The sequence below is a fragment of the Pantoea sp. BR_17 genome (assembly GCF_041955125.1).
Taxonomy (GTDB): domain Bacteria; phylum Pseudomonadota; class Gammaproteobacteria; order Enterobacterales; family Enterobacteriaceae; genus Pantoea; species Pantoea stewartii.
The window spans coordinates 1-56,784 of record NZ_JAVAXT010000015.1; the positions used below are offsets into that span (position 1 = coordinate 1).

The window sequence follows — 56,784 nt, forward strand, 5'->3', positions numbered from 1 at the left end:
CGCGAAACAAACCCCTGGCCCCTGTAACCTACGCAATGGCAAACTCCCCACCTTTTACCAGAGGAAAAATGATGCTGATTGGCTATGTCAGGGTGTCAACAAATGACCAAAACACCGATTTACAACGGAATGCCTTGCAGAGTGCAAATTGTGAACAGATTTTTGAGGATAAAATCAGCGGTAAGACCAGCGAACGACCAGGCCTAAAGCGGGCGCTCAGGACGTTAAAAGAAGGCGATACTCTGGTGGTGTGGAAGCTGGATCGGCTTGGCCGCAGCATGCGTCATCTGGTCATGCTCACTGAGGAGCTGCGTGAACGTGGAGTCAATTTCCGTAGCCTGACGGACAGCATCGACACCAGCACGCCGATGGGGCGTTTTTTCTTTCATGTGATGGGCGCCCTGGCGGAAATGGAGCGTGAATTGATCGTTGAACGCACGCGAGCGGGCCTCTCCGCTGCGCGAGAAAAAGGACGTATTGGTGGGCGGCGGCGCATTATGACGCCGGACGTCGTGGAACGGGCAAAAAGAATGCTGACGAACGGCGCCACACGTTACCAGGTGGCACTGGTGCTGGATATTTCTGTCAAAACCCTGTATCGCTACCTTCCAGTCAACGCCACTAAACCCACCGATCACAGCAGTAACTAACAGGAATAAACTATGTTGTTTGCCGTACGTTTTTACGATCGTGCCGACCGGGCTGATATCCGCAAAATCTATATGGACGCTCATCTGTAGTGGCTGGAAAGCGTCAGGTCAGGCGTACTGATTGCGGGCTCCCTCAGAGAGCATGCCACGGCTCATCCCGATGGTGCGTTATGGATTGTGGAAGCCGCATCCAAAGAAGCCGTTGAAACCCTCCTGAAGCAGGACCCGTTATGGCAAGAGGGACTGCGTCAAAACGTGGATATCCGGCTCTGGAGTAAGGCTTTTGACAGCCCCGTTACCCTGTAAATTATCGCCACTGTTTAGCCACGCGCCAGCAAACCGCAATCGCATGCATCCTTTCTGCTGACCTGACACTCTGAGCACACCCTCAACACGGAGTGCTACAGATGTCTGATTTTCATCACGGTGTCCGCGTCGTCGAAATTAATGACGGCACACGCACCATCTCGACTGTTTCAACCGCCATTGTTGGCATGATCTGCACCGCAGAAGATGCTGATGCAACGGCGTTCCCTCTTAACACACCTGTTCTGCTGACCAACGTGCAGGCGGCCATCGGCAAAGCCGGTACCCAGGGCACCCTGGCGGCCGCGCTGCAGGCGATTGCTGACCAGGCGAAGCCAGTGACTGTCGTGGTTCGCGTAGCAGAAGGCGCGAGTCAGGCGGAAACCACCTCTAACCTGATTGGCTCGACAGACGCGAACGGTAAATACACCGGCATGAAGGCGCTGCTCAGCGCGCAAACTCAGCTGGGTGTTAAGCCACGTATTCTGGGCGTGCCAGGGCTGGATTCGCTGGAAGTGGCGACCGCGCTGGCCAGCATTGCACAGCAGCTGCGTGGCTTTGCTTACGTGTCCGCCTGGAACAGCAAAACCATCTCTGATGCCATGAAGTACCGCGAAAACTTCAGCCAGCGTGAGCTGATGGTCATCTGGCCAGACTTTATTGCCTGGAATACCGCGACCAGCAAATCTGAAATGGCTTATGCCACCGCACGTGCGCTGGGCCTGCGCGCCAAAATTGACAACGATACGGGCTGGCATAAAACCCTGTCCAACGTGGGCGTCAATGGCGTAACCGGCATCTCTGCAGACGTTTTCTGGGATCTGCAACAGACTGGCACCGATGCCGATCTGCTGAATGAGAAGTGCGTCACCACGCTAATCCGCAAAGACGGCTTCCGTTTCTGGGGCAACCGCACCTGTAGCGACGATCCGCTTTTCGCGTTTGAGAACTACACCCGTTCAGCGCAGGTGCTGGCCGATACCATGGCGGAAGCGCACATGTGGGCCAACGATAAACCGCTGACGCCAGTGCTGGTACGCGAAATCATCGCCGGCATCAACGCGAAGTTCCGTGAACTGGTCAGCGCTGGTTATCTGCTGGGTGCGAACTGCTGGTACGACGAAAGTGCGAACGATAAAGAGAGCCTGAAGGCGGGCAAACTGTTTATCGATTACGACTACACGCCGGTACCCCCGCTGGAAGATCTGACGCTGCGTCAGCGCATCACTGATACCTATCTGGCGAACTTCGCCGCATCCGTAAACAGCTAAGGAGCCGGATAAATGGCACTGCCACGTAAACTCAAGGGGTTAAACCTCTTTAATGATTCAAACAGCTATCAGGGCATTGTAACCGCCGTTACGTTGCCGAAGCTGTCACGCAAGCTGGATACCTATCGCGCAGGCGGCATGAACGGCGCCGCGTTTATCGATAACGGCCTGGACGATGCGGCGCTCGATATGGAGTGGACGCTGGGCGGTATGGATGAGCTGGTACTCAGCCAGTGGGGCGCAACGGCCAACGTTCCGTTACGTTTTACCGGTTCTTATCAGCGCGATGACACCGGCGAAGAGATTGCCGTTGAAATTGAAGTGCGCGGTAAGCATCAGGCGTTTGACTTCGGTGAAGCCAAGCAGGGTGAAAACACCGAAACCAAAGTCACCAGCAAAAATACCTATTTCAAACTGACCTGGAATGGCAAAGAGCTGATCGAAATCGACACCGTCAACATGGTGGAGAAGGTCAACGGCGTCGATCGTCTGGAACAGCGCCGTAAAAATCTCGGCCTGGTGTAATAACAAAGGCCAGCGCGTTCTGCGCTGGCCCCTCTTGATTGAGATGGAGAAAAAATGGAACAGCTGGATAAGCCGGAACAGAAAGACAACCTGGTGGTGCTGGAAAGCCCGATTTCACGCGGTGATGTAGTGATCGCCCAGGTCGAGCTGGTCAAACCGAACGCCGGCGCGCTGCGCGGTGTACGACTGGCCGAGCTGGCCTCGTCCGATGTGGATGCGCTGTTGATGGTGCTGCCCCGCATCACGATGCCTTCGCTGACCAAAGCGGAATGCAATGCGCTGGACCCGGTTGACCTGATTGCCCTGGGCGGCAAGGTGATTGGTTTTTTGTCAGCGAAATCGGCCACGTAAGCTGGCCCCGCGATATGACGGTCAATGATCTGATGGCCGATATTGCCAGCGTTTTTCACTGGCCCCCCTCAGAAATGTATCCCATGTCGCTGGAAGAGTTACTCGACTGGCGGCATAGAGTGATGATCCGCAGTGGAGTAACCTCAGATGAGTAACACGCTCAAGCTGCAAGTGCTGCTGGAAGCGGTTGATCGGGCGACGCGCCCGTTCAGTGCCGTGCGTAAAGAAACAGAAAAACTGTCTGCGGATATCCAGGAAACGCAGGACCGCCTGGATGCGCTCAACGCTAAATCCGCGCAGATTGAAGGGTTCCGTGCGACGCGCAAAGAACTGACGCTGACCCAACAAAATCTCAAAAATACCCGGGCAGAAGCGGCAGCACTCGCCATTCAACTTAAAAACACCCAAAACCCCACCGCGGAACAAACGCAGGCGCTGGATAAGCTGCGTCAGTCGGCTAACGCGCTGCAGCAAAAAAATATCCAGCTGCGTCAGTCGGTACAGGAGCAACGCCAGGCGCTGAATGACGCCGGGATTTCCACGCGCCGGTTGAGCAGTGAGCGCCGGAAGCTGAACCAACAAGCCGAGCAGACGACATCCACCCTCAATGCGCAGGGTCAGTCCATGGATCGGCTGAATCAACGTCAGGACAAGCTCAACCGCATACGCGATCGCTACCGTGCCGGCATGGCGCTGGCAGATAACGTGCAAAGTGCCAGTTCGAAGGCCAAAGACTTTGTTGAGAAGGGCCGAAAAGTCATTGATTACCTGTCACCTGCAAATGAGATTGTGCAAGCCCGCGCGGCGATTACGCAATCGGGTGGCTCATCGGGTGAGGCAAAAGCTGCAGCACCGGCAGTGGCTAACCTTGCAAACGCGACGCAACGTAGCATGCAAGAAAGCGCGTCTTTGGTGCTCAATATTAAAAACGCGTTCGGCATTGCAGATGACCAGGTTGGTCAGTTAGGCGACGTGCTCTCATCGACCTTTGCCAATAAAACAACCGATTTTACCGCGCTTAAGACGGCGATGGTCGCTGTAGGGCCAGCCGCGAAGAACGCCGGTGTAAGCGTCGGTCAGACCGCGGCCATGATGGGCGTGCTGGCAGAAAACGGCATGACGGGCAGCCAGGCCGGTGCTGGCGTCAGCGCCATGTTGACGCATGTTCAGGCACCGGACGCCAGCGCAGACAGCGCTCTGAAAGCGTTGAATGTGCAAACCGCTGACGAACAGGGCAACAACCAGCCCATTTTCGCGGTGCTCGGTCAGGTACAGGCGGCGTTTGAGAAAAACAAACTCGACGCAGCCCAACAAGCCGCTTATCTGCAGGCCATTTTTGGTGAACAGGGCGCCGCCCCTGCCGCAGTGCTGATGAAGGGCGCAGCCAGTGGCCGACTGGATCAGCTGTCTCAGGCGCCTGCCGCGCAGCCGCCAGCCGCAGACGCGTCGGTTGATACCAGCCTGCAGGCCATCAGCCAGGATGGCTTGTCCGTACAGTCCGTCCTGACCGGCGTTATGAATATCAATCCCCAGCTCTCGGACAGCCTGCTGACGCTGGCAGCCGGTGGGCTGACGTTGGTGGATTCCCTGGCCAGCGTGGGGAACATTGCCTGGCCCGTCATTAGTGGGCTGAGCACCATCATGGCGGGTGTGGAGCTGCTGGGCAGCGCGTTTGCCATCATCGGTGGCGCGATTACGGCCACGCTGGGGGCGATTACGCTACCGGTGGTCTTGCTTGGCGCGGCTATCGCGGCGGGTGCCATGTTGGTTTACCAGTACTGGGAACCGATTAGCGCTTTTATCAGCGGCGTTGCTGAAGGTTTCAGCGCGGCGATGGGACCGATCAGCGACGCGTTCGCGCCGCTGAAGCCGGTATTTGACTGGTTCAGTAACAAAGTGTCCGAGCTGGGCGCCTGGTTCTCGAAGCTGCTGGAACCCGTGAAGTTTTCTCAGCAGGAACTGGCTTCAGCAGGGGAGATGGGACAGCGCTTCGGCAACATGCTGGCGACAGCGCTGAAATTACCTGGTGAAGCCCTTAACCAACTGCGGGGCGGCATTGACTGGGTTCTGGGCAAACTTGGCATCATCGATGAGAAATCTGACAAGGTGAAAGACAAGCTGCCACCGCCCAAAATGCGCGATCAGGATGACGAGGATGAGGATAACGCGGATGCCCGTCCGGCTGCCTCTCGCGCCAGCCTTAACAGCACGCTCAATCAGCCTTTGCCCTCGGTTAACAATTCAAACGTGGATAACCGTCAGCACACCGTAACCAACAACATCTATGCGACGGGCGACCCCCAGGCGATTGGACAGGCCGTTGCACAGTATTCCACGGCATCGCCGTGGTCCACGGCTGATAGCAGCTATAACTCCATGTTTAGCCGGGATTAATTCACCATGATGATGATATTAGGCATGATGCCGTTTGTACGGCAAACCCTTCCCTTCGACAATCTGAAGCATGACGTGGGCTATCGCTGGGCGAAAAACAGTCGCGTGGGGCGACGTGAGTCGACCCAGTTTTTGGGTGCCGGTGACGATAAAATCACCCTGTCTGGCGAGCTCCGGCCTGAAATCACCGGCGGCAATGTCACGCTGCTGGCACTGAAGGCGATGGCCGATGAAGGCCTGGCGTGGCCGCTAATTGGCGGCAATGGCATTATTTACGGCATGTTTGTCGTCACAGATTTCTCGGCCACGCATACGGAATTTTACAGCGACGGCAGCGCGCGCAAGATAGGCTTTACCCTCAACCTGTTGCGGGTTGACGATTCATTGACCAGCATGTTCGGCGACTTAAAAAGGCAGGCGGAAGAACTGCAAAACCGGGCCAGTGACGCAGCGCAACGGGTGGGTTCTGTCATCAACAGCGTTACCTCTGCGCTGAGCGGAGGGCGCTGAGATGAGCGATATCGCCCCGATTCCGGTGCCTCTGCGCGTTGCGCCTAAGCCGGACTTCAATATCAAAATTGAGACGAAGGATAAAACGGAAGATATTCGCCCACGGCTGATTTCTCTGAAGTTAACGGATAACCGTGGCTTGCAGGCCGATCAACTGGAGCTGACGCTGGACGACAGCGACGGCCAGTTGGTCATGCCGCCTTTTGGCGCAAAAATCGCCCTGGAGATTGGCTGGAAAGGACAGCCGCTTGCAAATAAAGGCATCTACCTCATTGATGAGGTCACCTACCAGGGCGCGCCGGACACGATAACGGTGGTCGCCCGAAGCGCCGATTTTAGCGGTTCGCTCGATGTTAAAATCACTGATTCATATCCAGACATGACGGTTGGCGAGGCCGTGGAGAAAATCGCGAAACGTAACAACCTCAAGTGGAAAGTTTCGCAGGAGATAGCTAAGAAAAAGATTAAGCATCTCGATCAAACGCAGGAAACGGACGGCACATTTATTACTCGTCTGGCTATGCTGGTTGGTGCGGTGGCGACAATTAAAAAAGAAATGCTGCAGTTCTTTGCCCCCGGGCAGGGCGTGACCGTGAGCGGAAAGCCGATTTCACTCCTGAATCTGAACCGACAGGATGGCGATAAGTATGAGTACAAATTGTTTAAGCGCGACGATTACAGTGGCGTAGAAGCAAAATGGTACGATCAGAAAAAGGCGCAGCAGAAAGGGGTAACCGTCAACACGATACCGCCAGCAACACCGGCGGTGAACCCTGTCCATCCCGCGGCCCAAAATATCCCCACTATCGGGCAACAAGACCCGGGAAAAACCTATGTTTTTGGCAGCAATAAGAAGCTGTATGTACTGAATACGCACTTCAGTAGCCAGGAGGAAGCAGAGGAGGCGGCTAAGGCAAAGTGGCAGGAACTGCAACGCAACCGGGCTACGCTGAAGATCCTACTGGCGCTGGGTGCTGCGGAGTTGATTCCTGAAACGCCGGTCAAAGCTCAAGGTTTTAAATCGGTCATCGATAATCAAAAATGGCTGATTACCAATATCGTGCATACCCTCGATAAAAGTGGCTTTACCACCCAGTTGAACCTGGAGCTGATGACTGAAAACGTGGACTACATCTTAGTTGAAAAGCAAGCTGGTTAGTTTAAGTCTAATTATTGTTGCTTTTTGTTTAGCCTTTGGCTAAAGTTGCACTATGCCAGAGAGGAGAACAACTATGATGCATTGCCCAAAATGTCAGACCGCCGCCCATACGAAAAGCAGCCGTTACGTTTCGAAAGAGACGAAAGAACGTTATCACCAGTGCCAGAACATTAACTGCAGTTGTACCTTTAAAACCCTGGAGAGCGTATCCGGGATTATCGTCGAACCGGCACAGATTAATACCGTGCCGGTGATGGCGAAAGGCAGCAATAACCCGTCACCGCAGATGCTGTAAGCCCAACCCGCGAAAGCGGGTTTTTTTATGATAGCGGTTTAGGTGGGATAGAGGACAGACGGGGCTGAAGGCCCACGCGCCGTTGACGTTTAAGGGCGCGACAGCGGCCTCTGGGAGTTCTGTTAATAACTGTACGGGGTGAGGGCCGGGGCCCTTGGGAACACTGGCAATTACTGTACGGAATAAAAAGATTTCACTGATATGAGTCAGGCAAAACAGGCTTCCGGTGAAGAGAGAAAAAGCGTGGCGATTTTCGCCAGAAGAAAACGCAGGGGTGATAAAGTATTTTGGTATAAAGTTAAGTCCGCGCTGGGATTTGAATTTGGTATGCGAATTCCCTTCTTCCACAGGGAAGAAGGGAAAGGGCCGGAATTAATGAACGCTATCTGTAAATTTGCTATCGATCATCACCAGCCCCGACGCTGTTTGCACAAAACGCGGCGCGGTTAAGTCATCAGTCATGATGTTAATCATCTGGAATAACAAGCCGGTGATGTGTTTCTGCAAGTCTGTAGAAGCCGGCTGATTCAGCAACACTAACGTCAATGCGCTGCAATATTGCCGCATCTCTTCCAAATCTATCGAACAACCGCTGCGACAGGCTTTGTCATTACCTTTCTCCAGCGTGAGGCGTTTAATCAGGTGTTCTGGCAGTGGCTGGTCTAACAGAACTTTCAATACTTCCAGTGCAGCCAGCAAACGGCCGCACAGTGCCATACGAGCGGCGATATCGTGACATTCAATCAGGGCATCCACATAGCGCACGCACGTATCCAGCACCTGAAACAGATCGTGCGTGGTGCCAAGCGGCGTTTTCAAGAGGTTTGAGATCGCAGATTCGATAACTGGCTGAATGTCCAAGATTTGATGATGGGCGGTTGTGTTACTATCGGTGTTAGCCATAGCGTTGTTCCTTAGAGTGAACGTTGTGGTCAGACGCTCCGGTATGTGTTGCTGCACTGCCGGGGCGTTGCTCTTACAAAAGGCCTCATGTTAATGTGGTCTTTTATGAGGCTAAACTGAGGGAGTAGGTGGCCACATGTCAATAATAATGCGTGAAAAAAAAACCAAAAGGTGGAGGCAAGTCTCCACAATTTAAAATGCGCATTGATCCGGCCTTGAAAAAACAGCTCGATGCGGTTGCAACTGAAGAAGGAATTAGTCTGGCAAGCTGGCTGAAGAACCTGGCGAGAGAGGCATTAAAGGCAAGGGGAATTGAGCCGGAGGGGTAATTTGTGCGTGAAATATTGAGTTAATTATATGTGTGGTAAATGAAAAAAAGCTAAATTTCGCTATTGTGAAGTTTTTAATTTGGCCATTACAAGTTTGATAAAATAGCTGAGGCTTTGATGGAGTTTTGAGTAAATGAAGCTTTTTATTGTATGGTTACTGCAATCTTTTTTCTATCTTGTACCGATTATAGTCAGTGTTGTTGGTGCTTATTTTATTGTGCGATTCGTTCCATTTTACCCAATGGGGTTTGTGGTTGCCTGGGTCGGTATCGTTGCTTATCTTTATATAACATACAGTAAGTGGGTTTAACCTCAACCGTATAATCTTTTTCATGGCGATTTTCAAAACACCATGAAGTTTCAATATTTATCTGTAATATGATGTTCAGTGAATCGGGCCTTACCCATATTGACTTGCTCAAAGTAAATAATCAGGATGTAAGATCCTTATAAATGAATGAGCAATCTAAGTTGTACGCTTACAAGATTAGCTATGAGATAACATTCAAATAAAATAAGATTGCCAGAAAGAAGAGCAGATTACGATAATGGACGAGACAGAAAAAACAGTACTCGATCTTGTTGAGACTTACAATGATCGCAGCATATTTACCTTTAAGCGGTATCCGCTCAAACATAATACCGATCTTAATGAAGATTTTCGAATGGACCCGTTAGATGCCTATGATTTACTAGAGGAATTCACAGAGAGATTTTCAATTAATTTAGATGAAATCAATTTCACTCGCTATTTTCATGAAGATAATGGCAAAGCAGAAAAGGCGTTGACCATTCAATTACTGATTGACTCGGCCCGAGCAGGTCACTGGACGGATGAAGAAAAATCAAAAACAGAAAATACCTTACCCTCAAACTCAGACAGGAAAATAATGAAAAAGGGAAAAAATAAGACGATTTATGTTTTAGCATTCATTATATTTTTTCTGATTCTCCCGGAAATAGTGGTTCGTACACTAACCCCAGAACAACTCGTCAGACTCAGCGACTTCACAAGCCTGGGCGGGATGTTTAGCCATCTCCTTTCGTTAATGCTTTTTCTCGGTATAACATCGATTTTGCTGGGCATTGCCGCTATCTGTCTGGCAAAAAAAATCTACCGATATTTTGTCAGGTTTAAAAAATAGCATACCTGCTGTACGCTCTGTATGCGTTACCAACGCACTGAGAGCAAAATTTTGCCAAAGCTGAAAACGTTGAGCGAAAGCAATCCAGGAAAGCGTATAGGATCTGCGGACCTGTTTTACAGTGGCTGGTCCGCGCAAACTCATGGGGGAAATGTGAGTAGGTCAAAGTGTGCCATTCTTAGCGTAATGTGAGGTGTAATACGTTATTCCGCCCTTGCAGGATGCGGACGAGTTGGGCATCGCCATGGAGAGCGAGAAAGCGCTACTGGAGCAATGAAGAACCTACCGCGTGGAGACCTTAACGGCACCGGATATTAGTTGGCCGGGAAAGCCTAAACAGAAACATCCCCGTTACAGCGGGGACTATCAGGAAAATTTTAGAGGCGGGAAGGCTTAATTTTGCCATTCAATCATCTCATCCAGCCGTTTTAAAATATCTGGGAAGTAGCTCTCATTGATGCCGAAATCACCTTTCACCTGAGCGCTGTCAGCATGCGCTTCAGGACGAAGGTTATATTCAATAATTACACCCTCTTCGCCGGTTACTTTCCTGATTATCATATTCAGTTGATGGCACTGGCTTTGAAACTCGAAAGGCTTTATCTCACGTTGAGCAATTAAAGCGTTATGGTGCGCTGCAAATTGCTCACGTAGTTCCAGTAGCTCACCTACCGTAAATTCAGTTTGAAACTGTGCTTTCAGGCCAGGAACAGAAAATTCAACAAAAGATTTTATCCAGTCCCAGCGATGATGTTCAGGGTCAATGTCGTTATCGACCACTCTTTCAAATGGAGAAACCGCAAACGTAAATTTCTCGTCTTTAATATCAAACATTGATGCGTTCCTGTCGGTTTTTAAAAATACATAAAGTGGGTGATTGTCCAGTCGGATTCTCTTATCAGATGGATTTATCATATAATTTAAAAGTTAGGTGGTATATCGTGCTATGTAATTTGTCAAAATTTCTGTTTAAGGTATAGTAGTTATTTTCATGTCATTATAACACTATGAAAAAAATTGTTGAGCTAATGCGTTTTACCTCCAACTTGAGCTATGTTGGAACTATCTTTACAGTCAATAATAATTGTTTTATTTAAGAGAAACATAACTAATTGCTTAGTGAACAGGTAAGAAGCTTATAGAATTTAAATTCTTGATGAGTTTTCACTAAGAGGGGTGATTTAACCAACGCAATATGGAAAGCATTACTCCGTTGGTTGGGAATATATTGAAAATAAAATTACGTATATCTCTCTACCATTTCTTGCTCCTTTAAAATATGCTCCCTTAATTTTTTTGTGTACTTTATATTAAGCCTGGCGCCAATTGATAACCAAACCATAAGTAATATTAATAGGGAAAGGAGTATAATATAAAAATTACGATTTTTGTTAAACTCCAGTATGGATTGCTTGAGTTTTTTATCAGGAGGTGTTGCACTTAAAATTTCACAAATTACATTCGCAAGCTCATTGGATATTTTATTATTGTAGGCTAGGGTAGTGTGAGGGGTTGATTTACACTGCTCACTACTAATTGACCAAGATGGTTTCAATGCATGTGCAGAAGCTTTATCATATGTAATAAGGAATTTTTCTTTTGTTGATTTTAACGTTAATGCAGTCCAGTTTTTAGGAACTATTGCGATCTTCCAGTCTAGGTATGTAAAAGTTACAGCTGCAGAAATAAATACCGCCATCATTAAATAAATAAAGAAAAGATCAATGCGATCTAACTTTGGAACCTTTTTAAGGTTGATGCTTATAGAAAATAATTTTAATAGCCATGTTTTTATACCTGCTTTCCGATAAGTTTCTTGATGATATTTTATAGGAAGGTTTAATTTATTTATGGTTGTACTTATAAATTTACCTAAGGCAGTTAATATAGCAGTCAATCCTGCCAAGCTAACAATTATATCCTTCATGCTAAGATTATTAAGCAGCCCGCTAACAGCATGTGTTTCTACCATATTGCTCTCCAGCTTTTTTCAGATTGAAAATGTGTATAAATTTGTATCATCTGCCACACATAATGCAATGATTTCCTTAATATGTTTAGACTGCGATCATTTCAGCATGAACACACAACTCACCGAATTAATGCACTTTATTGTAAGCATGCCTGTTTTAATTTCACGCACTTTTTTAGATCTCCGGGTTTTCGACCGTCAGCCGGTATTCTTCAGGCGTCAGGTTATTCAGGGATTCATGAGGGCGCTCGCTGTTATATTCTTTGAGCCAGCGCTCAGTAATTTCCCGTGCTTCATTCAGCGTTCTGAACAGATAAAAATCCAGTTTTACTGTCCTTTATGTACGATTGAACCGGTCGATAAAGGCATTCTGCGTGCGCTTGCCGGGCCTGATAAATTCCAGCATCACACCATGTTCTTCTACCCATTGTGCCAGCGTCAGCGAGATCAGCTCCGGACCGTTATCCATCCGCGTTTTCAGCGGATATCCGCGGTTTGTCACGATCATGTCCAGCACTCTCACAATCCGCTGCGCCGGGATATTCAGGTCAATTTCGATCGCCAGTGCTTGGCGGTTAAAATCATCCACCACGGTGAAAGTCCTGAAGCGCCAGCCGCACACCAGCGCATCGTGCATAAAATCGACGGGCCAGCTCTGGTTCATCGCCTCCTGGCGTCGCCAGCGGAGCCAGATTACGCACCGGCAGGCGCTGTTTTCTCTTACGGCGAAAATTCAGTTTCAGCAGGCAATAAATACGGCGAACCCTTTTATGGTTCCACCTATTGCCCTGCCTGCATAGCACCTGAAAAAGCTTTTTTAAATCCGTATCGCGGATAGCGGATAGCGTTCAGCCGCCACGGTCAGTTCCATAATCACCGGCTCATCACGTCGCGTATCCGGCTGATAACGAATACCGTCCTGCTCAGTGACAATGTCCTGCATGCCTGACGTAAGCTCATGGCAAGCTGCGCGGTCAGATAGCTGACCAGCTCACGCTTTATCGCTGGTTTTAAAGCTTTTTTCAATAACGTCTATCAGGGCGCGGCACTTGAGACTCAGTTCCGCAAACATCTGTTTCAGTCGACGGTTTTCATCCTCAGGTTCCTTAATCTTTTTGATATCAGAGGGTTCCATGCCGCCGAACTTCGCTTTCCAGTTGTAGTACGAGGCCTCAGGGACCCCGGCCTCGCGGCAGACATCCTTAATCGTGCGTCAGGCTTCGACGGGCTTCAGAACGGCTATGATCTGGTGTTCAGTGAATCGTGCTTTAAGCATGGCGATCTCCTCCGTGGACATAATCAGTATGCCGGAAGATCTCTAAAGTGAATGGTCGGGTTTGCCGGGATGCTTATAAAGCGTTCTGTATCTGACCGGCACGCTAGTTGCTCATTACGCAGTTGCTGAATGGAATCGTCGAAACTCATGGCTTGTTTTGTACTGCAACCCTAGGATGGTTTAGATAAGGCTGTGTTTATTATTGAACTCGAAGGGCTTTCAGGCTTTTCGAAAACAGGAAATCAGGTTTCTGGCAACCGGCCAGCCAGACATTTAAACCCATACTACTTACGTCACCCAGCCATTCACTTGCGTCATCCACTACATCACCTGAATCGCACCCAAAGAAAAAGGAGTCAGACGATTTCTCATCTAACTCCTTGTTTTATCTGGTGGCCCCTGCTGGGTTTGAACCAGCGACCAAGCGATTATGAGTCGCCTGCTCTAACCACTGAGCTAAGGGGCCAATGGAGCGGGGATTATAAAGTATCTGTTCGGGGCAATCCAGCGTTGTTCGGCTGGTTGCTGAAATAAGCAGCAATGTTTTACTTGCTGATAACTATGATAAAACCGCCAAAAACGCTACGCTGATACGCAGCGTCATCACATGCGCGGTGAAGCGCGATTGTCTTATTGGGCTTAACAGTAGGAAAGACAGCCGCGATCACGACATTGCTCCGCAAATAAGCGTTAACCACTGGCAAGATTATGACGAATACGGATTCTTTGCGTGAGCGGCCAGGACGCAGCGCAAAGCCAGGAGGCCTCATGAGCGAACACAACATCACCGATATCATTGCACCGGACCTGAACGTCCTCTTCTGCGGCATCAATCCCGGTCAGTCGACCGCGCACACCGGCTATCATTTTGCCCATCCGGGCAATCGTTTCTGGAAGGTGATTCACCTGGCAGGGTTTACGGTACAGCAACTGAAGCCGGAAGAGGAGCAGCGCTTACTGGAGACCGGCTGTGGTATTACGATGCTGGTCGAGCGCCCGACCATCCAGGCAAATGAACTGGCCAGTGATGAGCTACGTGATGGCGGTCAGCGGCTGATGGACAAGGTTCTATGCTATCAGCCTGCCGCGCTGGCTATCCTGGGCAAAGATGCCTTTAAACGCGCGTTTCGTCAGAGCAAAGTGGAATGGGGCGAGCAGCCGATCTACATGGGGAAAACCCAGGTGTGGGTGTTGCCGAATCCCAGCGGATTAAACCGGGCCTCACTGGAAGAGATGGTGGCGCTATATCGCCAGATGTACGAGGCGTTACAGCTGCGGCGTTAATGGTGGCGGTTTGCGGGAAAAGGGCAGGGCAGCAGACATAAAAAACCCCGGCGAACCGGGGTTTTAAGGGACTTAGTCGTCGAGGAAGCTACGCAGCACTTCCGAGCGGCTCGGGTGGCGCAGTTTACGCAGGGCTTTCGCTTCAATCTGACGAATACGCTCACGGGTAACGTCAAACTGTTTGCCCACTTCTTCTAACGTGTGGTCGGTGTTCATATCGATACCGAAACGCATGCGCAGCACTTTGGCTTCACGCGCGGTCAGGCCAGCCAGCACGTCGTGGGTCGCAGAACGCAGGCTCTCAGAGGTCGCAGAGTCTAGCGGAAGCTCCAGCGTGGTGTCTTCGATAAAATCACCCAGATGTGAATCTTCATCATCACCAATCGGCGTCTCCATAGAGATAGGCTCTTTGGCAATCTTCAACACCTTGCGGATCTTATCTTCTGGCATCAGCATGCGCTCAGCCAGTTCTTCTGGCGTCGGCTCACGGCCCATCTCCTGCAGCATCTGGCGCGAAATACGGTTGAGTTTGTTGATGGTCTCAATCATATGCACCGGAATACGGATGGTACGCGCCTGGTCAGCGATAGAACGGGTAATCGCCTGACGAATCCACCATGTGGCGTAGGTCGAGAACTTGTAGCCGCGACGGTATTCAAACTTATCAACCGCTTTCATCAGACCGATGTTACCTTCCTGAATCAGATCCAGGAACTGCAGACCACGGTTGGTGTATTTCTTGGCGATTGAAATCACCAGACGCAGGTTAGCTTCAACCATTTCTTTCTTCGCGCGGCGGGCTTTCGCTTCACCGATCGACATACGACGGTTAATGTCTTTCACCTGCTCGATGGTCAGGCCGGTTTCTTCTTCAATCTGTGCCAGCTTCTGCAGCGAACGCATCACGTCATCCTGCACGTCCAGCAGTTTTTCAGACCATGGCTTGTTCATCGCCAGTGCGGCTTTGAACCAGCTCTCGTTGGTCTCGTTACCGGTGAACAGCGTAATGAAGTTTTTCTTCGGCATTTTGCACACTTCAATACACAGCTTCATGATCAAACGCTCCTGGGTACGGACACGTTCCATCATTTCGCGCATGTTGTTCACTAGGTAGTCGAACTGCTTCGGTACCAGGCGGAACTGTTTGAAGACGTCCGACAGGTTCTGGATCTCAGCGACAGAGGCCGCATGGCTGCGTCCTTTGCTCTTGATCACATCGCGCGTCGTTTCGTATTGCGTACGCAGGTCAGAGAACTTCTCGCGCGCCAGTTCCGGGTCGATAGAGTTATCGTCGTCAGAGCTGTCGTCGTCGCTCTCTTCGTCGTCATCGTCGTCGTCATTACGATCTTCTTCGGACAACTCAGAACCGACGTGGGTGGCGGTCGGTGCCAGGTCTTCTTCTGCGTTAGGATCGACAAAGCCAGTGATAAGGTCTGACAGACGCGACTCACCGGCTTCAACACGATCGTACTGATCCAGCAGGTAGGTAATGGCTTCCGGATATTCAGCAACGGAACACTGAACCTGGTTGATACCGTCTTCAATACGCTTCGCGATGTCGATTTCGCCTTCGCGGGTCAGCAGTTCAACGGTACCCATTTCACGCATGTACATGCGAACCGGGTCGGTGGTGCGGCCAATTTCAGATTCAACGCTGGATAATACCTGAGCGGCAGCTTCCGCGGCATCTTCGTCAGTATCGGAGCTGTTTTCATTCAGCATCAGATCGTCGGCGTCCGGGGCTTCTTCAACCACCTGGATGCCCATGTCGTTAATCATCTGGATGATGTCTTCGATCTGATCGGAGTCGACGATATCTTCCGGCAGATGGTCATTGACCTCAGCATAGGTCAGATAGCCTTGCTCCTTACCACGGGTGACAAGAAGCTTGAGCTGTGACTGCGGGTTTTGCTCCATAAGACGGTATCCACACTTCTGTTAATTAGATTGGTGTCGGTCGGCAGCGAGCCAACAATAACATTGAAGGCATTTCGTTCTCGCCGCTGCCTTCGTCGCGGCCTGGGCTTTGCCCATTAGTAATCGGCACTTAAGCCGCAAATTTTATGTCGGGCCTGGCTTACTCGCCATTTTTGCCTCTGACAGTGCTCGTCATCCTCACGTACATCAGTACGCTCCGGTGACTGCGCGCTTTCAGCGACAAAACTTGCTTCGACGCCGACGGCCCGAGGGCCCGAGGGCGGAAGCTGGCTTACTCGCCATTTTGCCTCTGACAGTGCTCGTCATCCTCACGTACATCAGTACGCTCCGGTGACTGCGCGCTTTCAGCGACAAAACTTGCTTCGACGCCGACGGCCCGAGGGCGGAAGCTGGCTTACTCGCCATTTTTGCCTCTGACAGTGCTCGTCATCCTCATGTACATCAGTACGCTCCGGTGACTGCGCGCTTTCAGCGGCAAAACCTGCTTCAACGCCAATAGCCCGAGGGCGGAAGCTGGCTTTCACAACATTTTTGCCACTGGCGGTACTCGTCATCCTCACATAGCGGAGGTAACGGTTCGCTTACCGCGACAAAACCTGCTTCGCCCTGAATAACTAAACCTGCCGCTCCGGTTACGGACAGCAGCAGGTAGGGTAACCTGTTACTTTTTCGCGAAGGCCTGGCTCAGTGTCCAGAGTTCGCGACGTTCATCGGTGCTGAGTCCATGGGTGCGTTCTCGCGCAATCAGGAACTCCAGTCGTTCTTCCAGAGCCGCGTCATAAATACTGGCCAGGGAATCCTGGAACACCGCTTCGCTCTCTTCATCCACTATCATGTGGTTCCACACGGCCAGTGTTTCAAGCGTTTGGCTAAAATTTGTTCCGCGATATAACTCTAGTAGCTGACCGGTGGTCAATCCAGGATTCTCGTTACAGCGCTTCACTAATTCAATAAATAGCGGTAAACCGGCTATTTTTGACTCGGCCAGCCCATCCAGTGCAGGGACCAGACTTGCCAGTTGTGGATTCTGAATCAGCAACGCCACCAGAACGCGCATTGTGGTGCGTTTCAGCGGCGGAGCAACCGGTGCGCTTGCGCCCTGTGCCTGTTTAGGCATCAGCTTTTCAAGCTGCGCATCATCCAGAATACCGAGTTTGTTTCCCAGCTCCTGACGCAGATAAATGCGTAACGTTTCACCGGGAATCTGCGTGATCAGTGGCAATGCCAGTGTACTTAAACGCGCTTTGCCGTCACGAGAGCTTAAATCGACCTGCGGCAACAGGCTGTCGAACAAAAACGAAGAGAGCGGCATAGCCTGCTCCATCCTCGCTTCGAATGCGGCTTTACCTTCTTTGCGAACCAACGTATCCGGGTCTTCGCCGTCAGGTAAAAACATAAAGCGTAGTTGACGACCGTCATTCATGTAAGGCAATGCGGTTTCAAGCGCTCGCCAGGCGGCTTCACGTCCGGCGCGATCGCCGTCGTAACAGCAAATCACGTTATCCGTACTGCGAAACAGCAACTGAATATGTTCAGCCGTGGTCGATGTACCCAGTGAGGCAACCGCGTAGTCCACGCCGTATTGCGCCAGGGCAACGACATCCATATAGCCTTCCACCACTAACAGGCGTTTCGGTTCAGGATGATTTTTTAAGGCTTCATACAGGCCATACAGCTGACGACCTTTATGAAAAACAGGCGTTTCGGGCGAGTTCAGATACTTCGGCGTATCATTACCCAGCACGCGGCCGCCAAAGCCGATAACGCGGCCTCGCTTATCGCGGATGGGAAACATCACGCGCTCGCGAAAGCGATCGTAAACCCGGCCTTTGTCATTACTGACCAGCATGCCCGCTTCCATTAATGACTCGCGATCTTCCGGCTGCTTACCAAAGCGTTTGAGAACATTGTCCCAACCGGCGGGGGCATAACCTATCGCGAAATGATTAATGATATCGGCGCTCAGGCCGCGATGTTGAAGATAATCGCGCGCTGACTGGGCACTTGATTGCTGCAAACTCTGCTGATAAAAACCGTTAAGGTTGTCCATCAGTTGGTACAGGCTCTGGCGCTGATGGCGTTCCATCGGGCTGGGCCCGTTACCCGCTTCGTAAGGGACATCTAACCCGTGAGAAGTGGCTAACTCTTCGATACTTTCAACAAACTCCAGACGATCGTAGTTCATCAGAAAGTCGATGGCATTACCGTGCGCACCACAACCAAAACAGTGATAAAACTGTTTTTCGCCATTTACGGTAAAAGAGGGGGTTTTCTCATTATGAAAAGGACAGCACGCATGATAATTCTTTCCCTGCTTTTTTAGCTTTACGCGAGCATCGATCAACTCCACGATGTCCGTGCGGGCAAGTAAGTCATTGATAAATACGCGTGGAATTCGTCCTGCCATAAGCCCCGTTTTTTCAGCTCATAAACGACAACAAGCCGCGCTTCCTTTCGGAAAGCACGGCCTTTTACTTGACTCGGTCTGCGTTTATCACGCTGTGGAGGCGAACCTCCGGGATATTAGTACAGACGAGTGCGGCGTGCGTTTTCGCGAGCCAGTTTTTTGGCATGACGCTTAACTGCAGATGCTTTAGCGCGCTTACGCTCGGTCGTTGGTTTTTCATAAAACTCACGACGACGAACTTCAGCCAGAACGCCTGCTTTCTCGCAAGAACGCTTAAAGCGACGCAGTGCTACGTCGAACGGCTCGTTTTCACGTACTTTAATTACCGGCATGTAACTCTCACCTCAATAAAATTCGGTTTTTCTGCTGACTGCGGCGCCAGCACATTTCAAAATGGTGCAGCATTTTACTCCAACTCGCGTCGGCTTGTAAAGCACCATGGATAATTAAGAACCAACAGGAGCGTATGCCTGTGCGGCTGCCGGTTTTTTCCAGGGGCGGGAGTATAGCGCACTCTTTAGGCAGCAGAAAATGACTTTTTGCGTGGATTGAGTCCTCTTTTTGCACAGTGGCTATGCTAAACTGCGCGCCGCAAGAATGAGGTGAAGCAATGCGAATTCTGGGTATTGAAACATCGTGCGATGAAACCGGCATCGCAATCTATGATGACGAGGCTGGCTTAGTCGCGAACCAGCTCTACAGCCAGGTAAAACTGCATGCCGATTACGGCGGCGTGGTACCGGAACTGGCTTCGCGCGATCACGTACGTAAAACGGTGCCCCTGATTCAGGCGGCGCTGAAACAGGCGGATTTAGCGCCGCAGCAAATTGATGCGGTGGCCTATACGGCGGGTCCGGGCCTGGTCGGCGCGTTGCTGGTGGGCGCGACGATTGGGCGCGCGCTGGCCTTTGCGTGGAAGGTGCCTGCGGTACCCGTGCATCATATGGAAGGCCATCTGCTGGCGCCGATGCTGGAAGACAATCCACCCGCCTTCCCGTTTGTGGCCTTGCTGGTTTCTGGCGGCCACACGCAGCTGATCAGCGTTACCGGCATTGGTGAATATGTACTGCTGGGCGAGTCAATTGACGATGCCGCAGGCGAAGCCTTCGATAAAACCGCCAAATTGCTGGGACTGGATTATCCCGGCGGTCCCATGCTGTCGAAAATGGCGCAGCAGGGCACGGCTGGACGCTTCACGTTCCCGCGTCCGATGACCGATCGTCCGGGGCTGGATTTCAGTTTCTCGGGCCTGAAGACCTTTGCGGCGAATACCATTCGTGGCCATGACGATGACGCGCAAACCCGTGCCGACATCGCCCGTGCGTTTGAAGATGCGGTGGTGGATACGCTGGCCATCAAATGCAAACGCGCCCTGGATGAAACCGGCTTTAAGCGGCTGGTGATTGCGGGCGGCGTGAGTGCCAACCGTACGCTGCGCGAGCAAATGGCGGTCATGATGCAAAAGCGCGGTGGTGAGGTGTTTTATGCCCGTCCTGAATTTTGCACCGATAACGGTGCCATGATTGCCTACGCGGGCATGGTGCGTCTGAAAGGCGGTACGCGGGGAGAGCTGGGCGTAAGCGTCAGGCCGCGCTGGCCGCTGGCCGAACTGCCTGCCATCTGACAGAAAAAAGCCGGTTAACCGGCTTTTTTTACGCTTACTGTTTCTTTTTGCGCTTCCAGATTTTACTTTCCTGACGACGCCACAGACGTTGGATGTTGTCATGATGTCGCAGCAAAATCAGGCAGGAGAGCATGGAAACCGGGAACGTAAACTGCGGTTTAAACCACCAGACATAGAACGGCGCAATCAGGGCGCTGACAATCGCCCCAAGCGATGAGTAACCGCTGAGCAGCACGGTCAAGAGCCAGGTGCCGGTCATCAGCCCGGTCAGATCCCAGCCGATAGGCGCGATAGCACCAAACGCGGTCGCCACGCCTTTCCCGCCTCTGAAGCGGAAAAACACCGGATAAATATGGCCCAGACAGGCGGCAATGGCGGTTAAGCCCAGGTAGAGCGGGGGCACATGAAGCAGGTACGCCAGCCAGACAGGCACCATACCTTTCAGAATATCGAATACCAGCACCGTTGCTGCCGCCGCTTTGCCGCCAAGGCGCAGCACATTGGTGGCACCCGGGTTGCCTGAACCGTGGGTGCGGGGATCGGGTAGCCCGGCGAGTTTGCATACCAGAATCGCACTGGAGATGGACCCACACAGATACGCGAAAATAATCATACCAAGCGCGAAAGCACTCATAACACCGTCCCGTTTCCTTTGGGGTCGTTTTGATCACGTCAACTATGGATAATACGCACAATCTGCCGGAAGTGGTATCCGGCCTGGCCAAAAACAGAGAGCACCGTCATGGATATCGTCTTTATAGAACAACTCACCGTCTTCACTACAATTGGCGTTTACGACTGGGAGCAGGGGATTCAGCAGAAGCTGGTGATCGATATCGAAATGGCGTGGGATAACCGCCAGGCGGCCGCCAGTGACGATGTTAAGGATTGTCTGAGCTACGCTGACGTCTCTGAGGCGATTCTGACACATCTGACGGGCGGACGTTTTGCACTGGTCGAACGCGTTGCCGAAGAAATTGCGGATCTGTTGATGAACCGTTTCAATTCGCCCGGTGTGCGTATAAAGGTAGCAAAACCGGGCGCTGTAGCGCAGGCCGCGCAGGTTGGCGTGCGAATTGAGCGCGGGACTATTCCTAAATAATGATGATGTGATTGCCATCACAATGAAACCAAACCAAATTATGGTCTGTCTCAGCAGGTGCCGTTTCGTTATAACAAACTCAATGGCAAGCGAGCTTAATGTTATATTCAGGCTGGACAGATAAGATTCAAGGCGATAGCGCGACTGCTAGCGCCTTTTTCATGGTTTTAAAACGGACAGAGGAAATACATTGATGGCAGATATTCATCAGCTGTGGGTAGCTGCAATCCTGGGCGTGGTAGAAGGGCTGACCGAGTTTTTACCGGTCTCTTCCACCGGGCACATGATTATAGTGGGGCATTTGCTTGGCTTTGAGGGTGACAAAGCCGAAACCTTTGAAGTCGTGATTCAGCTAGGCTCCATTCTGGCGGTAGTCGTGATGTTTTGGCGGCGTTTGTTTGGCCTGATCGGCATCCACTTTGGCGAAGTCAAACACGAAGGGACAGGAACCGGTCGCTTAACGCTGATTCATATCCTGCTGGGCATGATTCCTGCTGTCGTGATAGGGCTGGTCTTACACGATCAAATTAAAACGCTGTTTAATCCGATAAATGTTATGTATGCGCTGGTGGTCGGCGGTTTGCTGCTGTTAGCGGCGGAATTCCTGAAGCCAAAACAGCCAAAATCCGTTGGCGTGGATGACATTACCTATCGTCAGGCGTTTATGATCGGCTGCTTCCAGTGTCTGGCGCTGTGGCCGGGCTTTTCGCGTTCAGGTGCCACGATTTCAGGCGGAATGCTGATGGGCGTGAGTCGCTATGCGGCGTCCGAGTTCTCCTTTATCCTCGCCGTACCGATGATGATGGGGGCGACCGGGCTGGATCTGTATAAGAGCCTGGGCTTCCTGAGCATGGCCGACTTCCCGATGTTTGCAGTGGGTTTTATCACTGCCTTTGTCGTCGCGATGATTGCGATCAAAGTGTTCCTGGAGCTGATCAAACGCATCTCTTTCGTATCGTTTGCGGTCTACCGCTTTATCGTAGCGGCTGCGGTTTACATGCTGTTCACGTAAACCCAACGCGGCCAGGTCACTGGCCGCGTTAACCTCTGCCTTCGGCAACGGCGTCGATGCGGCGCCGCGTCAGCTCTTCCCGCACCGCACTCCCTTTAAAGCCCGCCTCAACCACCGCTTTCGATGACACGGCCTGCGCCCGCGCAAATGCGCGCCGCAGATAGTCGCCCTGTGGATACGGCATGCTGGCGAGCCCACCGCGCCCACGGGCATCGGCTTCGCTACACAGCGCCAGTTGATGCACGCGTTCAGGTTTACGCCAGGCGTCGAGACGGTCAAATAACGCCACAATCGCCTCAGAAGGCAACTGCTCAATGGTGTGCATCGTGTCGTGGAATTCGGTTACCAGCAGGGCTAAATCGCGAATGGCATTCGGCACGCGCAAACGCTCACAGAGTGCGGCAACCAGCGGCACGCCGGCGGGGCCATGACCGCGATGGCTGGGCCACTTTTCAACGGGCGTTAACGCTTTGCCTACATCGTGAAACAGCGTGGCAAAACGTACATCAATGGCCTCACTTAAGGCGGCGGACAGCGTCAATGCCATCAGCGTATGCACGCCCGTGTCAATTTCAGGATGCCATCTGGCGGGGGCGGGGATGCCATAAAGGTTATCGATTTCCGGGAACAGCACCTTCAGGGCACCGCAGTCACGCAGCACCTGAAAATAGACCTGAGGATTATGCGAGGACAGCGCTTTTTCGGTCTCTTTCCACACGCGCTCAGCGGTAAGATCGGCCAGCTCGCCGCTCTCGACCATTTGCCGCATCAGCGCCTGGGTTTCATCGGCAATGCGAAAGTTAAGGTGGGCAAAGCGCGCAGCAAACCGCGCCACGCGCAGCACGCGCAGCGGATCTTCACTAAAGGCTTCTGAAACGTGGCGCAGCAGTCGGTCAGCAATATCCTGTTGCCCCTGGTAGGGATCATAGAGCGTGCCGTTTTCATCGCGGGCGATGGCGTTGATCGTCAGATCGCGGCGTTGTAAATCCTGCTCCAGGGTGACGTCCGGGGCCGACCAGGTGGTAAAACCGGTATAGCCTTTGCCGTTTTTGCGTTCGGTGCGCGCCAGTGCATATTCTTCGCGGCTGTCAGGATGCAGAAACACCGGAAAATCGCGGCCCACCTGATGATAGCCCTGTTCCAGCATGCTTTCTGGCGTTGCGCCCACGACCACCCAGTCTTTGTCTTTAACCGGCAATTTCAACAACGCATCACGTACCGCACCGCCAACAAGAAACGTCTTCACGCACCACTCCAGAGATAAATAAGCGACCTGCGCGTCTGCGGGCGTCCTGCACCTGAATTCAGACGGGCACAACCCTTATTGTTACACAAATTCGACATATTGCAGACAGGCCAAAAGGGGCATCTTGCGATCCCCTTTTGCAGCGAGCGGTGGAAAAGGTTAGTTCATCCAGCGATCGTTTTTCTTGCGACGCGGCACCATATGCGGCAGCAACAGACCCAGCAGCAGGCCCACGCCGAGCACGCCGCCACCGTACATAAACCACTGCATGATGATCGTGCGCTGTTTGTCATCCAGCTGAACGTTAGCGGCATTGACCTTCTTCTGGGCCACGATCAGTTCGTTCTTCAGCTTCTGATTTTGCTCTTTCAGCCCATTGATGACGCTGTCGCTGCTGGCCACTTTATTCTGCATCTCGGCCGTGCGCTGGTTCCAGCTGTTGTCAATGTTCGCTAACTTAGCTGTCAGATCTTTAACCTGTTGTTCTAACTGAGGCACCCGGGTGCGCAGGCTGGGATTTTCACTCAACTGCGACAGGGGAATCCAGACGGTGCGGCCTTCCGCATCGCGCACCTGGCCATATTTGGTGGCGTCATTGGTTTGTAGCAGTTCGACCTGTTCACCCGCGTTCAGCTTACCGAGCAGGCGAAACTGGTCGCCGGGGCCGCTGCGAACCCAGGTGGATAATTCGTCAGAAACATAGCGTTTTTGATCGGCATGAGCAGGTGTAAGGGCGCTGAGGGCCAGCAAAGTGATTCCAGCAAGTGTGATTTTTTTCATTCGATTTCGTTTTGTTTAAAAATAAAGATAATTTACCGGCACAGTCTGTAGAGGCTTCGCATAAATCTGAATGAGAACTATCCTGGTCTCATAACAGTGCGAAAAGGCGAGCGAAAGCAGAAAGAAACCAGAGACAGCAAGGCTTCTGTGCATTACTCTTCGCCTGAAAACCCGCATTTTCGGCTCAGTGGATGCAGCAGAAGATAACCTTAAACGGGCAGGGAATATATCCTCAAGTGCCAGCGACGTAGTGAATAAAAAAATATGACCATCGAGATTGAGCTTAAGTTCATTGCAAAACCCAACGCTGCCGGGAAACTGGCAGAGAAGCTGGCGGCTTTTCCGCATCAGCATCAGGCAGCGCGCCAGCTGACCAATATCTATTTTGAAACCGACGATAACCAGTTACGTCGGTGGAACATGGGCTTACGTATTCGCGGCGTGGACCAGCGTTACGAAATGACGCTGAAAACGGCCGGCAGTACGCTGGGCGGTTTACATCAGCGCGGCGAATACAACGTTGACCTGACGGAACCTACGCTGGATATCAGCCGTCTGCCCGCCGACATCTGGCCAGAGGGAACGGATATCGCGGCCTTACAGCAGCGCCTGAACCCGCTGTTCAGCACGCATTTTGACCGTGAAATCTGGCTGGTGACGGCAGGTAAGAGCGAAGTGGAAATCGCGTTCGATAAAGGCGAGGTCGCGGCCGGTGAGCATCAGGAAGCGCTGTCAGAAGTCGAACTGGAGTTAAAAAGCGGTGAGCGCAGCGATATGCTGGCGTTTGCGCAGCAGCTGATTGCCGTGGGCGACCTGCGTATGGGCAGCCTGAGCAAAGCGGCACGCGGCTATCAGCTGGCGAAAGGTAACCTTCCACGTGAATTACGTGCTTTTCCGCTTTTGAAAGCCGGACCGAAGGCGACGGTGGAAGCTGGCATGGTGGCGGCAATGGCCGCTGGCCTGGAGCACTGGCAATATCATGAAGAAGTGTGGTTACGGGGCAGTAAGCGCGCACGGGAATCAGTACGTGAAGCGCTGGACGTGCTGCGCCAGGCCTTTGCGCTCTTTGGTGCGTTAGTGCCGCGTAAGGCCAGTAGCGATCTGCGTCAGAAGCTGACGACGCTGGAAGAAACGCTGCTGAATGAAGACGTGGATGCAGACAGCTTCTGCTTCTCTACTCGCTCCGTAGAAACCCAGTTAGCACTTACTCACTGGCTGGCTGAGGCACAATGGACGCCGTGGATTGATCAGAAGGGGCAAGCCAAGCTGCAAGGTTCCTTCAAGCGCTTCGGCGATATCATGCTGGGCCGCATTAATGCCGATCTGAAAGAAACCTTTGCCACCATTCATCAGGCGAATGAATATCAGGACAAAGCCACGCGTCTCGATCGACAATTACTGGCCGTTCATTTGCTGGCGGGCGCTTACTCGCCGGACGCGGTAGAGCGCTGGCTGGCCCCGTGGCAGCAGCTACAGCGCGCCATACACGAAAAGCAGCACGTCAGCTTAGACGGCTTAACCGCGCAGGCAATGAAACAACCGCCGTTCTGGTTAACCAGCGGCTCGCCGCGCTGAATCTAACAGCACGCTATCAGGGAGAGAACATGTTGCCAGCCTTACCTACCGTATTGCGTACTCAGGCCGAGCGGGCGGTCGAACAGTCAGGTCTTACCGGTTCTGCTCTTACGGAAGAGCAGCTTGCCGGTCTGGCCTTCAGCGATTTCGTGCTCGACAACCTGCAGCAGAACCCGGACTGGTGGCAGGCGATCGCTGACCGCTCGCCTCAGCCTGAAGAGTGGCGGCACTACGCGCAGTGGCTGAGTGGTGACATGGCGGCGGCAGACAGCGAAGCCAGTCTGATGCGCGTGCTGCGCCTGTTTCGGCGTCGGATGCTGGTGCGCATTGCCTGGATGCAGTGCCTGCATCACGCCAGCACAGAACAGACGTTGCAACAGCTGAGTGTACTGGCGGAGGTCCTGATCAGTGCGGCGCGTGACTGGGTTTATCAGGACTGCTGTCGTGAGTTTGGCACGCCGTGTAATGCCGCGGGTGAGCCTCAGCCGCTGCTGATCCTGGGCATGGGAAAACTGGGCGGCGGCGAGCTGAATTTCTCCTCTGATATCGATTTAATTTTTGTCTGGCCCGAGAACGGCAGTACCCGTGGCGGTCGGCGTGAACTCGACAATGCGCAATTTTTTACCCGTATGGGGCAGCGCCTGATCAAGGTGCTCGATCAGCCCACCGCGGACGGGTTTGTTTACCGGGTGGATATGCGTTTACGGCCCTTTGGCGACAGTGGGCCGCTGGTGATGAGCTTTGCCGCGCTGGAAGATTATTACCAGGAGCAGGGGCGCGACTGGGAACGCTATGCCATGGTGAAAGCCCGACTGATGGGCGATGATCAGGATCGCTGGAGCCAGGAGTTGCAGCAGATGCTGCGGCCGTTTGTCTATCGCCGCTATATTGATTTCAGCGTGATTCAGTCGTTACGTAACATGAAGGCGATGATCTCACGTGAAGTGCGCCGCCGTGGCCTGAAAAATAACATTAAGCTGGGGGCGGGCGGCATCCGCGAAACGGAGTTTATCGTCCAGGTCTTTCAACTGATTCGCGGTGGACGTGAGCGCTCGCTTCAGCTCAGAGCCTTGCTGCCCACGCTTTCCGCCATTGAATCCCTGGGCTTACTGCCACCGGAGCAGGTTGCTGCACTGCGCGAGGCCTACCTGTTTTTGCGGCGGCTGGAAAACCTGCTGCAAAGCCTGGCCGATGAACAAACGCAAACGCTGCCGGAAGATGCCCTGCACCGCGCCCGACTGGCCTGGGCGATGCAGTGTCAGGACTGGTCAGAACTTAGCGCAAAACTGGATACGCACATGGCCGCCGTGCGGGCAATCTTTGACGAGCTGATTGGTGAAGATTCGCCGGATGTTGGCGATCAACCGGAGCTGGCCGATTTTAATATGCTCTGGCAGGACAGTCTGGAAGACAGCGAGCTGGCCCCGCTGGTTCCTCAACTGGACGCGGAACACTGTCAGGCGCTCAATCAGTCACTGGAAGCGTTTCGTCAGGATATCAGCCGCCGTTCCATTGGTCCGCGCGGTCGTCAGGCACTGGATCAGCTGATGCCGCGCCTGCTGAGCGAAGTCTGTCTGCGCAGCGATGCGGCCGTCACCTTTAGCCGGCTGGCACCGCTGCTGCTCAGCGTGCTGACGCGCAGTACCTATCTGGAGCTGCTGACGGAATATCACGGAGCCCTGCGGCACCTGATCCGTCTGTGTGCAGCCTCGCCGATGGTGGCAAGCCAGCTGGCGCATTATCCGCTGCTGCTGGATGAGCTTCTCGATCCCGCCACGCTGTATCAGCCCACCGCGACGGATGCCTATCGTGATGAACTGCGCCAGTACCTGATGCGCATTCCCGCCGATGATGAAGAGCAACAGCTTGAAGCGTTACGCCAGTTTAAACAGGCGCAGATGTTACGCATCGCGGCAGCCGACATTGCAGGGACATTGCCAGTGATGAAAGTGAGCGATCACTTAACCTGGCTGGCCGAAGCCATCATTGAATCGGTGGTGCAACAGGCCTGGAATATGATGGTGCAACGTTACGGTCGGCCTTCGCATCTGGTGCAGGAGCACGAGCGGGGCTTTACCGTGCTGGGCTATGGCAAGCTGGGTGGATGGGAGCTGGGTTACAGCTCCGATCTTGATCTGGTTTTTCTGCACGACTGCCCGCTGGACGCGGTGACCCAGGGCGAACGCAGCATTGACGGCCGACAGTTTTATCTGCGGCTGGCCCAGCGCATCATGCACTTGTTTAGCACCCGCACCTCATCCGGGATTTTGTACGAAGTGGATGCGCGCCTGCGTCCTTCCGGTGCGGCGGGCATGCTGGTCAGCACGTTCGACGCTTTTGATGACTATCAACGTAACGAAGCCTGGACATGGGAACATCAGGCGCTGGTGCGTGCCCGGGTTGTCTTCGGTGAGCCCGCCCTGAGCGAACGTTTCAACGCCATTCGCCGGGCGATTCTCTGCCTGCCCCGTGAACCGGCGGCGTTGCAAACCGAGGTCAGGGAGATGCGTGATAAAATGCGCGCGCATCTGAGCAATAAGCATAAAGGGCGCTGGGAGATCAAAACCGACGAAGGCGGCATTACCGATATCGAGTTTATTGCCCAATATCTGGTACTGCGCTATGCCGCAGCAGAGCCTGCCTTAACGCGCTGGTCGGACAATGTGCGGATCTTTGAACTGATGGCAAACCATCAAAAAATGGCAGACGACGAAGCGGCGGCGTTAACCCATGCCTATGTCACGCTGCGCGATGCCTTGCACCATCTGGCGCTGCAGGCGCTGCCGGGACACGTCGAACCGGATGCCTTTGCGCAGGAAAGAGCGTCGGTCAACGCCAGCTGGCAGCGGTGGTTGCAGTCAGCAGAATCTCTCACGGCGTGATGCTGATAGCAACTGTGCTATCATCCGCGCACTATTTTGAATGCAGTCTGGAGTGTCTGGAATGAAAGTTACTCTGCCCGCGTTCGGCCAGGCTTCGGTACTGGTCGTTGGCGATGTCATGTTGGATCGTTACTGGTATGGCCCTACCAGCCGTATTTCCCCTGAAGCCCCGGTGCCGGTGGTGAAAGTGGAGACCGTTGAAGAACGCCCTGGCGGCGCCGCTAACGTGGCGATGAATATTGCTGCGCTGGGTGCCGGTTCTCGGTTGATCGGGCTGACCGGTGAGGACGATGCGGCTCAGGTCCTGAGTAAAACGCTGAAGGACGTTCGTGTTGACTGCGATTTTGTCACGTTAAAAAGCCATCCGACGATCACCAAACTGCGTGTGCTGTCCCGCAACCAGCAGCTTATCCGCCTGGATTTTGAAGAAGGTTTTGAGCAGGTTGATGCCGCACCGATGCACGAAAAAATGCGCCAGTCGCTGGCCAGCAGTGGCGCGGTGGTGCTGTCGGATTACGGCAAAGGGGCGCTCGACAGCGTTCAGCAGATGATCACTCTGGCGCGTGAAGCCAGTGTGCCCGTCCTGATCGATCCGAAAGGCACCGATTTTGCCCGCTATCGCGGCGCGACGCTGCTGACGCCCAACCTGTCGGAATTTGAAGCTGTTGTCGGTAAATGCAGGACGGAGCAGGAAATTGTTGAACGCGGCATGAAACTGATTGCCGATTGCGACCTTTCCGCGCTGCTGGTCACGCGTTCTGAGAATGGCATGTCGCTGCTACAGCCGGGGAAAGCGCCGCTGCACTTGCCCACGCAGGCACAGGAAGTGTTTGACGTTACCGGCGCCGGGGATACGGTGATTGGTGTGCTTGCTGCTGCTCTGGCGGCGGGGGATTCGCTGGAAGAAGCCTGTTTCCTGGCCAACGCGGCAGCCGGTGTGGTGGTGGGTAAACTGGGAACCTCAACCGTCAGCATCGTGGAGCTCGAAAACGCCATTCATGCCCGTCCGGAGCGCGGTTTTGGCATCATGACCGAAGCGGAACTGAAAGAGGCCGTCGCTATGGCCCGTCAGCGCGGCGAAAAAGTGGTCATGACCAATGGCGTCTTCGACATCCTGCATGCCGGTCATGTTTCCTACCTCGCAAACGCCCGTAAACTGGGCGATCGCCTGATTGTGGCGGTAAACAGCGATGCGTCGACGAAACGTCTTAAAGGCGACAGCCGTCCGGTGAATCCGCAGGAAAACCGGATGATCGTGCTGGGTGCACTGGAAGCCGTAGACTGGGTAGTGCTGTTTGAAGAAGATACGCCGCAGCGTTTGATCGCCAGCATATTACCGGATTTACTGGTGAAAGGCGGGGATTACAAGCCAGAAGACATTGCAGGCAGTAAGGAAGTCTGGGCGAATGGCGGTGACGTGCGGGTGCTGAACTTTGAAGATGGCATTTCAACCACCAATATCATTAAAACCATTCGCGGCAACTGAGTCGTGATGGCGGGAGCCTGCGCTCCCGCCAGCCAGCATCACTCGCCGGATTTATCCGCAGGGTTCGCCGCCGGGACAATCGCCGGTGCCGGGCCTGGCGTGGTGGGCACCGCGGGTGCAGACGATGCGGTCCCGGTTCCTTTGCTTTCCAGCTGGGCCAGACGTTGTTCCAGCGCCGCCAGTTTTTCCCGCGTACGCAGTAAAACCTGAGTCTGTACATCAAACTCTTCACGGTTGACCAGATCCATGCGGGTCAGCTGGGCCTGCAGAGTCTGCCGTATTTTCTTTTCAACATCATCGCCAAATTCACGAACTCCCTTCGGCAGCGCGTCATGAACCTGACGGGCAATTTGTTCAATTTTTTTCGTGTCGATCATGATGATTTCCTGGTTACGGGTTGCTGTGGCAGCATTTTACCAACGCTAGAGTCACTTAAGTGTAATGCCTGAATTGAAAAGGTTAAACCTGAAATCCATAGCGCAAAAAAAGCTAAAGCAATAATGGCTTTGTGGATTGCTGCCCTGACGGGGAAACGTTATAGTTAAAACGCTTATTCTCAGGGCGGGGCGAAATTCCCCACCGGCGGTAAATCAGCCCAGGCTGAAAGCCCGCGAGCGCTTCGCTGTAATGGTGAAGGTCAGCAGATCCGGTGTAATTCCGGGGCCGACGGTTAAAGTCCGGATGGGAGAGGGTAACGACATCTGTCAGGCATTATGTCTGTTTTGCGTCATTGCTACGTCTTTACGACGTCACTCCTAAGCTTGCCCTGATTCTGGTAACCCAACACATTTATAAGGTTTTATTACCATGAATCAGACTCTACTTTCTGAATTTGGCACGCCGAAACAGCGTGTAGAACGTGCTATCGCAGCCTTACGCGAAGGCCGTGGTGTTATGGTTCTCGACGATGAGAATCGCGAAAACGAAGGTGACATGATTTTCGCCGCGGAAACCATGACCGTGGAGCAGATGGCGTTAACCATTCGTCACGGCAGCGGTATCGTTTGTCTGTGCCTGACTGAAGAACGTCGCCAGCAACTGGCGCTGCCGATGATGGTGGAAAACAACACCAGCGCCTACGGCACCGGTTTCACCGTGACGATTGAAGCGGCAAAAGGCGTAACCACCGGCGTATCTGCTCAGGATCGTATCACCACTATCCGTGCCGCGATTGCCGATGACGCAAAACCTGAAGATTTAAACCGTCCGGGTCACGTCTTCCCGCTGCGTGCCCATGATGGCGGCGTTCTGACGCGCGGTGGCCACACCGAAGCCACTATCGATCTGGTGACGCTGGCAGGCTTCAAGCCGGCAGGCGTTCTGTGTGAACTGACCAACGACGACGGTTCCATGGCGCATGCGCCGGAAGTGATCGCGTTCGCGAAACAACACGCCATGCCCGTCGTCACCATCGAAGATTTGGTAGCCTACCGTCGCGAACACGAAACGCGTCAGGCCAGCTAGTTTTCGTCTTAATCAGGCCAGTTCTCTGGCCTGATCGTCTCGCCTTGTCCTGTCTGTGTGCTTCCTCAGTCCCTGCCATTTTTATTCAAAATTTCTGACAGAGAACATCATGCTTATCCGCGTGATCACGCCGGTAAAAAGCGTATCGTGGTGTTCACAGAATGAACACATCAAGGATCACTATGAGTCAGGTTCGCATGCCGGCGCTGTTTTTGGGACACGGCAGCCCAATGAATGCCTTAGAAGAAAACCGCTATACCGCTGCCTGGCGTAAAGCCGGTGAAACCCTGCCACGGCCACGTGCGATTCTGGCGGTTTCGGCTCACTGGTACACACAGGGAACTGCTGTGACGGCGATGGACAATCCACGCACTATTCACGATTTTGGCGGCTTTCCTCAGGCGCTTTTTGATATCCGTTATTCCGCGCCGGGCTCACCCGCACTGGCGGAAGAGATTGCGGAACGGTTATCCCCGGTGCCGGTTCATCTGGATCACGCATGGGGATTGGATCATGGCTCGTGGGGCGTGCTGATTAAGATGTATCCCGACGCAGATATCCCGGTCGTCCAGCTCAGTATCGACAGCGGCAAGCCCGCCGCCTGGCATTTCGGGATGGGAAGAAAGCTGTCTGCGCTGCGCGATCGCGGCGTGATGATCGTCGCCAGCGGTAACGTGGTGCACAACCTGCGTAAAGTTCTCTGGGGCGGTGGCGAAGCTTACAGTTGGGCCACGGGGTTCAATAACTTCGTGCGGGACAATCTGGCGGTGCAGGCCGAGGCGGATGCACATCCGTTGGTGAGTTTTATGCAGCATCCGGATGCGGCCTTATCCAACCCGACGCCGGAACATTTCCTGCCATTGCTGTATGTGCTGGGCTCCCGTCACGCAGATGAGCCTGTGACCGTTCCGGTGGAAGGTATGGAGATGGGCGCAATCAGTATGTTGTCGGTACAGGTCGGTTAACGCGCAAGACAGGCCAGCGAACTGGCCTGGAGCTAAAAGGCTATTCAATAAAGGCGTGCGGATAGAAACGCGACAGATCCTGCGTGATCAACTCCCGATCTTCCCGCAGGCCAATCCCGGCCGGTTGATCGTCGATGAGCCAACTGCCAATCAGCGTATAACTGTCACCAAATTTTGGCAGCGGATGGAACTGCTGCACAATCATGCCTTCTTCGCCGTATGGACCATCCACCCGGGCGATCTCTTTGCCGTTTTCCACGATACGAATGTTAGCGCCTTCGCGGGAGAACAGCGGTTTGACCACATACTTGTCCATAGGCGGCACGTCGTCTTCAGCAAACCAGGCAGGCAGCAGGTTGGGATGATTGGGAAACATCTGCCACAGCATTGGCAATAACGCTTTGTTTGACAGAATGCTTTTCCAGGCGGGTTCAAGCCACCGCACGCCCGCATCCGCCAGCTTGGTCGAAAACATTTCGCGCAGCATAAATTCCCACGGGTAAAGCTTAAACAGATTACTGATCACCTGATCGTGCGGGTCAGTAAACTGGCCTTTCTCACCCAGTCCTATCTCATCAATATAGAGAAATTCGCTGGGTAAGCCGGCTTCCGTGGCGCAGTCCTGCAGGTATTGCACCGTGCCGCGATCTTCCTCGGTATCCCGGCAGCAGGCAAAGTGCAGCCAGTTAAAGCCGTGCTGCTGATGCAGCACCGTGAAGCGATCGATAAGCTTTTCCTGCAGGCTGTTAAACTGGTCGCTGCCAGGCGGCAACTGGCCCGCATTCAGCTGGTCTTCCAGCCACAGCCACTGGAAAAACGCCGCTTCATACAGCGAGGTCGGTGTATCGGCGTTGTTTTCCAGCAGTTTGGCATCGCCTCGGCCATCCCACGCCAGATCGAGACGGGAATAAAGTGAAGGCTGACGCTGATTCCACGAGTCACGCACAAAATCCCAGGTGTGTTTTGGAATACGGAACCGGGTAAGCAGGGCTTCACTGTTTACCACTTTTTCCACCACCTGCAGACACATCTGATGAAGTTCGGCGGTCACCTCCTCCAGATAGTCGATTTGCGCCAGGGTAAACTGATAGTAAGCATCTTCGCACCAGTAGGGCTCACCGTGCATGGTGTGAAAACGAAAACCAAACTCTGTGGCTTTTTCCCGCCAGCCCGGACGCTCAGAAATCGCGATACGTTGCATAAACGGTATTAGCCTCCCAGCGAACGACTGGAGGTGCCGGAAGCACTGCTGCGCTGCATCGCGTTTTGTTTCGCAACCGTTTCGCCAAAACCACCACGTGTGATGGTGGAGGTGGTGGTCGGTTTCTGCGCCAGGGCAGTTTTGGGCACGTTCATGGTTTTACCTGGGGTGGCATTACCGTAGTTACGGCCAGAGGCATCCACAAACTGACCGTTTGCCGGGCTGTTGGGGGTTTTCGGTGAGAACAACGGTTGCTGGGCAAAGCCCGCGCCACCGCCCATCATGCGCCCCATCATGTAGCCTGCCATTAACGGCATCCAGAAGCTGCCACTTTGCTGCGCTTCGGCATTCGTACTGCCTGTGCCCGCCTGTGCCGGTGCCTGCTGGCACTGGTTTTCACCAAATTCGGCGACACAGTCTTCACGTGTCGCATATTTTGGCGCGGTGCGTTCAGCTTCCTTTTTCGCGTTGTTAAACGCGGTGGTGCACTGCGCACTTTGTCCCGGATTGGCTTTTGAACAGTCGTCCGCGTTTTGATAAAGGGTGACGGTTTCGTCGTTTTGCTCACAACCTGCCAGCATAAATACCGCTGAAACAGCGATAGCAACAGGCGTTAAGTGTCTTGCTTGCCAGCTCTTACGAAAGGCGGCATAGCGGATCGTTTTAGTCCGTTTCATTATAAATATCCTGTGCCCAAAGGTAGTGCATAGAATAGGGGATGAGTGGTGAGAAATGAAGCTAACGGCCAGGCAGGACGGGGATCTTTACGTAGTTATACGTTTTGCAGAGAGGCGGGCCGCAAAGCAGCCCGCAACAGGCTTAGTGACTGAACGGATTACGGCTGCTCTTATGTGCGGCCTTATGTACGGGGGCCGGTGCTGGTGCCGTTTCGGAAGTGGAGATGTGATCTTCACCCAGCACCTGCTGTACATTTTGTGGCTGAACCGTTTCCGGCGAGGTTGAGATTTCTTTACCTAACTGACTGTTAAGCACACCCAAACTCTGCTCGTTCAGCGTGCCCAGAGCATAGCTGATATTCAACTGGTTAATCAGATAGCTGTAACGCGCATCCGACAACTGCTGCTTAGCGTTATAAAGCGTTGATGTCGCATTCAGCACGTCAACGATGGTACGGGTTCCCACCTGGTAACCGGCTTCCATCGCGTCTAATGAACTTTGCGCGGATACCACGGCTTGTTTGTAAGCGGCAATGCTACTTGCTGACGCATTGACGTTGTTGTAAGACGAGCGCACGGTCTGCACGGCTGAACGGTGCGCGGCTTCCAGCTGCTCACTGGCGCTGACAAAGTTGTATTGCGCCTGTTTCACCTGCGAGGTCACGCTGCCACCGCTGTAAAGCGGCAGGGTAAAGCTCAGGCCCACTTTGTTGTTGCCGGTGATGGAATCTGTCGAGCTGGCATTTTGCTCAGCACGGCTTCCGCCGTATTTGCTGTTGGACAGGCCAGTCGAGGCGGTCAGATCCAGCGTCGGTAAATGGCCCGCCTCCGCTGAACGGATTTGCTCACGGGCTAAGTCCTGGTTCAGACGGGCAGAAAGCAGGTTCAGGTTGCGGCTTTCAGCCTGCTTAAGCAGCGAGTTAACCGCTTCAGGTTTAGTGGTTTTGAAGCGATCAATATCCAGCGACGCCAGCGCCAGGTAATCCATACCGGTAATCTGACGCAGAGACTCCACTGCGTTGTCCAGGTCATTACGCGCGGTCACTTCATTCGCCAGGACACTGTCGTACTGCGCGCGGGCGTTCTGCACGTCGGTGATGGCGACCAGGCCCACGTTGAAGCGCTGGGTCGTTTGATCCAGTTCGCGATAAATCGACATCTTCTGCGCTTCGACGTAAGAAAGCGTATCAATGGCTTTCAGCACATTGAAGTAGGCCGTCGCGGTGTTCAGAATCAGATCCTGCTGGGCGACCTGGTAGGTCACATCCTGAATACCGGCTGCTTTTTCCTGCAGCGTCAGCGCACGCCATTTTGACATATCGAAAATGGTTTGCGTCAATTGCAGCGAGCCACTGGTTGTATTGGAGTGAATACCGCTACTATCACGGTAGCCGTTTGCGTAGGTATAGTCTGCACCCAAACCCAGTTGGGGTAATAAAGGACTGCGCGCTTCGTTAATTTTCTCGAACGCCGCATCACGCGTCGCCGCAGAGCTACGCAGATCAGGGTTGCTTAAACGCGCTTGCTGGTAAACCTGAAGCAGGTTTTCCGCCTGGCTGGCGAAGCTGAAACCGCCCAGGCTCAGCCCAATAAAAAATGGGAGCAGTTTTTTCATTTGCATTCCTTTTGTTGCAGCAAATCGCAGTGACTGTGCCGCCTGTAAGCCAAAAATTATCGCAGATTCTAGCAGAGGGCAACTGTGAGATAAGGTGGCTGAACGTGCCATATTTGTGTGTTTCAGGTAAATAACTCAGTAATAACCCTTTGGATGGCATCTGGGCTTGTGTTTTATCTGTGTTATCCCAATCTGCATAAGGAACTTAATGATGAAGGACAATAAAACATCACCTGTGACTTTCACAAAAAATGATGTAGAAATTATTGCACGAGAAACCGCGTACGAGGGGTTTTTTTCCATTGTGCGTTATCGCTTTCGTCATCGGTTGTTTAATGGCCAAATGAGCCGGGAAGTGACGCGTGAAGTTTTTGAGCGCGGTCATGCCGCTGTGCTGCTACCTTATGATCCCGTCCGTGATGAAGTGGTGCTGATTGAACAGATCCGCATCCCGGCTTTCGATTGCAGTCCCACGCCCTGGCTGCTGGAAATGGTGGCAGGCATTATTGAACCGGGTGAAACCCCGGAGCAGGTGGTACGCCGTGAGGCCGTCGAAGAAGCGGATCTGACGGTTGGCCGGGTCAAACCGGTGCTGAACTACCTGGCCAGCCCCGGCGGCACCAGCGAACGGTTATCGGTAATGGTCGGAGAAGTGGATGCCAGCCAGGCAAAAGGATGCCATGGTCTGGAGGAAGAGAATGAGGATATTCTTGTCCATGTGGTCAGTCGTGAACAGGCTTACCACTGGGTGGAACAGGGGATTATTGATAACGCGGCATCTGTCATCGCCTTGCAATGGCTGGCACTGCACCATAAAAAACTTCGAGAAGAGTGGACGCAAAAATGAAACAGCGCTATGTCCCTGATTTCCCCGAGATGATGAGGCTGTGCGAAACCAATTTCGCCCAGTTACGTCGTCTGCTACCACGTGATGACGCAGCAGGCGCATCGGTGATCTATCAGGTGAGTGGCGCCCGCTACCAGGTAACCGTTGAGGAATCAACGCGTTATACTACCCTGGTCGATATCCGTCAGACGGCCCCAGCCGTAAGTTACTGGAGCCTGCCGTCAATGTCTGTCAGGCTGTATCATGACGCGATGGTGGCTGAAGTGTGTTCGACACAGCAGATCTATCGGTTCAAAGCACGTTATGATTATCCGAATAAAAAAATGAATCAGCGTGATGAGAAGCATCAAATCAATCAGTTTCTTGCTGACTGGTTACGTTATTGCCTGACGCACGGCGCGATGGCAGTACCGGTTTGCTGATGCGTATAATGCACTGAATGGCGTAGAGACGAAGGAAACGCTTTGGATAGCCTGCTAACTCTTCCTGCGACAACAGAATCTGAGGTTCGGATTCTGCAAGTAACGGACATGCATTTGTTCGCAGGAAAACACGAATCCCTGCTGGGGGTGAATACCTGGGCCAGTTATGACGCGGTACTGGATGCGATCATCGCGCAGCAGCGTGATTATGATCTTATCGTTGCCACCGGCGATCTCTCTCAGGATCACTCAGTCGAAGCCTATCAGCATTTTGTTGAGGGCATTTCGCGCCTGCCTAAACCTTGCGTCTGGCTGCCGGGGAATCATGATTTTCAACCTGCGATGGTCGATACGCTGGCAGAGGCCGGCATTAACGCGCATAAGCATGTGCTGTTAGGCGATCACTGGCAGGTTGTTCTGCTGGACAGCCAGGTCTTCGGCGTGCCCCATGGCATGTTAAGTGACTACCAGCTTGAGTGGCTGAATACCACGCTTGCCCGTTATCCGCAGCGCCATACGCTGGTGCTGTTGCACCATCATCCTTTAGCGTCGGGCTGCACCTGGCTTGATCAACACAGCCTGCGCAATCCGCATCAGTTAGACGCCGTGTTGCAGCACTATCCGCTGGCAAAAACGCTGGTCTGCGGCCATATTCATCAGGAAATGGATGTACCCTGGCAGGGCCGCCGTGTGCTGGCAACGCCGTCGACCTGCGTGCAGTTCAAACCGCACTGTACCAGCTTTACCATCGATACCGTTGCGCCCGGCTGGCGCTGGTTTACGCTGCACAATGACGGTCAGCTTGAGACCGAAGTCAACCGACTCACCACACAGGCTTTTCGCCCCGATCTGGATGCTGAAGGATATTAACGGATGAAGGCGCTGCTTTATCTGCACGGCTTTAACAGCTCACCGCGTTCAGCAAAAGCGACGTTGTTTAAACAGTGGCTGAGCCAGCATCATCCCGATATCGAGATGATTGTGCCGCAGTTGCCCACGTTTCCTGCGGATGCGGCAGCTATGCTGGAAGATATTGTGCTCAGCCACAGCGGACGACAGCTGGGCCTCGTCGGTTCTTCGCTGGGCGGCTACTACGCCACCTGGCTGTCACAATGTTTTATGCTGCCGGCGGTGGTGGTCAATCCCGCCGTTCGGCCGTTTGAGTTGCTGGTGGATTTTTTGGGTGAAAATCAGAATCCCTACACCGGTCAGCAATATGTGTTAGAGTCTCGCCACATTTACGATCTGAAAGTGATGCAGATTGATCCGCTGGAAGCGCCTGATTTATTGTGGTTGCTGCAACAAACGGGCGATGAAGTGCTCGACTACCGCCAGGCACTCGACTATTACAGCGCGTGCCGTCATACGGTTGAAGAGGGCGGAAATCATGCATTTACTGGATTCGAGCGCCATTTCCCGCAAATTCTGGACTTTCTGGGCCTGAATCACGCTTGAGCAACGTGGAAATCGCAACCATTTTCTTCATCTAATCAGACAGTTACCATGAGTCAATCAAGCTATAATGCGGGTGACATTGAGGTCCTGACTGGCCTTGAGCCGGTTCGCCGTCGCCCGGGAATGTATACCGATACGACGCGCCCTAACCACCTGGGTCAGGAAGTCATTGATAACAGCGTCGATGAGGCACTGGCGGGCCATGCCAAACGGGTAGAGGTGATTTTGCATGCCGATCAGTCGCTGGAAGTCATCGACGACGGGCGCGGCATGCCGGTGGACATCCACCCGGAAGAAGGCGTTCCGGCTGTTGAACTCATTTTGTGCCGGCTGCACGCGGGCGGTAAATTTTCCAATAAAAACTACCAGTTTTCCGGTGGCCTGCACGGCGTCGGGATTTCGGTGGTTAATGCCCTGTCCAAACGCGTTGAAGTGAATGTGCGCCGTAACGGCGAGATCTACACTATCGCCTTTGAAAATGGTGAAAAGGTGCAGGATCTGACCGTCACCGGCACGGTTGCCAAACGCAACACCGGCACCAGCGTCCATTTCTGGCCGGACGAACACTTCTTTGACAGCCCGCGTTTCTCGGTTTCCCGCTTATCTCACCTGCTGAAAGCGAAAGCCGTGTTGTGTCCGGGTGTCGAAATCGTCTTTAAAGACAAGCTCAACAATACCGAGCAGCGCTGGTGTTACGAAGATGGCCTGACAGATTATCTGTGTGAAGCCGTAAACGGCCTGCCGACGCTGCCGGAAAAACCGTTTGTGGGTGCCTTTGCAGGCGATATCGAAGCGGTGGACTGGGCGTTACTGTGGCTGCCGGAAGGCGGTGAGCTGTTGACCGAAAGCTATGTGAACCTGATCCCGACCATGCAGGGTGGGACACACGTTAATGGTCTGCGCCAGGGCCTGCTGGACGCCATGCGTGAGTTTTGCGAATACCGCAATATCCTGCCGCGTGGCGTGAAGCTGTCCGCCGAGGATATCTGGGATCGCTGTGCCTATGTGCTGTCGGTGAAAATGCAGGATCCGCAGTTTGCCGGTCAAACCAAAGAGCGCTTATCTTCACGCCAGTGCGCCGCCTTCGTGTCAGCCGTGGTCAAAGATGCCTTCAGCCTGTGGCTGAACCAGAACGTGCAGGCGGCAGAACAGCTGGCAGAGCTGGCGATTTCCAGCGCCCAGCGCCGGATGCGCGCGGCGAAGAAGGTCGTGCGTAAAAAGCTGACCAGCGGCCCGGCGTTGCCCGGAAAACTGGCAGACTGTACAGCACAGGATCTGAATAAAACCGAACTGTTCCTGGTGGAAGGGGATTCGGCGGGCGGTTCAGCCAAGCAGGCACGCGACCGCGAATACCAGGCGATCATGCCGCTTAAAGGCAAGATCCTGAACACCTGGGAAGTCTCGTCGGATGAAGTGCTGGCCTCACAAGAGGTGCACGATATCTCTGTGGCGATCGGTATCGATCCCGACAGCGAAGATCTGACGCAGCTGCGCTACGGTAAGATCTGTATTCTCGCCGATGCCGACTCAGATGGGCTGCACATTGCCACGCTGCTCTGCGCGCTGTTCGTGAAGCACTTCCGCACGCTGGTGAAAAACGGCCACGTTTATGTAGCGATGCCGCCGCTTTATCGTATCGATCTGGGCAAAGAAGTGTATTACGCGCTGGATGAAGACGAGAAAGAGGGCGTACTGGAGCAGTTAAAGCGTAAGAAGGGCAAACCGAACGTTCAGCGCTTTAAAGGGCTGGGTGAAATGAACCCGCTTCAGTTACGTGAAACCACGCTCGATCCGAATACCCGCCGTCTGGTTCAGCTTACCGTCAGTGACGACGATATTGAGCAGACGCTGCGGACGATGGACATGCTGCTGGCGAAGAAGCGTTCTGAAGATCGCCGCAACTGGTTACAGGAAAAAGGCGACAAGGCCGATATCGAAGTCTGAGTCGGTTACCCGCTGCAAAAAGCCCCGGCCTGTACCGGGGCTTTTTCGTGTCAGCGTTGCAGAAATTACTGGCCGGGTTCCAGCACCAGAATTTTTACGTCTGTCACGTATTCTTTAATGGCAGCGCGATGGGCTTCCATATGCGGCATTTGCTGATGCTGGTCGAGATGACGCAGGGTTTCCCACTGCTCCAGCATGAAAATCGAATCGGGTGAGTTGTGTTTCCACGGCACCTGCGCCTGATGATCGACCAGCGCGCTGTACTGATGGCAGCCTTCTTCTTCCAGCACGGTGGGAATCACCTGATGAAACGCCTCCAGTACTTTCTGACGGTAGCCTGGCTTCACACAAATTTCAGCAACGACGGTTAACATTCACGTTTCCTCTTTCGGGGGGAAAGTCTATTTAAGCAAAAATTTCGCTGAGATGCGCCCGATAACGAGCAATATCCCGCGGCACATCAGGCTGCTTGATCACGTCGTTACAGATGAACGTCGGTAAGGCTTCCATTCCAAGGAACTGATTAGCCTTGTGAAAATGCAGGTACAGGCCATCCACGCCGACGCCTTCGAAGAATTGCTCAGGATCGGTAAAGGCTTCCAGCGGAGCGTTCCACGTCAGGGAAAGCATATATTTTTTGCCCTGAAGCAGGCCGCCAGAACCGTATTTCTTCTCGCTGTCTGAACGTGTGCGACCATCACTGGCATACAGCTTGCCGTGGCCTTCCGTAAAGACTTCGTCAATATAACGTTTCACGGTCCAGGGTTCGCCCATCCACCAGCCTGGCATCTGATAAATCACGACATCGCTGTCGAGATATTTTTGGATCTCATCTGCCACAACATAGTCACTGTCGGCGACGGTAACGGTCACCTCATGACCCAGATCGCGCAACTGGCTGGCGGCCACGTCGGTCAGGGTATGATTCAGTTCACCTTTAGAATGGGCGAAAGTTTTACCACCATCGATAATTAAAATGTTGCTCATTAAGCGTGTCTCCCGTATGCGTTTATAGGGAGTAGCTTAGGCCGCGACGCGCGGGAGAAAAATGCGAGAATGATCACAACACTTTTGCGATTAGCGCAATAACCCGTAAGGTTATGTCACCATAACGGCGCAAACTCACCTCCGAAAAAAAGAATGATGAAGAAAACACTCATAATGACTTTACTGCTGGTGGCTGGCGGTGCTCAGGCCCAGTCACGTCTGGACAGCGTGCTCAACACCAAAACCCTGAAAGTCTGTACGACCGGGGACTACAAGCCCTACAGCTTTCTGAAACCCGATGGCCATTATGAAGGGCTGGATATCAGCATGGCGGAGTCGCTGGCGGCGTCACTGGGAGCGAAAGTGCAATGGGTACCTACCACCTGGAAAACCCTGATGCAGGACTTTTTAGCGAAACAGTGTGATATCGCACTGGGTGGCGTATCGGTTACGCTGAAGCGCCAGCAAACCGCCTGGTTTGCTCAGCCGCTTGGCGTGGACGGCAAAATTCCGCTGGTGCGCTGCGCGGATAAAACGAAGTATCAGACGGTTGACCAGTTAAATAAACCCGGCGTCCGGTTAATCGAACCCGCGGGCGGGACGAACGAAGCCTTTGTGCACAGTTATCTTCCTCAGGCGGCGTTAACGCTGTTTCACGATAACGTCACCATTTTCCAGCAGTTAGTGGATAACAAAGCCGATGTGATGATTACCGATGCCTCAGAGGCGCTGTATCAGCAAAAACGCTTCCCTTCCCTGTGCGCACTCAACCCGGATAAACCGCTTCAGTATGGCGAGAAGGCCTATATGCTTCCGCGTGATGATATGAGCTGGAAACAGTATGTCGACCAGTGGCTACACCTGAGCACGGCCACGGGAGAATATGCGAAGATTGCGCAGCAGTGGATGGGCGTGATGAAGTAATCATGTTTTGTGCGCTCAGTTTTTTTCGCAGCGGTGCACACGCCATCCGACAGGGTTTCTGAGCGGGCGTCCTCACGCCGCTGTCGCGGTTGCCTTCACGTCGCGCTTCAGCCTGATGGACCGACGGAGACGATACAGCCTGTACCGGCTCCGTCTTTTGCCCGCGTCCTGCGGGCAAATCCTGGCTTTATCGTTCTGTTCAGCGCTGCGGATTGCCTGCTCCGACTTTCTGTCAGATGGCTTTGAAATGCCACGGTGCGGTTATCTGAATCAAAAAAGCGAAGATGCTCAATACAACGACGCTTTACCCAGCCCACCAAACAAATTCATCTTGTAGCGAATGACCGCTTTTGCCGCCTCAATCGCTTCAGGATAAATTACGTTCGGATCCCACCAGGTTTCACGGGTTAACACTTCACGCACTTTCTGGAAATAGGCATATTTCATGTCGCTGGAGATGTTGATTTTACCCACGCCCAGCGTCACCGCCTCGGCCACTTCGGCATCGGGATTCGCCGAGCCGCCATGCAGCACCAGTGGAATGGAAACGCGCTGTGAAATGTCGCGCAGGATATGCATTTGCAATTCCGGTTTCATATCTTTGGGATAGATACCATGCGCGGTGCCGATGGCGACCGCTAAGGTATCCACGCCGGTTCGCTGCACAAAGTCTTCGGCCTGAGCCGGGTCGGTGTAGATCACTTTGCTCACGCCGCCTTCCACGGTCGTCCCGGTATCGCCAATCGTCCCCAGTTCGCCCTCAACCGACACGCCCACCGCATGGGCCAGCTTCACCACCTCTTTCGTCAGCGCCACGTTTTCTTCGTAAGGCAGCAGGGAACCGTCAATCATCACCGACGTGAAACCGCACTGAATAGCGCGCAGCACATGGGCCACCGATGCACCGTGATCCAGGTGCAGCGTAAACGGCACGCTGCTTTTCAGTGTGCGCTCCCGCACATAGCCAAAAAATGCATCGGTGACGAATTCCAGTTCACTGGGATGAATCGAGATAATGGCCGGGGTTTGAGTGGCTTCGGCTTCTTCCACGACCGCGCGGATAAAACAGCTGTCAGCGACATTGAAGGCGCCAATCGCAAAGCGATGTTGACGGGTGGGTCTTAACATCTCTTTCATAGAAATCAACATGTTAAATCTTCCTCAGCTTGTTTTATGACAAAGGGTTGCCCTGCGCTGACGTTCAGAGACGCGCACCGGGTTACAGCAGAAAGCCCTCAGGCCTGACGGGCGGAGCCAGACCAGCTCAGATAGTCACTGACGACTTCACAACAGGCGGACTCCATCAGGGCGAGTAAGTCCGGCAGTTCGGTGGTGGGAGGGTGTTTAAGCGCCTGGTGCAGCGCCTGTTTACCGGCTTCAAATACCGCCGCGCCAACGTTAATCTTGGCGACGCCGTGCTGACTGACGCGCCGAATATCGTCCGCTGGCGTGCCACTGCCGCCGTGAAGCGCCAGCGGGCGCGATGAGGCCGCGTGCAGGTCTGCCAGACGCTGGAAATCGATTGTCGGCTGCACCCCAGCGGGATAAAGCCCATGCGCGGTGCCAACCGAAACCGCGAGCAGATCGATATGGGTCTGCTCAAGAAACGGCAGGACATCCGCCACCTGGGTCATTTTGACCGCCGCGTCGGCCAGCGCGTAGGTGGGCGCATCGGCGATATGGCCCAGTTCACCTTCGACGCAAACCCCGGCGGTGTGGGCCATGTCGACCACGCGGGCCGTCTGACGAATGTTTTCGGCCAGCGGCTCCGCCGAAGCATCGATCATCAGCCCGGTAAAGCCTGCGCGAAAGGCCTGGCCAATCAGCGGAAAGGCCTTGCCATGATCGAGCGCCAGCGCGATTGGTACGCTGGCCTCTGCCGCCAGCGCCTGCACCAGCGGCACCGCGATGGCTGGCGGAAAATGACGGCTATGGCCTTGATACACATTCAGTATCAGGGGCGCACGCTGCTGCTCCGCCGCCTTAACCGCCGCCCGGGCACTTTCCAGGTTGAAGCAGTTGATGGCCAGAACGGCATATTTTTTCTGCGCAGCCTGGCTTATCAGGTCGTTCATTGCCGCGTACATACTCACTCCTTATTCCAGTGTGAATTTAATGTCGTCGTCGCGAACGGTGTGATCTTCCACGTCGTCAAATTCTTCGTCGGCTTCAGTGACGGGCTTTTTCAGCAGCGAAAGCATGACGCCACAGATCGTGGTGCCGATACCGAGCGCCAGGCAGAACAACCCGGGTTTGGTGAACAGCGGTACGACAAACATGCCGCCGTGAGGCACTGGCGCTTCCACGCCCCAGACCATGATCAGGCCACCAGCAACGGCTGAGGCAACCACACAACTCCCGACGACCCGGAACAGATCGCGTGCGGCAATGGGGATCACACCTTCGGTGATCATGCAGATCCCCATCGGGAAGGCCGCTTTCAGAGCTTCTTTTTCCGCGCGGGTGTACTTATGGCGCGTGAGCAGCCAGGAGAGCGTGATGCCAAAGGGCGGGATCATCGAACCGGCAAATTTGACCGCTTCCGGCCCGTAAATGCCGTCCACCAGCATGCCATCCGCAAACAGCGACATGGTTTTATTGACCGGTCCGCCGAAGTCAAAGGTCGCCATCGCCCCCAGAATCGCCCCCATGATGAACTTAGAGCCACCCTGCATTGATTCCAGCAGGGCGATCAGCGCCTTTTGCAGCCAGACAATGGGCTGACCGATAAACGTCATCATGAGCAGCCCGGCAATGATGGTGCTCAGTACGGGCAAGACCATGATCGGCATCAGCCCCTGCATCGACTGTGGCAACCGAATACTGCGCCGCAGCAAAATCACCGTGTAACCCACCAGGAAGCCACCCAGGATGCCGCCAATAAAGCCGGTGCCAATCTGTCCGCAGATAAACCCGACGATCAAACCCGGCGCGAAGCCCGGCCTGTCGGCAATCGAGTAAGCGATAGCCGCACTGATCAACGGGACGATTAAGCCCATGCCCCAGCCACCGATCTGGTTCAGCATCCAGGCGATCGTACCGGGATGTTTACCCACATCGGGCCCGCCAATCACCTGACCCAGCGCAATGCAGATCCCGGCGGCGACAATCAGCGGGATCATCCAGGAGATCCCGGTTAACAGATGGCCTTTGATCGCTGGCCCGTACTGGCTTTTGTTAGCGTTCATTGTGGATCTCCTCAGGCACGCGCCAGTGAATCCGCCACTTTTTCCAGAAACTTGATGGGCGACTTGATCACCACTTCGGTTTTCACCCGCACGATCGGTTTGCCCCGAAAACGTTCCTCGCCGGTGATCTTCACGTCCACCGCCAGGATCACCACGTCGGCTGCCGCTATCGTTTCGGCATCCAGGGCGTTTTCTGTCCCGATGGTGCCCTGCGTTTCCACATGGATGGTGTGGCCAAGGGCGTGAGCGCCTTTGATCATTTTTTCACGCGCAATGTAGGTATGCGCGATGCCCGCCGTACAGGCGGCAACACAGACAATGTTCATGATTACCTCGGACTCCAGGGTTAACAGAGGTCGGTTTCGGCGTACTGACTAAACAGCCGAATGATTTCGCTGGGATCGTTTTCCACCAGCAGCTGCGCAATCACCTCATCATCGGCCAGCGCACTGGCCACCTGTGACAGCAGGCGAATATGGGTCGTGTTTTGATCTTCCAGCCGCACGGCAAACAGGATGATGCAGCGCACCTTGCTGCCATCCAGCGTCTCCCAGGGGATATCCTGCTGGCTGCGCCCGATGGCCAGCGTGGTTTGCTTAACGGCGGAGGACTTACCGTGAGGAATGGCGATATGATTCTCAAACCCGGTCGATCCCTCCGCCTCGCGTAGCCAGACATCACGGATAAAGGCCTCTTTATCGCTAATGGCACCGTCACTGAACAGCAACTCCGTCAGTTCGATAATGGCCGCTTCTTTGCTGCTGGCCTGCAGATTGAGATTGACGCGGCGTGGCGTGAGAATGCGAGAAATATCCATTAATCAGACCTCATTCAGTTAATGTTCTGCCAGTGCGCGCGTTGCGGCCTGTGGCAGTTGGCGACCAATCATGGCGTCCGTCACCCGGCGAATATCGTCGTCGTTAAAAAACGCAGTAACATACACGGTGGGCAAGGTGCTGATATCGAGATGAATGGTGGAGATGACCAGATCCACGGGCTCCTGCTGACAAAAGTCGTCCAGCGTGCTGGCCGAAATAACGCCCACGATAATCCAGTCCGGAAAGGCGCGCAGGATGCGACTTTTCAGCAAATGCGACGTGCCGACGCCGCTGGAACACACCAGCAAAATACGTTTATGGGCGATTTGCCGTTCAAGCGCGGCCTGAAAATGCACGCACAGATAACCGATCTCATCGTCAGCGATTGGCCCATAATGAAACCGCTCGGCCGTTACCTGCATGGCGCGTTGGGTCAGCGTGAAAATATCCTGTAATTCCGCTTTTATGTCATCGAGTAAGGGATTGCGAATCGTAATATGATATTTAAGCCGGTTAAGTAGCGGCTTAATATGGAATAGCAAACCTTCAAATAATAAAGAATCGGTCGACAGATCCTTTTGAATGAATGCGGAAAAGCAATGAATTAATTCGAGCGTAATATTGCGCGATGCTGCATTTGAAAAAGGAGAGTGCGATAGCATGTGGCTGCCGCGTTCTTCGACTACAATGCCCGATGAAATAATATATTGATAAATAAATCCCACTTCATCCGCGGGCGCGGATTGCCCCAGCCGCTGTTCAATCTGTACTACCATCTGGCGGGCAATCTTCAGAATGCGGTTGTCCATTTCTGACGCGCTCAGAGCCAGCGGCAGGGACAAGGCTTTGCCCTGCGCCATACGGTGAATCATGATCAGAATATGGGTGGACAGATTGAGGTAATACGCATCGCTCAAAGGATAGCCAAGCTGCTGCTCCATTTGCTGCAGTAAGCGCTGCACAAAGGCCACGTCCTCTTCGCCGAAATAGTGGATCAGCGCCTGATAACTGCCGGGGTCGAGCCGCGGCAGGGCCATACTGCTGCCCGTGTTATGCTGCATAACGTCGTTAATCAGCAAAACCATGGCCTGGCGCAGTGCCTGTTCGCTGCCTGCCACATGCGTGCCGCTCTGGCTACGGACCAGCTCCAGCGCCAGCGGCTGCAACCACTCTTCAATCACCTTGAGGTCATTAACAATCGAAGCGTGACTGATGAAATAACGTTCAGATAACTTACTGATCGAGGTTTCACGTGGCGCGTCTCGTAGCAGCTGGGACAGGATTTTTACCCGCCGCGCATTGTTGCTTAAGCCTGCAGACCAGTTATCGTCGCTGGCAACATGCTGCTGCAAGCGCAGCCGCTGTTCATGATCGTGTGTTTCCAGCGCCACACAGCGGCCAGGCAGCTTCACCAGTTGCGCCTGCCAGCCATGCAGCCAGGGTTCCAGACTTTGTAAATCGCGATAAATACTTTTTTCAGAAACGGTTAACTGTTGGGCTAATTGCGCTAACGCCAGCGGCGTGCCCGCCTGTAACAGTAATTTCAGTAATCGGTGTTGTCGTGAAGTCAGATTTTGCATTCAGTCACCTGTCTATTATTTCGTTAGCGGTGCTTAAGTGGCAATTCGTTAAATCCAACCAGGGCATAAAATAAAACCGGTATATGTCGCTGAAATTGAATTTAGGTGGTGAAAGAAAAAGCAACAATACTAAATGTTGTCCCGGGAACGGGACAGGATTAATACGCTATAAATAAGCTGATAATTAATTGCGAGGAAGGTCACAAACTATTAAAAATAAGCGCACGGGGATTTTTACCGGTGTGGTTTTTTCGGCGACCGGAAAACAGGGAAAAAAGAGTGACCAGCCCGCTCCAGGACTGTGACTAATACCCACGAATAAGGTACTATCCTCGCCAAACAACCGCCGGGTGATCCGCCGTTGCGGGTCACGATGTGAGGATGAGGACTTAATGAGCGAATTGACGCAGGATGGTGCAGAGCGTCTTGCCCTGCATACGTTTACTGAGAATGCGTACTTAAACTACTCCATGTACGTCATCATGGACCGTGCGTTGCCTTACATTGGCGACGGCCTGAAACCCGTCCAGCGCCGCATTGTATATGCCATGTCGGAGCTGGGGCTTAACGCCACCGCCAAATTTAAAAAATCGGCCCGTACCGTGGGTGACGTGCTGGGTAAATACCATCCTCATGGTGACAGCGCCTGTTACGAAGCCATGGTGTTGATGGCACAGCCGTTCTCCTACCGTTATCCGCTGGTCGATGGCCAGGGAAACTGGGGGGCACCTGACGATCCTAAATCTTTCGCCGCCATGCGTTATACCGAGTCTCGCCTGTCGAAGTATGCCGAAGTGCTGCTGGGTGAGCTGGGGCAGGGCACGGCAGACTGGGTGCCAAACTTTGACGGCACGATGCAGGAGCCGAAGATGTTGCCGGCGCGCCTGCCAAACATTCTGCTGAACGGCACCACGGGGATCGCGGTGGGCATGGCAACCGATATTCCGCCGCATAACCTGCGCGAAGTGGCGCAGGCCGCTATCGCCCTGATTGACGATCCGAAAACCAGCCTGGATGCGCTGCTGGAGATTGTGCAAGGGCCGGATTTCCCGACCGAAGCCGAAATCATTACGCCACGCGACGAGATTCGTAAAATCTATCAGAACGGGCGCGGCTCGATTCGCCAGCGTGCGGTGTGGAAAAAAGAGGACGGCGAGGTGGTGATCACCGCGCTGCCGCACCAGGTGTCCGGTGCCCGGGTACTGGAGCAGATTGCCAGCCAGATGCGCAATAAAAAGCTGCCAATGGTCGAGGATTTACGTGATGAGTCCGATCACGAAAACCCGACTCGCCTGGTGATTGTGCCCCGGTCAAACCGTGTCGATCTGGATCAGGTTATGAACCACCTGTTCGCCACGACCGATCTGGAAAAAAGCTACCGTATCAATCTGAATATGATCGGACTGGATAACCGTCCGGCCGTGAAAAACCTGCTGGAAATCCTGTCTGAATGGCTGGTGTTCCGTCGCGATACTGTTCGTCGCCGTCTGAATCATCGTTTAGAACGCGTGCTGCGCCGTCTGCATATCCTGGACGGTTTGCTGGTGGCCTTCCTTAATATTGATGAAGTCATTCACATCATCCGTACCGAGGACGAACCAAAGCCAGTGCTGATGTCGCGCTTTGAGATCAGTGAAACCCAGGCCGAAGCGATTCTTGAACTCAAGCTGCGCCATTTGGCGAAGCTGGAAGAGATGAAGATTCGCGGTGAGCAAAGCGAACTGGAAAAAGAGCGCGATCAGCTGCAGGCGACGCTGGCCTCTGAACGCAAAATGAATACGCTGCTGAAAAAAGAGCTGCAGGCAGACAGCAACAGTTTTGGTGATGATCGCCGTTCGCCTCTGCGTGAACGTGAGGAAGCCAAAGCGCTCAGCGAAACCGAGCTGGTTCCGTCTGAGCCGGTTACGATTGTTCTGTCGCAGATGGGCTGGGTGCGCAGCGCCAAAGGACATGATATTGACCCGGCGGGCCTGAGCTATAAAGCCGGTGACAGCTTCCTGGCGGCGGCACGCGGCAAGAGTAATCAGCCTGTGGCCTTTATCGATTCCACTGGCCGCAGCTATACGCTGGATCCCACCTCGCTGCCGTCGGCACGCGGGCAGGGCGAGCCACTGACCGGTAAACTGACGCCACCACCGGGTGCGGTTGTTGAACAGGTATTGATGGAGCCGGAAGAGCAGCGCCTGCTAATGGCTTCGGATGCCGGATATGGCTTTATCTGCACCTTCAACGATCTGATTTCGCGCAACCGTGCGGGCAAAGCGCTGCTGACCCTGCCGGAGAATGCGCGCGTCATGACGCCGATGGCTGTGCATCATGAAGACGACATGCTGTTAGCGATCACCCAGGCGGGCAGGATGTTGATGTTCCCGGTCGGCGAATTGCCGCAAATGTCGAAAGGCAAGGGCAACAAGATTATCTCGATTCCGTCGGCAGATGCCGCGGCGGGCACGGATAAACTGGCCTGGCTCATGATTCTGCCACCAGGCAGCGCGATTACGCTGCACGTCGGTAAACGCAAGCTGTTGCTGCGCAGTGAAGAGTTGCAGAAATTCCGTGCCGATCGGGGTCGCCGTGGCACGCTGTTACCGCGCGGTCTGCAAAAAATTGATCGGGTCGAACTGGATGCCCCGGCACGTCCTGACAGCGACGCGTAATTCATCCGGCTGGTTCATCGCCAGCCGTGTTACATTGAGGAAGCTATGTTACTGATATTACGCACGATTATTGTGGTAATTTATTCGATTCTGGTCTGTGTATTTGGCTGCATCTGGTGTCTGTTCTCGCCGCGCAATCCGCGTCACGTCGCCACCTTTGGTCATCTGTTTGGCAAATTATCGACGCTGTTCGGTCTGAAGGTTGAACTTCGTCGCCCAGAGGGCGCGGATAATTACGGTAATGCGATTTATATCGCTAATCACCAGAACAACTACGATATGGTGACGGCCGCTAAAATTGTGCAGCCCACCACCGTGACCGTGGGGAAAAAAAGCCTGCTGTGGATACCGTTCTTTGGTCAGCTTTACTGGCTGACCGGTAATCTGCTGATTGACCGTGACAACCGGGCCAAAGCACACGGCACCATTGGCGAGCTGGTCGAGCAGTTCAATAAAAAACGGATTTCGTTCTGGATGTTTCCTGAAGGTACGCGCAGTCGCGGGCGGGGATTATTACCATTTAAAACCGGTGCGTTTCACGCTGCGGTCGCGGCCGGCGTCCCGATCATCCCGATTGTGGTGTCCAATACGCACAATAAAATTAATCTCAACCGCCTGAAAAACGGTCTGGTGATTGTGGAAATGCTGCCGCCGGTAGACGTCAAACAATTTGAGTCGTCGTCTGTGCGCAAACTGGCTACCCACTGTCGTGAACTGATGGCCGCGAAGCTGGAAGAGCTTAACGCCGAAGTCGAAGAACGCGAAAAAAACGGTAAAATCTAACCGACAAATCCGTTGTCGGACTATTCTGCATGGATGCCCCACGGCGAGTGACGTCCTGCGTCGCTCGCCGTGAAAGCAGCACAGCAATGACAGCAATAAAAACAGGGTTGGCGTTTCAGCGCCACGCGTAAAAGGTCTGAAATTTCATGTCTTTCAGCAGACGTCAGTTTATCCAGCTTTCTGCCGGTGTGGCGCTCAGTGCCACGGTAATGCCGCATGCGGCACGTGCCGCTTCCTTGCGTGGTGACACGCCACTTCCCGTTCCGCCGTTGATCGAATCCCGCCGGGGTCAGCCGCTGTTTCTGACCTTACAGCGCAGCCACTGGTCGTTTAACGGTGACAATAACAAGGTGCCGGTCTGGGGCATCAATGGCATGTACCTTGGGCCAACTGTCCGTGTTTACAGCGGCGATGATGTCAAACTGATCTACAGCAACCGCCTCAATGAACCGGTTTCGATGACCGTCAGCGGCCTGCAGGTGCCAGGCGCACTGATGGGCGGCGCGCCGCGGATGATGTCAGCGGGCGTCGACTGGGCACCGGTGTTACCGATTCGTCAGAACGCCGCCACCTGCTGGTATCACGCCAACACGCCAAACCGCATGGCACCGCACGTCTATAACGGCCTGGCGGGCATGTGGCTGATCGAGGACGACCTCAGTAAGCAGCTTCCGTTGCCAAAACACTATGGCGTGGATGACTTTCCGCTGATCATTCAGGACAAGCGGCTGGATAACTTTGCGACACCGGTTTATGACCCACCCGCTGACGGCGGTTTCCTGGGCGATACGCTGCTGGTTAATGGCGTACGCAATCCGTTTATTGAGGTATCACGCGGCTGGGTGCGCCTGCGGTTGCTCAATGCCTCCAATGCCCGACGTTACGAACTCAGCATCAGTGATAACCGACCGTTTACGGTCATCGCCAGCGATCAGGGTTTTTTACCGTCGCCGGTAGCGGTACAGCGGTTAACGCTGGCTCCCGGTGAGCGGCGCGAAGTTCTGGTGGATATGTCACAAGGGGATGAGGTCTCCATTACGGCGGGCACCGCGGCTGGCATCATGGATCGCCTGCGCGGTTTCTTCGAGCCTTCGACGATTTTGACCTCAACGCTGGTGCTCACGCTTCGCCCCACTGGCCTGCTGCCGCTGGTGACGGATAATCTGCCAATGCGTTTACTGGCCGATCAGATTCTGGACGGCGCTTCGGTGCGTACCCGGGAGTTTCGTATTGGCGACAGTATGCCCGGCATCAACGGTGCCGTGTGGGATATGAACCGCATTGATACCACCGCGCAGCAGGGCACATTTGAGCGCTGGATTATCCGTGCCGATCGTCCGCAATCGTTGCATATTCAGGGCGTAATGTTCCTCATTAAGAGCGTGAACGGTGCGCAGTCGATGGGGGAAGACCGGGGCTGGAAAGACACCGTCTGGGTGGACGGCGAGGTCGAACTGCTGGTCAACTTTACCCAAAGCTCTTCAGACCATTTCCCGTTTGTCTATTACAGTCAGACGCTGGAGCTGGCGGATCGGGGAACGGCAGGTCAGCTGCTGGTGCAGCCTGCCACGGCATAACGGAGCAGACTGTGCCGGGCAGGGCTTTCAGCTTTTGCGTTTGGCTAGCGCAGAAGCTGCAACATCAGTTGGGGCATCTGATTTGCCTGGGCCAGCATGGCGGTACCGGCCTGCTGTAAAATCTGCGCCTGTGACATCGCCGATACCTCCGCAGCGTAGTCCACGTCCTCTATCCTGCTACGGGCAGAGGTAAGGTTTGTGACCATATTGTTCAGGTTGGCGATAACCGACTGAAAGCGGTTCTCATAGGCACCCAGCATACTACGCTGACTATCAACGGATTTAATCGCCCGATCGAGATCGGCCAAAGGCGTACCGTCTGTCGCGGTTCCACTTGCTCCGCCGGTAACATCCCCTTTTAAAACGTCAAAGCCTTCTGCAGCAACCGTACGGGCCACGCCATTTACGGTATCTCCTGAGGTCATTTGCCGGATATTAAGTGTTGAGCCGGTGGTACCCGCTTTCAGAAGGTTATAGCTGTCGCTGGCATCCAGATCGATCGTGATCGTTTCGCCGTCTTCCGCACCGACCTGAAAGCGATACGCAGCCGAGCCCGAGCCGGTATTCAGCATACTAATGCCGTTAAAATTCGTTTGTGCGGTAATACGGTTAATCTCCTCCATTCGCTGATTCACTTCTGTCTGAATAGAGTCGATATCCGCAGCGGAGTTGCTGCCATTTTGCGCCTGCACCGTCAGGTCACGTATGCGTTGCAGGTTGTCGTTAATCGTGGAGAGCGCCCCTTCAGCGGTTTGTGATAGCGAAATCGCATCATTGGCATTTCTGCCCGCTACCGTCATGCCGTCGATGTTTGAGGTCAAACGATTAGCAATCGCCATTCCCGCCGCATCATCTTTCGCACTGTTAATGCGCAAACCTGAAGACAGGCGCTCAATGGCGGTCGATAAAGCATTTTGAGAGTTATACAGATCGTTTTGAACGATCAACGACACGATATTGGTATTGATAACCGACATGATACGCTCCCTGGTTAAGTCGCTTAACGTTCTGAAAACCGTGAAATGACGCTCAATGGTGGTAGCCGGGATCACGCGACAGGTGTGACAGAAAACAGTATTACCTGCACAACGACGTTTTCACAAAAGCGGAGCGGCTTCGGTGTGTTGCAAAATTTTACCTGTTATAACAAGGTAAGGTGAGGCGATTCGTATTTTAAATTTTTGATTTAAAAGACAAAATACAAGGCCGGATTAAGGTGTCAGCGTTCAGCGCAAAAAATTTGATTTAACAGAGCGGAAAGACAGGGGGATTTCGGTCAGGGAAGGGTTTTTTTGCCCAGTGCCGCGCACAGCCCAGAAAGGCGTTGCGTAATTATTATGCGTTTTGTCATACATTTTAAGGACGTTTAACATTTTGCGTGGGCGCTAACCGTAAAAAAGCCCCTCCCTGAGGAGAGGCGTGCACGAGGCGTGCATCGGGTCCGATGCGCCCGTATTAGCCGTTAAACGTATCCGGGTCAGGACCTAAACGCTTACCGGTATCAAGCTGGGCAATCTCACTCATTTCTGCCTTATCCAGGCGGAAATCGAACACATTGAAGTTTTCTTCGATGCGTGCCGGCGTGACGGATTTCGGGATAACCACCAGCCCGCTGTCCAGATGCCAGCGGATAACGATTTGCGCCGGCGTCTTACCGTATTTTTTGGCCAGAGACTTGATGATTTCCTGATCGAATACGCCTTCGCCGCCCTGAGCCAGGGGACTCCAGGACTCGGTCTGAATCTGGTGCATGGCGTTCCAGGCATGCAATGTGCGCTGTTGCAGCATCGGATGCAGCTCGATCTGGTTGATCACCGGGGTTACACCGGTTTCTTCCAGCAGACGTTTCAGGTGCGGCTGGTTGAAGTTACAGACGCCGATGCTTTTGACCAGGCCTTGTTGCTGCATCGCAATCATGTTCTTCCAGGCGTCAACGTACTGATCTTTCTCCGGGCACGGCCAGTGCATCAGATACAGATCTACCTGCTCCAGCTTCAGTTTTTGCAGACTGGTTTCCAGTGCCTGCTGGACATTTTGCTGGTCAGCATTCCACAGTTTAGTGGTGATAAAAATATCCTCACGCGCGACATCGGTTTCCTGTAACGCCTGACCAATCGCTTCTTCATTTTTGTACGCGGCGGCGGTATCAATTGAACGATAGCCAACGTCCAGCGCTTTCAGCACGGCGTTGCGCGCATCTTCCATGCTGGCTTGCCACACGCCAAGTCCAAGCTGTGGCATCATGTTACCGTCGTGCAGTTTGATAATAGGTTGGTCTGCCATATCCTGCTCCTTACATTTGCAGTAAACCAGGGAATCTTCGCTGTGCTTAAGTCTAGCTAACAATTTTCAGGCTGCCTGCGAACAGGCGAGGATAACCCTGCCTGATCCTGTAAACTTCTTGCCTGATTCTCCATTTTGCTGGCGATTTAACCAGGCGCGCGGCAAACTGCGCTTTTTATTTTCAGGAGTGATGATGCCCCACGACTTACTGTGTCAGCGGCTGGCTCAACAGGTGGTCACGCTGATGACGAACGGACGCGAACAGCTGTGTCCGGTGGAAAATGTCTCACTGATTTATGCGGGGCAGCACCGACCGCGTGAGCCCATCATGTATCAGCCCGGCATTGTCATTTTGTTTCAGGGCAGCAAAACCGGTTATCTGGGCAGTACGGTTTTTCAGTACGACGCCACAAAATACCTGATGCTCACCGTGCCGCTCCCGGTCGAATGTGAAACCTGGGCGTCACCCGAGCAACCTCTGGCCGGGATGTGCCTGCGCGTGGATACGGCCAGCCTGCAGGATTTGCTGATGGACATCGGTGATGACGAAGGGTTTCAGCCTCAGCCGTTGACCTCGGGCATTCACTCTGCCTTTCTCACGGAGCCGATGCTGTGTGCGGCAGAACGCCTGCTGGATGTGATGACCCAGCCTCGTGATGCAAGGGTGCTGGGGCCACAGATTGTGCGGGAAATTCTTTACTATGTGCTGACCGGCCCGATTGGGGGTGCACTGCTGTCACTGGTGAGTCGTCAGACGCAGTTCAGCCAGATTGCCCGGGCACTGCGCCGTATAGAGAATCACTATGCCGACAACCTCAGCGTGGACACGCTGGCGGCAGAGGTGAACATGAGTGTCTCAGCGTTTCATCATAATTTCAAAGCGGTGACGCAGACGTCGCCGCTGCAGTATCTCAAGCGGTATCGCCTGCATCAGGCGCGTTTACTGATGCTGCAGGACGGCCTGAAAGCCAGCGT

The 56,784-nt window shown here is 53.7% G+C and carries 52 protein-coding genes, 1 tRNA gene, 3 pseudogenes and 1 riboswitch (1 of these 57 only partly in view); of the genes and pseudogenes, 31 read left to right on the plus strand and 25 right to left on the minus strand.

From position 1 onward, the window contains the following. Positions 1-71 precede the first annotated feature (71 nt). The 10 genes from RAC60_RS19545 (at position 72) to RAC60_RS19590 (ending at position 7,461) form a co-directional block, all read left to right on the plus strand. The gene (locus RAC60_RS19545; protein ID WP_058702291.1) at positions 72-650 is read left to right on the plus strand and encodes a recombinase family protein; all 579 of its coding nucleotides are present in this window, start codon (positions 72-74) and stop codon (positions 648-650) included. Positions 651-767: 117 nt separating this feature from the next. Then, on the plus strand, positions 768-956 hold the full coding sequence (locus RAC60_RS19550) for a YciI family protein (RefSeq protein WP_232371841.1): 189 nt from the start codon (positions 768-770) through the stop codon (positions 954-956). A 101-nt stretch (positions 957-1,057) separates the two neighbouring features. Further along, on the plus strand, positions 1,058-2,227 hold the full coding sequence (locus tag RAC60_RS19555) for a phage tail sheath protein (RefSeq protein WP_039341968.1): 1,170 nt from the start codon (positions 1,058-1,060) through the stop codon (positions 2,225-2,227). Between the two features lie 12 nt (positions 2,228-2,239). Beyond that, entirely contained in the window at positions 2,240-2,752 is a 513-nt protein-coding gene (locus tag RAC60_RS19560; protein ID WP_110268421.1) for a phage major tail tube protein, read from the plus strand. Positions 2,753-2,806: 54 nt separating this feature from the next. Further along, on the plus strand, positions 2,807-3,103 hold the full coding sequence (locus RAC60_RS19565) for a phage tail assembly protein (protein WP_033739909.1): 297 nt from the start codon (positions 2,807-2,809) through the stop codon (positions 3,101-3,103). Positions 3,104-3,135: 32 nt separating this feature from the next. Continuing rightward, positions 3,136-3,258: a GpE family phage tail protein gene (locus tag RAC60_RS19570; protein ID WP_013027268.1), complete on the plus strand. Its 123-nt coding sequence runs from the start codon at positions 3,136-3,138 to the stop codon at positions 3,256-3,258. Then, positions 3,251-5,497 (plus strand): phage tail tape measure protein, encoded by a 2,247-nt coding sequence (locus tag RAC60_RS19575; RefSeq protein ID WP_375094193.1) that lies wholly within the window; start codon positions 3,251-3,253, stop codon positions 5,495-5,497. Before RAC60_RS19570 ends, RAC60_RS19575 begins: the two co-directional genes overlap by 8 nt. Positions 5,498-5,503: 6 nt before the next feature. Continuing rightward, on the plus strand, positions 5,504-6,007 hold the full coding sequence (locus RAC60_RS19580; RefSeq protein WP_033739905.1) for a phage tail protein: 504 nt from the start codon (positions 5,504-5,506) through the stop codon (positions 6,005-6,007). 1 nt (position 6,008) lies between these two features. Continuing rightward, positions 6,009-7,166 carry a contractile injection system protein, VgrG/Pvc8 family gene (locus tag RAC60_RS19585; protein ID WP_058708779.1) on the plus strand — a complete coding sequence of 386 codons (1,158 nt, stop codon included), beginning with the start codon at positions 6,009-6,011 and terminating at the stop codon, positions 7,164-7,166. A 73-nt stretch (positions 7,167-7,239) separates the two neighbouring features. Beyond that, positions 7,240-7,461, plus strand: a complete 222-nt coding sequence (locus RAC60_RS19590; protein ID WP_058708780.1) for an ogr/Delta-like zinc finger family protein — start codon at positions 7,240-7,242, stop codon at positions 7,459-7,461. Between the two features lie 372 nt (positions 7,462-7,833). Here RAC60_RS19590 and RAC60_RS19595 read toward each other — a convergent pair whose 3' ends face one another. Next, entirely contained in the window at positions 7,834-8,364 is a 531-nt protein-coding gene (locus tag RAC60_RS19595) for a hypothetical protein (RefSeq protein ID WP_324029608.1), read from the minus strand. A 136-nt stretch (positions 8,365-8,500) separates the two neighbouring features. Between RAC60_RS19595 and RAC60_RS19600 the strand changes: the two are divergent. Both RAC60_RS19600 and RAC60_RS19605 read left to right on the plus strand, forming a co-directional pair. Next, positions 8,501-8,693 (plus strand): annotated as a pseudogene (locus RAC60_RS19600) (toxin-antitoxin system HicB family antitoxin). A gap of 548 nt (positions 8,694-9,241) precedes the next feature. Further along, a pseudogene (locus tag RAC60_RS19605) lies at positions 9,242-9,532 on the plus strand (DUF1493 family protein); the annotation flags it as partial. A gap of 699 nt (positions 9,533-10,231) precedes the next feature. Here RAC60_RS19605 and RAC60_RS19610 read toward each other — a convergent pair. The 4 genes and pseudogenes from RAC60_RS19610 to RAC60_RS19625 all read right to left on the minus strand — a co-directional run bounded on the left by RAC60_RS19610 (position 10,232) and on the right by RAC60_RS19625 (position 13,552). Further along, on the minus strand, positions 10,232-10,672 hold the full coding sequence (locus tag RAC60_RS19610) for a hypothetical protein (protein ID WP_058708782.1): 441 nt from the start codon (positions 10,670-10,672) through the stop codon (positions 10,232-10,234). Positions 10,673-11,078: 406 nt separating this feature from the next. Then, entirely contained in the window at positions 11,079-11,810 is a 732-nt protein-coding gene (locus RAC60_RS19615) for a DUF6216 family protein (RefSeq protein ID WP_058708783.1), read from the minus strand. A gap of 175 nt (positions 11,811-11,985) precedes the next feature. Next, positions 11,986-13,086: pseudogene (locus RAC60_RS19620) on the minus strand (IS3 family transposase). 390 nt (positions 13,087-13,476) lie between these two features. Continuing rightward, a tRNA-Ile gene (locus RAC60_RS19625) sits at positions 13,477-13,552 on the minus strand. A gap of 302 nt (positions 13,553-13,854) precedes the next feature. Here RAC60_RS19625 and mug point away from each other — a divergent pair. Further along, complete coding sequence (gene mug / locus RAC60_RS19630; protein WP_006118211.1) at positions 13,855-14,370, plus strand: G/U mismatch-specific DNA glycosylase; 516 nt, start codon at positions 13,855-13,857, stop codon at positions 14,368-14,370. A 72-nt stretch (positions 14,371-14,442) separates the two neighbouring features. Here the strand turns inward: mug and rpoD are convergent, their stop codons facing one another. The 3 genes from rpoD to rpsU form a co-directional block, all read right to left on the minus strand. Beyond that, positions 14,443-16,287 carry an RNA polymerase sigma factor RpoD gene (gene rpoD, locus RAC60_RS19635; protein WP_028723590.1) on the minus strand — a complete coding sequence of 615 codons (1,845 nt, stop codon included), beginning with the start codon at positions 16,285-16,287 and terminating at the stop codon, positions 14,443-14,445. A gap of 682 nt (positions 16,288-16,969) precedes the next feature. After that, entirely contained in the window at positions 16,970-18,715 is a 1,746-nt protein-coding gene (dnaG, locus tag RAC60_RS19640) for a DNA primase (RefSeq protein WP_033739835.1), read from the minus strand. Between the two features lie 116 nt (positions 18,716-18,831). After that, complete coding sequence (gene rpsU / locus RAC60_RS19645) at positions 18,832-19,047, minus strand: 30S ribosomal protein S21 (RefSeq protein ID WP_001144069.1); 216 nt, start codon at positions 19,045-19,047, stop codon at positions 18,832-18,834. A gap of 278 nt (positions 19,048-19,325) precedes the next feature. Here rpsU and tsaD point away from each other — a divergent pair, with 278 nt between their 5' ends. Continuing rightward, a complete protein-coding gene (gene tsaD / locus RAC60_RS19650; protein ID WP_006118207.1) occupies positions 19,326-20,339 on the plus strand; it encodes a tRNA (adenosine(37)-N6)-threonylcarbamoyltransferase complex transferase subunit TsaD in 1,014 nt (337 codons plus the stop codon). Positions 20,340-20,373: 34 nt separating this feature from the next. On the opposite strand, the gene plsY is transcribed toward tsaD, so the two are convergent. Beyond that, a complete protein-coding gene (plsY, locus tag RAC60_RS19655) occupies positions 20,374-20,973 on the minus strand; it encodes a glycerol-3-phosphate 1-O-acyltransferase PlsY (RefSeq protein ID WP_006118206.1) in 600 nt (199 codons plus the stop codon). A gap of 108 nt (positions 20,974-21,081) precedes the next feature. Here plsY and folB point away from each other — a divergent pair, with 108 nt between their 5' ends. Both folB and bacA read left to right on the plus strand, forming a co-directional pair. Beyond that, entirely contained in the window at positions 21,082-21,441 is a 360-nt protein-coding gene (gene folB, locus RAC60_RS19660; RefSeq protein ID WP_006118205.1) for a bifunctional dihydroneopterin aldolase/7,8-dihydroneopterin epimerase, read from the plus strand. Between the two features lie 193 nt (positions 21,442-21,634). Beyond that, the gene (gene bacA / locus RAC60_RS19665; RefSeq protein ID WP_054633121.1) at positions 21,635-22,453 is read left to right on the plus strand and encodes an undecaprenyl-diphosphate phosphatase; all 819 of its coding nucleotides are present in this window, start codon (positions 21,635-21,637) and stop codon (positions 22,451-22,453) included. 28 nt (positions 22,454-22,481) lie between these two features. On the opposite strand, the gene RAC60_RS19670 is transcribed toward bacA, so the two are convergent. Next, entirely contained in the window at positions 22,482-23,699 is a 1,218-nt protein-coding gene (locus tag RAC60_RS19670; RefSeq protein WP_006118203.1) for a multifunctional CCA addition/repair protein, read from the minus strand. 159 nt (positions 23,700-23,858) lie between these two features. After that, positions 23,859-24,479: a TIGR04211 family SH3 domain-containing protein gene (locus RAC60_RS19675; RefSeq protein ID WP_006118202.1), complete on the minus strand. Its 621-nt coding sequence runs from the start codon at positions 24,477-24,479 to the stop codon at positions 23,859-23,861. Positions 24,480-24,743: 264 nt separating this feature from the next. Between RAC60_RS19675 and RAC60_RS19680 the strand changes: the two genes are divergently transcribed. The 3 genes from RAC60_RS19680 (at position 24,744) to hldE (ending at position 30,422) form a co-directional block, all read left to right on the plus strand. Beyond that, complete coding sequence (locus tag RAC60_RS19680; RefSeq protein WP_375094196.1) at positions 24,744-26,054, plus strand: inorganic triphosphatase; 1,311 nt, start codon at positions 24,744-24,746, stop codon at positions 26,052-26,054. Between the two features lie 29 nt (positions 26,055-26,083). Continuing rightward, on the plus strand, positions 26,084-28,936 hold the full coding sequence (glnE, locus tag RAC60_RS19685) for a bifunctional [glutamate--ammonia ligase]-adenylyl-L-tyrosine phosphorylase/[glutamate--ammonia-ligase] adenylyltransferase (protein WP_033739826.1): 2,853 nt from the start codon (positions 26,084-26,086) through the stop codon (positions 28,934-28,936). A 61-nt stretch (positions 28,937-28,997) separates the two neighbouring features. Continuing rightward, positions 28,998-30,422: a bifunctional D-glycero-beta-D-manno-heptose-7-phosphate kinase/D-glycero-beta-D-manno-heptose 1-phosphate adenylyltransferase HldE gene (gene hldE, locus RAC60_RS19690; protein WP_033739825.1), complete on the plus strand. Its 1,425-nt coding sequence runs from the start codon at positions 28,998-29,000 to the stop codon at positions 30,420-30,422. Positions 30,423-30,460: 38 nt separating this feature from the next. Here the strand turns inward: hldE and RAC60_RS19695 are convergent, their stop codons facing one another. Continuing rightward, positions 30,461-30,799, minus strand: a complete 339-nt coding sequence (locus tag RAC60_RS19695; RefSeq protein ID WP_006118198.1) for an accessory factor UbiK family protein — start codon at positions 30,797-30,799, stop codon at positions 30,461-30,463. Positions 30,800-30,970: 171 nt separating this feature from the next. After that, a riboswitch (FMN riboswitch) is annotated at positions 30,971-31,119 on the plus strand. 110 nt (positions 31,120-31,229) lie between these two features. On the opposite strand from RAC60_RS19695, the gene ribB reads away from it, so the two are divergent. Both ribB and ygiD read left to right on the plus strand, forming a co-directional pair. Next, entirely contained in the window at positions 31,230-31,886 is a 657-nt protein-coding gene (gene ribB, locus RAC60_RS19700; RefSeq protein ID WP_006118197.1) for a 3,4-dihydroxy-2-butanone-4-phosphate synthase, read from the plus strand. A 182-nt stretch (positions 31,887-32,068) separates the two neighbouring features. Then, positions 32,069-32,851: a 4,5-DOPA dioxygenase extradiol gene (gene ygiD, locus RAC60_RS19705; RefSeq protein WP_058702276.1), complete on the plus strand. Its 783-nt coding sequence runs from the start codon at positions 32,069-32,071 to the stop codon at positions 32,849-32,851. Positions 32,852-32,891: 40 nt separating this feature from the next. Here the strand turns inward: ygiD and RAC60_RS19710 are convergent, their stop codons facing one another. The 3 genes from RAC60_RS19710 to tolC form a co-directional block, all read right to left on the minus strand. Then, complete coding sequence (locus RAC60_RS19710) at positions 32,892-34,052, minus strand: glutathionylspermidine synthase family protein (protein ID WP_006118195.1); 1,161 nt, start codon at positions 34,050-34,052, stop codon at positions 32,892-32,894. A gap of 8 nt (positions 34,053-34,060) precedes the next feature. After that, entirely contained in the window at positions 34,061-34,729 is a 669-nt protein-coding gene (locus RAC60_RS19715; RefSeq protein WP_058702275.1) for a DUF1190 family protein, read from the minus strand. Positions 34,730-34,871: 142 nt separating this feature from the next. After that, positions 34,872-36,344 (minus strand): outer membrane channel protein TolC, encoded by a 1,473-nt coding sequence (gene tolC / locus RAC60_RS19720; RefSeq protein ID WP_006118193.1) that lies wholly within the window; start codon positions 36,342-36,344, stop codon positions 34,872-34,874. Positions 36,345-36,555: 211 nt separating this feature from the next. Between tolC and nudF the strand changes: the two genes are divergently transcribed. From nudF to parE, 5 genes are read left to right on the plus strand one after another with little or no spacing between them, the layout of a single operon-like run. Next, on the plus strand, positions 36,556-37,191 hold the full coding sequence (gene nudF / locus RAC60_RS19725; RefSeq protein WP_033739821.1) for an ADP-ribose diphosphatase: 636 nt from the start codon (positions 36,556-36,558) through the stop codon (positions 37,189-37,191). Next, entirely contained in the window at positions 37,188-37,613 is a 426-nt protein-coding gene (locus tag RAC60_RS19730; RefSeq protein WP_375094197.1) for a DUF1249 family protein, read from the plus strand. Before nudF ends, RAC60_RS19730 begins: the two co-directional genes overlap by 4 nt. Positions 37,614-37,655: 42 nt before the next feature. Next, positions 37,656-38,483, plus strand: a complete 828-nt coding sequence (gene cpdA, locus RAC60_RS19735; protein WP_375094198.1) for a 3',5'-cyclic-AMP phosphodiesterase — start codon at positions 37,656-37,658, stop codon at positions 38,481-38,483. A gap of 3 nt (positions 38,484-38,486) precedes the next feature. Further along, on the plus strand, positions 38,487-39,068 hold the full coding sequence (gene yqiA, locus RAC60_RS19740) for an esterase YqiA (RefSeq protein WP_039342135.1): 582 nt from the start codon (positions 38,487-38,489) through the stop codon (positions 39,066-39,068). Between the two features lie 48 nt (positions 39,069-39,116). After that, positions 39,117-41,012, plus strand: coding sequence for a DNA topoisomerase IV subunit B (gene parE, locus RAC60_RS19745; RefSeq protein WP_006118187.1), 1,896 nt, complete (start codon positions 39,117-39,119; stop codon positions 41,010-41,012). 65 nt (positions 41,013-41,077) lie between these two features. On the opposite strand, the gene RAC60_RS19750 is transcribed toward parE, so the two are convergent. Next, positions 41,078-41,386: a putative quinol monooxygenase gene (locus RAC60_RS19750; protein ID WP_033739815.1), complete on the minus strand. Its 309-nt coding sequence runs from the start codon at positions 41,384-41,386 to the stop codon at positions 41,078-41,080. Positions 41,387-41,417: 31 nt separating this feature from the next. Further along, positions 41,418-41,999, minus strand: a complete 582-nt coding sequence (locus RAC60_RS19755) for an NAD(P)H-dependent oxidoreductase (protein WP_033739814.1) — start codon at positions 41,997-41,999, stop codon at positions 41,418-41,420. Between the two features lie 174 nt (positions 42,000-42,173). Here RAC60_RS19755 and RAC60_RS19760 point away from each other — a divergent pair, with 174 nt between their 5' ends. Next, positions 42,174-42,923: a transporter substrate-binding domain-containing protein gene (locus RAC60_RS19760; protein WP_006118186.1), complete on the plus strand. Its 750-nt coding sequence runs from the start codon at positions 42,174-42,176 to the stop codon at positions 42,921-42,923. Positions 42,924-43,211: 288 nt separating this feature from the next. Here RAC60_RS19760 and RAC60_RS19765 read toward each other — a convergent pair whose 3' ends face one another. From RAC60_RS19765 to RAC60_RS19790, 6 genes are all read right to left on the minus strand, one after another. Then, positions 43,212-44,072: a ketose-bisphosphate aldolase gene (locus RAC60_RS19765; protein WP_006118185.1), complete on the minus strand. Its 861-nt coding sequence runs from the start codon at positions 44,070-44,072 to the stop codon at positions 43,212-43,214. An 86-nt stretch (positions 44,073-44,158) separates the two neighbouring features. Then, positions 44,159-45,010, minus strand: a complete 852-nt coding sequence (locus RAC60_RS19770) for a class II fructose-bisphosphate aldolase (protein ID WP_033739812.1) — start codon at positions 45,008-45,010, stop codon at positions 44,159-44,161. 9 nt (positions 45,011-45,019) lie between these two features. Next, positions 45,020-46,111: a PTS fructose transporter subunit IIC gene (locus RAC60_RS19775; RefSeq protein ID WP_039342140.1), complete on the minus strand. Its 1,092-nt coding sequence runs from the start codon at positions 46,109-46,111 to the stop codon at positions 45,020-45,022. A gap of 11 nt (positions 46,112-46,122) precedes the next feature. Next, positions 46,123-46,437: a PTS fructose transporter subunit IIB gene (locus RAC60_RS19780; RefSeq protein ID WP_006118182.1), complete on the minus strand. Its 315-nt coding sequence runs from the start codon at positions 46,435-46,437 to the stop codon at positions 46,123-46,125. A 20-nt stretch (positions 46,438-46,457) separates the two neighbouring features. Further along, positions 46,458-46,928: a PTS sugar transporter subunit IIA gene (locus RAC60_RS19785; protein WP_033739808.1), complete on the minus strand. Its 471-nt coding sequence runs from the start codon at positions 46,926-46,928 to the stop codon at positions 46,458-46,460. An 18-nt stretch (positions 46,929-46,946) separates the two neighbouring features. Beyond that, positions 46,947-48,509, minus strand: a complete 1,563-nt coding sequence (locus RAC60_RS19790) for a transcription antiterminator (protein WP_289367587.1) — start codon at positions 48,507-48,509, stop codon at positions 46,947-46,949. Between the two features lie 392 nt (positions 48,510-48,901). Here RAC60_RS19790 and parC point away from each other — a divergent pair, with 392 nt between their 5' ends. The 3 genes from parC to ftsP all read left to right on the plus strand — a co-directional run bounded on the left by parC (position 48,902) and on the right by ftsP (position 53,526). Then, positions 48,902-51,166 carry a DNA topoisomerase IV subunit A gene (gene parC / locus RAC60_RS19795; RefSeq protein WP_375094199.1) on the plus strand — a complete coding sequence of 755 codons (2,265 nt, stop codon included), beginning with the start codon at positions 48,902-48,904 and terminating at the stop codon, positions 51,164-51,166. 45 nt (positions 51,167-51,211) lie between these two features. Continuing rightward, positions 51,212-51,949, plus strand: a complete 738-nt coding sequence (locus tag RAC60_RS19800; protein ID WP_039342149.1) for a 1-acylglycerol-3-phosphate O-acyltransferase — start codon at positions 51,212-51,214, stop codon at positions 51,947-51,949. A gap of 146 nt (positions 51,950-52,095) precedes the next feature. After that, complete coding sequence (ftsP, locus tag RAC60_RS19805) at positions 52,096-53,526, plus strand: cell division protein FtsP (RefSeq protein WP_039342152.1); 1,431 nt, start codon at positions 52,096-52,098, stop codon at positions 53,524-53,526. A 44-nt stretch (positions 53,527-53,570) separates the two neighbouring features. Here the strand turns inward: ftsP and RAC60_RS19810 are convergent, their stop codons facing one another. Further along, entirely contained in the window at positions 53,571-54,503 is a 933-nt protein-coding gene (locus tag RAC60_RS19810; protein ID WP_033739799.1) for a flagellin, read from the minus strand. A gap of 478 nt (positions 54,504-54,981) precedes the next feature. After that, positions 54,982-55,809 (minus strand): 2,5-didehydrogluconate reductase DkgA, encoded by an 828-nt coding sequence (gene dkgA, locus RAC60_RS19815; protein ID WP_006118176.1) that lies wholly within the window; start codon positions 55,807-55,809, stop codon positions 54,982-54,984. A 193-nt stretch (positions 55,810-56,002) separates the two neighbouring features. Between dkgA and RAC60_RS19820 the strand changes: the two genes are divergently transcribed. After that, a protein-coding gene (locus RAC60_RS19820; RefSeq protein WP_033739797.1) for an AraC family transcriptional regulator crosses the window boundary here: on the plus strand, positions 56,003-56,784 show its 5' portion. Its footprint extends 127 nt past the window's final position; 782 of the gene's 909 nt are visible here — the first part of the coding sequence; it begins with the start codon at positions 56,003-56,005; the stop codon falls past the right edge of the window.

What these genes read in the sequence shown, in the direction of transcription:
- dkgA (WP_006118176.1), bottom strand. Translation starts at nt 55,809, where the DNA reads ATGGCAGACCAACCTATTATCAAACTGCACGACGGTAACATGATGCCA.
- RAC60_RS19790 (WP_289367587.1), bottom strand. Translation starts at nt 48,509, where the DNA reads ATGCAAAATCTGACTTCACGACAACACCGATTACTGAAATTACTGTTA.
- hldE (WP_033739825.1), top strand. Translation starts at nt 28,998, where the DNA reads ATGAAAGTTACTCTGCCCGCGTTCGGCCAGGCTTCGGTACTGGTCGTT.
- bacA (WP_054633121.1), top strand. Translation starts at nt 21,635, where the DNA reads ATGGCAGATATTCATCAGCTGTGGGTAGCTGCAATCCTGGGCGTGGTA.
- yqiA (WP_039342135.1), top strand. Translation starts at nt 38,487, where the DNA reads ATGAAGGCGCTGCTTTATCTGCACGGCTTTAACAGCTCACCGCGTTCA.
- RAC60_RS19755 (WP_033739814.1), bottom strand. Translation starts at nt 41,999, where the DNA reads ATGAGCAACATTTTAATTATCGATGGTGGTAAAACTTTCGCCCATTCT.
- parE (WP_006118187.1), top strand. Translation starts at nt 39,117, where the DNA reads ATGAGTCAATCAAGCTATAATGCGGGTGACATTGAGGTCCTGACTGGC.
- RAC60_RS19595 (WP_324029608.1), bottom strand. Translation starts at nt 8,364, where the DNA reads ATGGCTAACACCGATAGTAACACAACCGCCCATCATCAAATCTTGGAC.
- RAC60_RS19590 (WP_058708780.1), top strand. Translation starts at nt 7,240, where the DNA reads ATGATGCATTGCCCAAAATGTCAGACCGCCGCCCATACGAAAAGCAGC.
- RAC60_RS19785 (WP_033739808.1), bottom strand. Translation starts at nt 46,928, where the DNA reads ATGGATATTTCTCGCATTCTCACGCCACGCCGCGTCAATCTCAATCTG.
- ribB (WP_006118197.1), top strand. Translation starts at nt 31,230, where the DNA reads ATGAATCAGACTCTACTTTCTGAATTTGGCACGCCGAAACAGCGTGTA.
- dnaG (WP_033739835.1), bottom strand. Translation starts at nt 18,715, where the DNA reads ATGGCAGGACGAATTCCACGCGTATTTATCAATGACTTACTTGCCCGC.
- RAC60_RS19770 (WP_033739812.1), bottom strand. Translation starts at nt 45,010, where the DNA reads ATGTACGCGGCAATGAACGACCTGATAAGCCAGGCTGCGCAGAAAAAA.
- RAC60_RS19765 (WP_006118185.1), bottom strand. Translation starts at nt 44,072, where the DNA reads ATGTTGATTTCTATGAAAGAGATGTTAAGACCCACCCGTCAACATCGC.
- RAC60_RS19610 (WP_058708782.1), bottom strand. Translation starts at nt 10,672, where the DNA reads ATGTTTGATATTAAAGACGAGAAATTTACGTTTGCGGTTTCTCCATTT.
- RAC60_RS19545 (WP_058702291.1), top strand. Translation starts at nt 72, where the DNA reads ATGCTGATTGGCTATGTCAGGGTGTCAACAAATGACCAAAACACCGAT.
- RAC60_RS19695 (WP_006118198.1), bottom strand. Translation starts at nt 30,799, where the DNA reads ATGATCGACACGAAAAAAATTGAACAAATTGCCCGTCAGGTTCATGAC.
- mug (WP_006118211.1), top strand. Translation starts at nt 13,855, where the DNA reads ATGAGCGAACACAACATCACCGATATCATTGCACCGGACCTGAACGTC.
- rpsU (WP_001144069.1), bottom strand. Translation starts at nt 19,047, where the DNA reads ATGCCGGTAATTAAAGTACGTGAAAACGAGCCGTTCGACGTAGCACTG.
- tolC (WP_006118193.1), bottom strand. Translation starts at nt 36,344, where the DNA reads ATGAAAAAACTGCTCCCATTTTTTATTGGGCTGAGCCTGGGCGGTTTC.
- RAC60_RS19775 (WP_039342140.1), bottom strand. Translation starts at nt 46,111, where the DNA reads ATGAACGCTAACAAAAGCCAGTACGGGCCAGCGATCAAAGGCCATCTG.
- RAC60_RS19730 (WP_375094197.1), top strand. Translation starts at nt 37,188, where the DNA reads ATGAAACAGCGCTATGTCCCTGATTTCCCCGAGATGATGAGGCTGTGC.
- RAC60_RS19675 (WP_006118202.1), bottom strand. Translation starts at nt 24,479, where the DNA reads ATGAAAAAAATCACACTTGCTGGAATCACTTTGCTGGCCCTCAGCGCC.
- RAC60_RS19615 (WP_058708783.1), bottom strand. Translation starts at nt 11,810, where the DNA reads ATGGTAGAAACACATGCTGTTAGCGGGCTGCTTAATAATCTTAGCATG.
- RAC60_RS19680 (WP_375094196.1), top strand. Translation starts at nt 24,744, where the DNA reads ATGACCATCGAGATTGAGCTTAAGTTCATTGCAAAACCCAACGCTGCC.
- RAC60_RS19565 (WP_033739909.1), top strand. Translation starts at nt 2,807, where the DNA reads ATGGAACAGCTGGATAAGCCGGAACAGAAAGACAACCTGGTGGTGCTG.
- rpoD (WP_028723590.1), bottom strand. Translation starts at nt 16,287, where the DNA reads ATGGAGCAAAACCCGCAGTCACAGCTCAAGCTTCTTGTCACCCGTGGT.
- nudF (WP_033739821.1), top strand. Translation starts at nt 36,556, where the DNA reads ATGAAGGACAATAAAACATCACCTGTGACTTTCACAAAAAATGATGTA.
- RAC60_RS19570 (WP_013027268.1), top strand. Translation starts at nt 3,136, where the DNA reads ATGGCCGATATTGCCAGCGTTTTTCACTGGCCCCCCTCAGAAATGTAT.
- glnE (WP_033739826.1), top strand. Translation starts at nt 26,084, where the DNA reads ATGTTGCCAGCCTTACCTACCGTATTGCGTACTCAGGCCGAGCGGGCG.
- RAC60_RS19710 (WP_006118195.1), bottom strand. Translation starts at nt 34,052, where the DNA reads ATGCAACGTATCGCGATTTCTGAGCGTCCGGGCTGGCGGGAAAAAGCC.
- RAC60_RS19760 (WP_006118186.1), top strand. Translation starts at nt 42,174, where the DNA reads ATGACTTTACTGCTGGTGGCTGGCGGTGCTCAGGCCCAGTCACGTCTG.
- RAC60_RS19715 (WP_058702275.1), bottom strand. Translation starts at nt 34,729, where the DNA reads ATGAAACGGACTAAAACGATCCGCTATGCCGCCTTTCGTAAGAGCTGG.
- RAC60_RS19575 (WP_375094193.1), top strand. Translation starts at nt 3,251, where the DNA reads ATGAGTAACACGCTCAAGCTGCAAGTGCTGCTGGAAGCGGTTGATCGG.
- RAC60_RS19810 (WP_033739799.1), bottom strand. Translation starts at nt 54,503, where the DNA reads ATGTCGGTTATCAATACCAATATCGTGTCGTTGATCGTTCAAAACGAT.
- RAC60_RS19750 (WP_033739815.1), bottom strand. Translation starts at nt 41,386, where the DNA reads ATGTTAACCGTCGTTGCTGAAATTTGTGTGAAGCCAGGCTACCGTCAG.
- RAC60_RS19560 (WP_110268421.1), top strand. Translation starts at nt 2,240, where the DNA reads ATGGCACTGCCACGTAAACTCAAGGGGTTAAACCTCTTTAATGATTCA.
- tsaD (WP_006118207.1), top strand. Translation starts at nt 19,326, where the DNA reads ATGCGAATTCTGGGTATTGAAACATCGTGCGATGAAACCGGCATCGCA.
- RAC60_RS19585 (WP_058708779.1), top strand. Translation starts at nt 6,009, where the DNA reads ATGAGCGATATCGCCCCGATTCCGGTGCCTCTGCGCGTTGCGCCTAAG.
- plsY (WP_006118206.1), bottom strand. Translation starts at nt 20,973, where the DNA reads ATGAGTGCTTTCGCGCTTGGTATGATTATTTTCGCGTATCTGTGTGGG.
- RAC60_RS19800 (WP_039342149.1), top strand. Translation starts at nt 51,212, where the DNA reads ATGTTACTGATATTACGCACGATTATTGTGGTAATTTATTCGATTCTG.
- RAC60_RS19780 (WP_006118182.1), bottom strand. Translation starts at nt 46,437, where the DNA reads ATGAACATTGTCTGTGTTGCCGCCTGTACGGCGGGCATCGCGCATACC.
- parC (WP_375094199.1), top strand. Translation starts at nt 48,902, where the DNA reads ATGAGCGAATTGACGCAGGATGGTGCAGAGCGTCTTGCCCTGCATACG.
- folB (WP_006118205.1), top strand. Translation starts at nt 21,082, where the DNA reads ATGGATATCGTCTTTATAGAACAACTCACCGTCTTCACTACAATTGGC.
- RAC60_RS19555 (WP_039341968.1), top strand. Translation starts at nt 1,058, where the DNA reads ATGTCTGATTTTCATCACGGTGTCCGCGTCGTCGAAATTAATGACGGC.
- ygiD (WP_058702276.1), top strand. Translation starts at nt 32,069, where the DNA reads ATGAGTCAGGTTCGCATGCCGGCGCTGTTTTTGGGACACGGCAGCCCA.
- ftsP (WP_039342152.1), top strand. Translation starts at nt 52,096, where the DNA reads ATGTCTTTCAGCAGACGTCAGTTTATCCAGCTTTCTGCCGGTGTGGCG.
- RAC60_RS19580 (WP_033739905.1), top strand. Translation starts at nt 5,504, where the DNA reads ATGATGATGATATTAGGCATGATGCCGTTTGTACGGCAAACCCTTCCC.